General features: G+C 31.6%; 48 protein-coding genes and 1 pseudogene (1 of these 49 only partly in view). 32 read left to right on the forward strand and 17 right to left on the reverse strand.

The genetic code is table 11. From position 1 onward, the window contains the following. The first annotated feature begins 35 nt into the window (after positions 1 to 35). The 7 genes from AC2D8K_RS00305 (at position 36) to sbcC (ending at position 8,166) form a co-directional block, all read left to right on the forward strand. Entirely contained in the window at positions 36 to 272 is a 237-nt protein-coding gene (locus AC2D8K_RS00305; RefSeq protein WP_002451303.1) for a DUF896 domain-containing protein, read from the forward strand. Positions 273 to 405: 133 nt separating this feature from the next. Beyond that, complete coding sequence (gene tkt / locus AC2D8K_RS00310) at positions 406 to 2,394, forward strand: transketolase (RefSeq protein WP_049423772.1); 1,989 nt, start codon at positions 406 to 408, stop codon at positions 2,392 to 2,394. 214 nt (positions 2,395 to 2,608) lie between these two features. After that, the gene (locus tag AC2D8K_RS00315) at positions 2,609 to 2,851 is read left to right on the forward strand and encodes a YneF family protein (RefSeq protein WP_015365032.1); all 243 of its coding nucleotides are present in this window, start codon (positions 2,609 to 2,611) and stop codon (positions 2,849 to 2,851) included. 195 nt (positions 2,852 to 3,046) lie between these two features. Further along, positions 3,047 to 3,229: a hypothetical protein gene (locus tag AC2D8K_RS00320; protein ID WP_002451306.1), complete on the forward strand. Its 183-nt coding sequence runs from the start codon at positions 3,047 to 3,049 to the stop codon at positions 3,227 to 3,229. A 203-nt stretch (positions 3,230 to 3,432) separates the two neighbouring features. Continuing rightward, entirely contained in the window at positions 3,433 to 3,900 is a 468-nt protein-coding gene (locus AC2D8K_RS00325) for a CcdC family protein (RefSeq protein WP_049425459.1), read from the forward strand. Positions 3,901 to 4,006: 106 nt separating this feature from the next. Beyond that, positions 4,007 to 5,131 (forward strand): exonuclease subunit SbcD, encoded by a 1,125-nt coding sequence (sbcD, locus tag AC2D8K_RS00330; RefSeq protein WP_207023910.1) that lies wholly within the window; start codon positions 4,007 to 4,009, stop codon positions 5,129 to 5,131. Positions 5,132 to 5,136: 5 nt separating this feature from the next. After that, positions 5,137 to 8,166 (forward strand): exonuclease subunit SbcC, encoded by a 3,030-nt coding sequence (sbcC, locus tag AC2D8K_RS00335; RefSeq protein WP_002451309.1) that lies wholly within the window; start codon positions 5,137 to 5,139, stop codon positions 8,164 to 8,166. Positions 8,167 to 8,241: 75 nt separating this feature from the next. Here sbcC and mscL read toward each other — a convergent pair whose 3' ends face one another. Continuing rightward, on the reverse strand, positions 8,242 to 8,598 hold the full coding sequence (gene mscL / locus AC2D8K_RS00340; protein WP_002451310.1) for a large conductance mechanosensitive channel protein MscL: 357 nt from the start codon (positions 8,596 to 8,598) through the stop codon (positions 8,242 to 8,244). 213 nt (positions 8,599 to 8,811) lie between these two features. Between mscL and AC2D8K_RS00345 the strand changes: the two genes are divergently transcribed. The 3 genes from AC2D8K_RS00345 (at position 8,812) to menI (ending at position 14,022) form a co-directional block, all read left to right on the forward strand. Then, positions 8,812 to 10,452 (forward strand): glycine betaine uptake BCCT transporter, encoded by a 1,641-nt coding sequence (locus tag AC2D8K_RS00345; RefSeq protein ID WP_002451311.1) that lies wholly within the window; start codon positions 8,812 to 8,814, stop codon positions 10,450 to 10,452. 295 nt (positions 10,453 to 10,747) lie between these two features. Further along, a complete protein-coding gene (acnA, locus tag AC2D8K_RS00350) occupies positions 10,748 to 13,453 on the forward strand; it encodes an aconitate hydratase AcnA (RefSeq protein ID WP_002451312.1) in 2,706 nt (901 codons plus the stop codon). Positions 13,454 to 13,554: 101 nt separating this feature from the next. After that, positions 13,555 to 14,022 (forward strand): 1,4-dihydroxy-2-naphthoyl-CoA hydrolase MenI, encoded by a 468-nt coding sequence (gene menI / locus AC2D8K_RS00355; RefSeq protein ID WP_002451313.1) that lies wholly within the window; start codon positions 13,555 to 13,557, stop codon positions 14,020 to 14,022. A gap of 73 nt (positions 14,023 to 14,095) precedes the next feature. Here the strand turns inward: menI and AC2D8K_RS00360 are convergent, their stop codons facing one another. Beyond that, positions 14,096 to 14,392, reverse strand: a complete 297-nt coding sequence (locus tag AC2D8K_RS00360; protein WP_002451314.1) for a HesB/YadR/YfhF family protein — start codon at positions 14,390 to 14,392, stop codon at positions 14,096 to 14,098. A 237-nt stretch (positions 14,393 to 14,629) separates the two neighbouring features. After that, positions 14,630 to 15,238: a glycerol-3-phosphate 1-O-acyltransferase PlsY gene (plsY, locus tag AC2D8K_RS00365; RefSeq protein ID WP_002451315.1), complete on the reverse strand. Its 609-nt coding sequence runs from the start codon at positions 15,236 to 15,238 to the stop codon at positions 14,630 to 14,632. Between the two features lie 209 nt (positions 15,239 to 15,447). On the opposite strand from plsY, the gene parE reads away from it, so the two are divergent. The 6 genes from parE to mprF all read left to right on the forward strand — a co-directional run bounded on the left by parE (position 15,448) and on the right by mprF (position 26,805). Beyond that, positions 15,448 to 17,442: a DNA topoisomerase IV subunit B gene (gene parE / locus AC2D8K_RS00370; RefSeq protein ID WP_037552163.1), complete on the forward strand. Its 1,995-nt coding sequence runs from the start codon at positions 15,448 to 15,450 to the stop codon at positions 17,440 to 17,442. Further along, positions 17,439 to 19,844 (forward strand): DNA topoisomerase IV subunit A, encoded by a 2,406-nt coding sequence (gene parC / locus AC2D8K_RS00375; protein ID WP_002451317.1) that lies wholly within the window; start codon positions 17,439 to 17,441, stop codon positions 19,842 to 19,844. The genes parE and parC overlap by 4 nt, the downstream gene beginning before the upstream one ends. Positions 19,845 to 20,046: 202 nt before the next feature. Next, on the forward strand, positions 20,047 to 21,516 hold the full coding sequence (gene alsT, locus AC2D8K_RS00380; RefSeq protein ID WP_002451318.1) for a glutamine transporter AlsT: 1,470 nt from the start codon (positions 20,047 to 20,049) through the stop codon (positions 21,514 to 21,516). A gap of 231 nt (positions 21,517 to 21,747) precedes the next feature. Continuing rightward, positions 21,748 to 22,596: a glucose PTS transporter transcription antiterminator GlcT gene (glcT, locus tag AC2D8K_RS00385; protein WP_002451319.1), complete on the forward strand. Its 849-nt coding sequence runs from the start codon at positions 21,748 to 21,750 to the stop codon at positions 22,594 to 22,596. 273 nt (positions 22,597 to 22,869) lie between these two features. Further along, on the forward strand, positions 22,870 to 24,036 hold the full coding sequence (locus tag AC2D8K_RS00390) for an AI-2E family transporter (protein WP_162489510.1): 1,167 nt from the start codon (positions 22,870 to 22,872) through the stop codon (positions 24,034 to 24,036). 246 nt (positions 24,037 to 24,282) lie between these two features. Further along, positions 24,283 to 26,805, forward strand: coding sequence for a bifunctional lysylphosphatidylglycerol flippase/synthetase MprF (gene mprF, locus AC2D8K_RS00395; RefSeq protein WP_002451322.1), 2,523 nt, complete (start codon positions 24,283 to 24,285; stop codon positions 26,803 to 26,805). Positions 26,806 to 26,883: 78 nt separating this feature from the next. On the opposite strand, the gene msrA is transcribed toward mprF, so the two are convergent. Continuing rightward, positions 26,884 to 27,396, reverse strand: a complete 513-nt coding sequence (msrA, locus tag AC2D8K_RS00400; RefSeq protein WP_002451323.1) for a peptide-methionine (S)-S-oxide reductase MsrA — start codon at positions 27,394 to 27,396, stop codon at positions 26,884 to 26,886. A gap of 136 nt (positions 27,397 to 27,532) precedes the next feature. Between msrA and AC2D8K_RS00405 the strand changes: the two genes are divergently transcribed. Beyond that, a complete protein-coding gene (locus tag AC2D8K_RS00405) occupies positions 27,533 to 28,537 on the forward strand; it encodes an LCP family protein (RefSeq protein WP_023375268.1) in 1,005 nt (334 codons plus the stop codon). Between the two features lie 50 nt (positions 28,538 to 28,587). Here the strand turns inward: AC2D8K_RS00405 and AC2D8K_RS00410 are convergent, their stop codons facing one another. Next, positions 28,588 to 28,773, reverse strand: a complete 186-nt coding sequence (locus AC2D8K_RS00410; protein WP_002451325.1) for a 2-hydroxymuconate tautomerase — start codon at positions 28,771 to 28,773, stop codon at positions 28,588 to 28,590. A gap of 151 nt (positions 28,774 to 28,924) precedes the next feature. Here AC2D8K_RS00410 and AC2D8K_RS00415 point away from each other — a divergent pair, with 151 nt between their 5' ends. After that, positions 28,925 to 30,187 carry a Y-family DNA polymerase gene (locus AC2D8K_RS00415; protein ID WP_002451326.1) on the forward strand — a complete coding sequence of 421 codons (1,263 nt, stop codon included), beginning with the start codon at positions 28,925 to 28,927 and terminating at the stop codon, positions 30,185 to 30,187. A gap of 97 nt (positions 30,188 to 30,284) precedes the next feature. On the opposite strand, the gene AC2D8K_RS00420 is transcribed toward AC2D8K_RS00415, so the two are convergent. Further along, a complete protein-coding gene (locus tag AC2D8K_RS00420) occupies positions 30,285 to 31,376 on the reverse strand; it encodes a prephenate dehydrogenase (protein ID WP_484697791.1) in 1,092 nt (363 codons plus the stop codon). Between the two features lie 144 nt (positions 31,377 to 31,520). Here AC2D8K_RS00420 and AC2D8K_RS00425 point away from each other — a divergent pair, with 144 nt between their 5' ends. From AC2D8K_RS00425 to AC2D8K_RS00480, 12 genes and pseudogenes are all read left to right on the forward strand, one after another. Then, positions 31,521 to 32,555 (forward strand): M42 family metallopeptidase, encoded by a 1,035-nt coding sequence (locus AC2D8K_RS00425; protein ID WP_484697793.1) that lies wholly within the window; start codon positions 31,521 to 31,523, stop codon positions 32,553 to 32,555. Positions 32,556 to 33,147: 592 nt separating this feature from the next. Further along, positions 33,148 to 34,554, forward strand: coding sequence for an anthranilate synthase component I (locus AC2D8K_RS00430; RefSeq protein ID WP_124228326.1), 1,407 nt, complete (start codon positions 33,148 to 33,150; stop codon positions 34,552 to 34,554). Further along, complete coding sequence (locus tag AC2D8K_RS00435; RefSeq protein ID WP_002451330.1) at positions 34,551 to 35,126, forward strand: anthranilate synthase component II; 576 nt, start codon at positions 34,551 to 34,553, stop codon at positions 35,124 to 35,126. The genes AC2D8K_RS00430 and AC2D8K_RS00435 overlap by 4 nt, the downstream gene beginning before the upstream one ends. Continuing rightward, positions 35,127 to 36,125: pseudogene (gene trpD, locus AC2D8K_RS00440) on the forward strand (anthranilate phosphoribosyltransferase). It abuts the gene before it with no gap. Further along, positions 36,126 to 36,926 carry an indole-3-glycerol phosphate synthase TrpC gene (trpC, locus tag AC2D8K_RS00445; RefSeq protein ID WP_484697796.1) on the forward strand — a complete coding sequence of 267 codons (801 nt, stop codon included), beginning with the start codon at positions 36,126 to 36,128 and terminating at the stop codon, positions 36,924 to 36,926. After that, the gene (locus tag AC2D8K_RS00450; protein WP_002451334.1) at positions 36,917 to 37,537 is read left to right on the forward strand and encodes a phosphoribosylanthranilate isomerase; all 621 of its coding nucleotides are present in this window, start codon (positions 36,917 to 36,919) and stop codon (positions 37,535 to 37,537) included. Before trpC ends, AC2D8K_RS00450 begins: the two co-directional genes overlap by 10 nt. Before the next feature lie 3 nt (positions 37,538 to 37,540). Then, a complete protein-coding gene (gene trpB / locus AC2D8K_RS00455) occupies positions 37,541 to 38,755 on the forward strand; it encodes a tryptophan synthase subunit beta (RefSeq protein WP_484697797.1) in 1,215 nt (404 codons plus the stop codon). Beyond that, entirely contained in the window at positions 38,748 to 39,473 is a 726-nt protein-coding gene (gene trpA / locus AC2D8K_RS00460; protein WP_002451336.1) for a tryptophan synthase subunit alpha, read from the forward strand. Before trpB ends, trpA begins: the two co-directional genes overlap by 8 nt. Before the next feature lie 457 nt (positions 39,474 to 39,930). Beyond that, positions 39,931 to 41,187 (forward strand): aminoacyltransferase, encoded by a 1,257-nt coding sequence (locus AC2D8K_RS00465; protein ID WP_002451337.1) that lies wholly within the window; start codon positions 39,931 to 39,933, stop codon positions 41,185 to 41,187. Positions 41,188 to 41,229: 42 nt separating this feature from the next. Next, positions 41,230 to 42,489: an aminoacyltransferase gene (locus AC2D8K_RS00470; protein WP_002451338.1), complete on the forward strand. Its 1,260-nt coding sequence runs from the start codon at positions 41,230 to 41,232 to the stop codon at positions 42,487 to 42,489. Between the two features lie 847 nt (positions 42,490 to 43,336). Next, positions 43,337 to 44,098 (forward strand): HAD-IIB family hydrolase, encoded by a 762-nt coding sequence (locus AC2D8K_RS00475; protein ID WP_002451339.1) that lies wholly within the window; start codon positions 43,337 to 43,339, stop codon positions 44,096 to 44,098. A gap of 69 nt (positions 44,099 to 44,167) precedes the next feature. Then, a complete protein-coding gene (locus AC2D8K_RS00480) occupies positions 44,168 to 45,184 on the forward strand; it encodes an ABC transporter substrate-binding protein (RefSeq protein WP_002451340.1) in 1,017 nt (338 codons plus the stop codon). Between the two features lie 89 nt (positions 45,185 to 45,273). On the opposite strand, the gene AC2D8K_RS00485 is transcribed toward AC2D8K_RS00480, so the two are convergent. The 5 genes from AC2D8K_RS00485 to AC2D8K_RS00505 all read right to left on the reverse strand — a co-directional run bounded on the left by AC2D8K_RS00485 (position 45,274) and on the right by AC2D8K_RS00505 (position 49,013). Continuing rightward, entirely contained in the window at positions 45,274 to 45,981 is a 708-nt protein-coding gene (locus AC2D8K_RS00485; protein ID WP_107532805.1) for an ABC transporter ATP-binding protein, read from the reverse strand. Beyond that, entirely contained in the window at positions 45,974 to 46,747 is a 774-nt protein-coding gene (locus AC2D8K_RS00490) for an ATP-binding cassette domain-containing protein (RefSeq protein WP_484697800.1), read from the reverse strand. Before AC2D8K_RS00490 ends, AC2D8K_RS00485 begins: the two co-directional genes overlap by 8 nt. 1 nt (position 46,748) lies before the next feature. Continuing rightward, positions 46,749 to 47,564, reverse strand: coding sequence for a nickel transporter permease (nikC, locus tag AC2D8K_RS00495; protein ID WP_484697801.1), 816 nt, complete (start codon positions 47,562 to 47,564; stop codon positions 46,749 to 46,751). Beyond that, entirely contained in the window at positions 47,554 to 48,552 is a 999-nt protein-coding gene (nikB, locus tag AC2D8K_RS00500) for a nickel ABC transporter permease (RefSeq protein WP_002451344.1), read from the reverse strand. The genes nikC and nikB overlap by 11 nt, the downstream gene beginning before the upstream one ends. Positions 48,553 to 48,662: 110 nt before the next feature. Then, a complete protein-coding gene (locus tag AC2D8K_RS00505; protein WP_002451345.1) occupies positions 48,663 to 49,013 on the reverse strand; it encodes a hypothetical protein in 351 nt (116 codons plus the stop codon). A gap of 198 nt (positions 49,014 to 49,211) precedes the next feature. Between AC2D8K_RS00505 and pepF the strand changes: the two genes are divergently transcribed. Further along, entirely contained in the window at positions 49,212 to 51,023 is a 1,812-nt protein-coding gene (gene pepF / locus AC2D8K_RS00510; protein ID WP_002451346.1) for an oligoendopeptidase F, read from the forward strand. A gap of 118 nt (positions 51,024 to 51,141) precedes the next feature. Here pepF and phoU read toward each other — a convergent pair whose 3' ends face one another. The 6 genes from phoU to cvfB all read right to left on the reverse strand — a co-directional run bounded on the left by phoU (position 51,142) and on the right by cvfB (position 57,032). After that, entirely contained in the window at positions 51,142 to 51,789 is a 648-nt protein-coding gene (gene phoU, locus AC2D8K_RS00515) for a phosphate signaling complex protein PhoU (protein ID WP_002451347.1), read from the reverse strand. A gap of 3 nt (positions 51,790 to 51,792) precedes the next feature. Then, positions 51,793 to 52,668 (reverse strand): phosphate ABC transporter ATP-binding protein PstB, encoded by an 876-nt coding sequence (gene pstB, locus AC2D8K_RS00520; RefSeq protein WP_002451348.1) that lies wholly within the window; start codon positions 52,666 to 52,668, stop codon positions 51,793 to 51,795. An 87-nt stretch (positions 52,669 to 52,755) separates the two neighbouring features. Further along, a complete protein-coding gene (gene pstA / locus AC2D8K_RS00525) occupies positions 52,756 to 53,685 on the reverse strand; it encodes a phosphate ABC transporter permease PstA (RefSeq protein ID WP_002451349.1) in 930 nt (309 codons plus the stop codon). Between the two features lies 1 nt (position 53,686). Next, the gene (gene pstC, locus AC2D8K_RS00530; protein ID WP_002451350.1) at positions 53,687 to 54,613 is read right to left on the reverse strand and encodes a phosphate ABC transporter permease subunit PstC; all 927 of its coding nucleotides are present in this window, start codon (positions 54,611 to 54,613) and stop codon (positions 53,687 to 53,689) included. A 188-nt stretch (positions 54,614 to 54,801) separates the two neighbouring features. Further along, positions 54,802 to 55,782 carry a PstS family phosphate ABC transporter substrate-binding protein gene (locus AC2D8K_RS00535; protein ID WP_002451351.1) on the reverse strand — a complete coding sequence of 327 codons (981 nt, stop codon included), beginning with the start codon at positions 55,780 to 55,782 and terminating at the stop codon, positions 54,802 to 54,804. 341 nt (positions 55,783 to 56,123) lie between these two features. Continuing rightward, complete coding sequence (cvfB, locus tag AC2D8K_RS00540; RefSeq protein WP_002451352.1) at positions 56,124 to 57,032, reverse strand: RNA-binding virulence regulatory protein CvfB; 909 nt, start codon at positions 57,030 to 57,032, stop codon at positions 56,124 to 56,126. A 145-nt stretch (positions 57,033 to 57,177) separates the two neighbouring features. On the opposite strand from cvfB, the gene AC2D8K_RS00545 reads away from it, so the two are divergent. Next, positions 57,178 to 57,671 carry the start of an ABC-F family ATP-binding cassette domain-containing protein gene (locus AC2D8K_RS00545; protein ID WP_002451353.1) on the forward strand. Its footprint extends 1,108 nt past the window's final position, so the window shows 494 of its 1,602 coding nt (coding positions 1-494); its start codon is at positions 57,178 to 57,180; its stop codon lies beyond the right edge, outside the window.

Genomic DNA, 57,671 nt, shown 5'->3' on the forward strand with positions numbered 1-57,671 from the left:
ATTGAACAATAATTGAGATGAAAGTAGGAAGTTGAATGTCCAAAAATGATTTGAATATTGATAGAATTAATGAATTAGCTAAAAAGAAGAAAGAACAAGGTTTAACTAACGAGGAAGCAAAAGAGCAATCTAAGTTAAGAAAAAAATATCTTGATTCATTTAGAGAGGGATTCAAAAAGCAATTAGAAAATACTAAAGTGATAGATCCAGAAGGTAATGACGTTACTCCTGAAAAATTAAAGAAAATTCAACAGAATAAGAAAGAAAAATAAGCGTGAAATTTTATCATTTTAGATTTATTTTAATAGAAAAACTGAGGGATTTTTCAGATTTTTCTTTATGAATTTATATTAAAATAAGTTATAATTAGTTTGAGGTATTATTTGAAGAAGGGAAGAAAATATAATGTTTAATAAAGAAGATCAATTAGCAATCGATACGATTCGTGCTTTAAGTATCGATACAATAGAGAAAGCCAATTCAGGACACCCTGGTTTACCAATGGGTGCAGCACCAATGGCATACACACTATGGACAAGACACCTAAATTTTAATCCCCAATCTAAAGATTATTTTAACAGAGATAGATTTGTTTTATCAGCAGGACATGGTTCGGCATTATTATATAGCTTATTACATGTATCTGGTAGCTTAGAAATGGATGAACTTAAACAATTTAGACAATGGGATTCTAAAACTCCAGGACATCCAGAATTTAAACATACTGATGGCGTAGAAGTAACAACAGGTCCACTAGGCCAAGGTTTTGCAATGTCAGTAGGTATGGCTTTAGCGGAAAGTCATTTAGCAGGTAAATTTAACAAAGAAAATTATAATGTAGTAGATCATTATACTTATGTACTTGCATCAGATGGCGACTTAATGGAAGGTATTTCACATGAGGCAGCTTCTTTTGCCGGCCATAACCAATTAGATAAGTTAATCGTTTTATATGATTCAAATGATATTTCATTAGATGGTGATTTAGATAAAGCCTTTTCTGAAAAAACGCAATCACGTTTTGAATCATATGGATGGAATTACATCTTAGTTAAAGATGGAAATGACTTAGAAGAAATTGATAATGCAATTAATAAAGCTAAATCTCAACAAGGACCAACTATTATTGAAGTAAAAACAGTAATAGGTTTTGGTTCTCCAAATAAATCAGGTACTAACGGCGTACATGGTGCTCCATTAGGTGAAGATGAACGTAAATTAACATTAGAAGCATACGGTTTAGATCCTGAAAAACGATTTAATGTACCACAAGAAGTTTACGATATCTTCAATTCTACAATGTTAAAACGTGCTAATGAGCATGAAGAAAATTGGAAAAATAAAGTTGAAGAATATAGTAAAGCTTATCCAGAACTAGCTGAAGAGTTCAAATTAGCGATTAGTGGTAAATTACCACAAAATTATGAAAAAGAATTACCTAAATTTGATGCAGATCATAATGCAGCATCTCGTGCTGACTCAGGTGAAGTTATTCAAGCATTAAGTAAACATGTGCCATCATTCTTTGGTGGATCTGCAGACTTAGCTGGTTCAAATAAGTCAAATGTTAAAGATGCTAAAGATTATGATAAAGATAATCGTGATGGCAAAAACATTTGGTTTGGTGTTCGTGAATTTGGTATGGGTGCAGCTGTTAACGGTATGGCAGCTCACGGTGGATTACATCCATACGGGGCAACATTCTTCGTTTTCAGTGACTACTTAAAACCTGCATTACGTTTATCAGCAATAATGGGATTAAATTCAACATTTGTATTTACTCATGATTCTATTGCAGTAGGTGAAGATGGTCCTACTCATGAACCAATTGAACAATTAGCTGGATTACGTGCAATTCCTAACATGAATGTTATTCGTCCAGCAGATGGTAATGAAACAAGAGTTGCTTGGGAAGTTGCTTTAGAATCTGAAAGCACGCCTACATCATTAGTACTTACACGTCAAAATTTACCAACTTTAGATGTTTCAGAAGAAACAGTAGAAGAAGGTGTGCGTAAAGGTGCATATGTCGTTTATGAATCTAAAGAAACACCTGAATATTTATTATTAGCAACTGGTTCTGAAGTAAGCTTAGCGGTTGAAGCAGCTAAAGATTTAGACGCACAAGGTAAAGGTGTTCGAGTTGTTTCTATGCCAAACTGGTTCGCATTCGAACAACAATCAGAAGACTACAAAGAATCTGTGATTCCTTCAAATATTACTAAACGTGTAGCTATTGAAATGGCATCAACATTAGGTTGGCATAAATATGTCGGTACTCAAGGTAAAGTTATTGGTATCGATGGATTTGGTGCAAGTGCTCCTGGCGACTTAGTTGTTGAAAAATATGGATTTACAAAAGAAAATGTTTTAAATCAAATTCGTGAATTTTAATTCAATGACGATTTAAATATATATTTGTAGCCTGAGACATTTATTATGTCCCAGGCTTCGTTTTTTAATATTAAAATAATTTATAAAGTACGTTTAATAAAATTAGAAAATTTGTTATGATTTTTGATGTGCATTATTTTAAGTCTTAAATTTGTCTTGAAATAAATATTTGAATCTAGTAAAATTCATTAGGATAAAGAAAGTGGGTGAAACAATGGCAACGTGGTTAGCAATTATCTTAATTGTAATAGCATTAATCGCAGGTTTAGTTGGTGGTTTCTTCTTAGCTAGAAAATATATGATGGATTATTTGAAAAAAAACCCACCTATTAATGAAGAAATGCTACGTATGATGATGATGCAAATGGGTCAAAAACCTTCTCAAAAGAAAATCAATCAAATGATGACTATGATGAACAAAAATATGGACCAAGGTATGAAAGGTCAAAAGAAATAAAAAAGATAAAAAGGATTAAGACAGTTATAAAATGCTGTCTTAATCCTTTTTTGATATGATCATTCTTTTAAATATAATTCTTAAATGTTAAGTTAAAATTAAAATGTTTTTATAATAAGGTGAGGATTATTGGAATTATTAAGTCTATCGTTAAGAATCTATAATTAATTATTAATTTTTGAGGTGAGTGTTAATTTGAATTTAGAACCAGATAGTATCATTATAGGTATTGCATCATTCTTATCGGTATTAATAGGGTCATTCATTGGCAATCAACTTAAAGTGCATGTGGTTTTACGATTATTGTTAACATTTATTATTACGGTTATATTATTATTCTTTTTCTGGTGGTTAGGATATGTCATTTATGATAAATGACATATGCATACTGTTTTATTCTTATACTACAATAAAAGTTAAGTGCTTTATGAGAATTCAAAAGTTAAATAAAGTTTAAATTGTTTAATTTTGTGGGAAGCATTTCTTAAATTAAAAGCTATGAAAATATACATGATTAATGATATACTAACACGTGATTAAAAAAGAGTATTGCAGTTTAGAATATATGAGAAGGTGTAACAGTGGCATATTTAATATTTTCAATTGTAGTTGCATTCTTGATGGGTGCAGTTGTTATTGTGATTCGTATGAAAGCACAAAAATTTCCAGTCAATGAAAAGAAAATTATTTTACCACCATTTTTCATGGCAACGGGTGCTTTAATGTATGTAATACCGTATTTTAGATTAACAGGGATTGAGATACTAGAATCTTTTGTCTTAGGTGTTTTATTTTCAACAGTCTTAATATGGACATCACGTTTCGAAGTAAAAGGTAGCGAGATTTATATGAAACGTTCAAAAGCATTTCCAATTATCTTGATATCACTATTAGTTATACGTACTGTTATAAAAATATTCATTAGCAATGAGATTGATCCAGGAGAGATCGCGGGTATGTTTTTCTTATTAGCTTTTTGTATGATAGTACCATGGAGATTAGCGATGTATTACAAGTACAAAAAAGTAAAAAAATCTATTGTTCATTAAATATATAAGAGCCACTTATCTACTGAGATGAGTGGTTTTTTGCTTGAAATATGTGAGAAAAAGTATTATGATTAATACGAACAAACGTTCTATTCGGAGGTAAAAAATGAAGGTAATCCATACAGCAGATTGGCATCTAGGTCGCATTTTAAATGGTAAACAATTACTTGAAGATCAAAGGTATGTATTAGATCAATTTATAAATCAAATGAAAGAAGAAAAACCAGACATAATTGTTATTGCTGGAGACTTATACGATACTACATATCCAGGTAAAGATACGATTAAATTATTCGAAGAGACGATTTCCAAGTTAAATATTGATTTAAAAATTCCAATTATTTTAATTAGTGGAAATCATGATGGAAAAGAGCGTTTGAATTATGGTGCGAGTTGGTTCGAACATAGTAATTTATATATTAGAACTAAATTAGAAAATATGACACAGCCCATTCGTATTAATGGTATCAATTTTTATACATTACCTTTTGCAACTGTTGCTGAAGTACAACACTATTTTAAAGATGACTCAATTCAAACACATCAACAAGCATTGGATAAATGTATAACTAGTATGTCAGAAACACTTCAACCTCAAGATATTAATGTATTGATTGGCCATTTAACTGTACAAGGTGGTAAGACATCCGATTCAGAAAGACCATTAACTATAGGTACTGTCGAAACAGTAGAAAGAAAATCATTTAATATTTTTGATTTTGTCATGTTAGGACACTTACATCATCCATTTAGCATTAATGAAGACACTATTAAATACAGTGGATCATTACTTCAATATTCTTTTTCAGAAGTAGGGCAACCTAAAGGTTATCGAGTAGTCAAGTTTAATCAAAAAAATGATATTCAAGATTATTTTGTTCCAATAGAACCATTGAGAAAATTAGAAATAGTCACAGGTGATTATCAAGACGTTATACAAGAAAAGGTAAACGTATCAAATAAGAATAATTATATCCATTTCAAATTAAGAAATATGTCTCATATTACAGATCCTATTATTAACTTGAAACAAATCTATCCCAATACATTAGCATTAACAAACGAAACGTTTGAGCACCATGAAGCAATTCAACACATTGAAATAAAAAAAGAAGATGATCTATCAATTATTAATAATTTTTATAAAACAATCACCAATGAGCAATTGACTGATTTTCAAGAAAAGAAAATGAATCAAATTATTAATGATTTGATAAGAAAGGAAGATTAATTACTTTGAAACCAATGATGTTAAAGCTGAACAATTTTGGTCCTTTCTTAAATGAAACAATAGATTTTAGAAATATAGATCAAAATCAATTGTTCTTAATTAGTGGTAAGACTGGTTCCGGTAAAACAATGATATTTGATGCTATCGTATATGCTTTATATGGCGAAGCTTCAACTAAAAATAGAAAGGAGAATGATTTAAGAAGTCATTTTGCAGATGGTAATTCAGCAATGCAAGTGACGTTCGAATTTGAACTTAATGATAAACTATTTAAGATAGTTCGTACGGGGCCTTTTGTCAAAGAAGGAAATACCACCAAAACTCCCGCGAAATTAAATGTTTTCGAGTATATAGAAAACGAATTTGATTTAAGGGAAAGTATGGTGAATGCAGGTAACCAATTTATCATCGACTTAATTGGTGTTAATGCTGAACAGTTTAGACAATTATTTATTTTGCCACAAGGCGAATTTAAAAAATTCTTATTATCTAATAGTAAAGAAAAGCAAGGGATATTAAGAACACTCTTTAATAGTGAGCGATTTGAAGAAATAGAAAAACGATTAAATGAAAATGTTAAAAATGAAAAAATCCAAATTGAAGAAAGATATAAAAATATTGAACGATTATGGAATGACATCCATACTTTTGAAAATAATGATCTAGAAGAATTAAAAAGTATCAATGTACATCAAACAGATAAAATCAATGAAGTATTACATAGATTTAATGAATTTGGTGAAAAAATAGGGCGAAAAAAATATGAACAAAAGAAAAGTCATGAAAATGAAATAGAAAAAGTAGAACAAAAACTCAATGATAATAAAGAGTTAGAATCCAATTTAAATGAGTTAAAGAAAAATGAAAATGAATTAAAGCAACTTAAGCAAAATGAAAGTTTTATTAATCAACATCGAGCGAAACTGAATAAGATTAATGAAATTAAACCATTATCGCAACTACTCGATAGAAATGAAGCGGCCAATAAAAAGTTAAAGCAAGCAGAAAAATCTATAGAAATTGCTGTGCATTCAATTAATAATTTATTAAAAGAAAAAGAAGAAAATCAATTAGGATTAAATCAACTATCTGAACAAGAGGAGTCTATAAACAAAGAAAAAGACTATTTAGAAAAGACTAATACTTTCTATAACAATTTGTCTCAGTATTTAAATAGTTATAAAGAAAAAGAACGTTTATCCTCTCAACTAGTAAATTTAAATGAAAAAAGCGAATTAGTAGAACGTGAATTATTAGAATTAAATGAAGCTATTAAATCAAAAGAAATCAACTACAGTCATGTTGAACAATTGAGTCAAGATATTTTCAATATTGAAAAGGAAATAGAACAAGCTGAAAAGTTAAAAAATGATATGCAAATAAAAGAAGAATTAAATTCTAAGTTGAATGACACTAAAGCGTCTTATAATCAAAAGTGTATTGAAATAGATGACTTATCTAATAAGCTATATGAAATAGATAAGACAGAAATTAATTTAAATAACAAAGAAACTTTAGTAGAACAACTTCAACAAGTCGTGTCACTTGGCGACACATGTCCAATTTGCGGGAATGAAATTACTTCATTAGGACAACATATTGATTTTGATAGTATTAATAAAAAGCAAAATTTAATTCAATCATTACAAGAAGATCTTAATAAAATGAATATTAATAAAGCAAAATTGGAAAGTTCTTTAAATCATTTAACGGAGCAAATAAATAATATTTATATTGATCAAAATTCCATACCGGATATTGAAAATCTGTATTCTAAAATCAGTAGAAAGAAAGAAGAAAAAGAAAAACAACAAAAAGAAAATGAATTTATCTTAAAAACGAATAAGAAAGTAGAACGAAAACGTCAAGAAACGTTTGAAATTAGAAATGAAGTTAAGAATGCTGAATCAAAAATTGAACAATGTGAGATACGAATCAATGATTTTGAGTCAACAACTAAACATACTGAAATAGATGAATTTGAATCATATTTTAAAAAGCTAAAAAGTAATGTTGATCATTATTTAAAATCACTTGAAGAGCATCAACAAAATAGAAATGAAATTGTTCAAAAATTAAGTATTGAAGAAAATAACTTGCAGCATCATAAGCAAACTAAGAATGAAATCCAAGAAGATATTAAACAAACACAACAAGCGATAGAAGCTGAAATGAATCGTTTAAATATAGATTCTATTGAGCAGGTTCAGGATATAGTTAAAATTGTTAATGAAAAAGAAGAAATTGAGAATGAAATTAAAGAATATGATAAACAAATCCATAAGTATGAATTGGAAATGAACAGACTTAAAGAGTTAGTTGCAGGGAAAAAATTAGATAATATAGAAGAAATTCAAAAAGCACTTTCACAACTTAAAGTTGAACTTGAACATTTGAATCATGAAATAGCCACATTAGAATATCAACTGAAATTAAATCAACAAAAAGTGGATGAAATCGTATCTAATATCGAGTATTTAAATAAAGAGTTGAAAGAGCAACAAGATATATTTAATCTTGCAGAAATTCTGTCTGGTAGAAACAGTCAAAAATTAACATTGGAAAATTATGTTCTGATTTATTATTTAGAAAAAATTATAGCACAAGCTAATTTACGTCTTGCTACTATGAGTGGTCAAAGATATCAATTGCAAAGAAGGGAAGCTTTATCTCAAGGGTTTAGTGGTCTGGAAATTGATGTTTTCGATTTTTATTCTAATAAAGCAAGACATATCAGTTCTTTATCAGGTGGAGAGACATTCCAAGCATCTCTAGCGCTAGCATTAGGTTTAAGTGAAATTGTTCAACAAGAATCAGGCGGTATCTCTCTTCAATCAATGTTTATTGATGAAGGTTTTGGTACATTAGATCAAGAAACACTTGAAACCGCACTAGATACATTAGTGAACCTTAAATCAACGGGAAGAATGGTAGGTATCATTTCCCATGTTAGTGAACTAAAACAAAGAATACCACTCATTTTAGAGGTTACATCAAATCAATATCAAAGTATGACAAAATTTAAATGGAACTAAAGTAAAATTTCTCTATAAAAAAATCGATTTATCAACTTACAAATAAAAAGTTGATAAATCGATTTAAATTTATTACTAATGTTTTTCTCTTAATAAATCTCTAATTTCAGTTAAAAGAACAGTATTTTGTTCTAATTCCTCTTCTGGTTCTTCATTCTTCATTAAAGTATTTGCAATTTTTACAAAGATAAATAATGCAAAAGCAATGATTATGAAATCAATTATTGATTGAATGAATAAACCATATTTAATTCCCCAAAAAGCCCAATCTTCTGCAAAATTAACTGAACCGAAAATTTTACCAATTAATGGCATAATGATGTATTCGACTAATGCAGAGATAATTTTATTGAAAGCTGCTCCCATAACAACGGCTACAGCTAAATCTAACACGTTGCCTTTTAACGCAAAGTCTTTAAATTCTTTTAGCATTTAAATAGTCCTTTCTAAACAATATTTAAGAGCCATTATACAACATATAATTAATTTAGCAAATAGGAAATTTAATCAAATTTGATTCTAAATAGGACGTTTGTTATCCTATAGTAGTGCTTTAGTAAAATTAAATGTTTTAAGATAAAAAAAGAATATTTTAATTTTACTAGTTTGAAAATTTAATAATAGATATGAAGGGAGTAATTAATTATGAATTCTTCTTCTAAAGAAAAGAACGGTAAGAAGATTTCTCCGGTGTTTATCTATAGTGCAATTATCGCAGCAATTGTTGTATTAATTGGTGCTATTTTCCCAACACAATTTGACACAGTAACGAATGAAGTCAAAATGTGGATAACAGATAAACTAGGTTGGTATTACTTAATTCTAACTACGATTATAGTATTCTTCTGTATTTTCCTTATCTTAAGTCCAATTGGGAAACTTAAATTAGGTAAACCAAATGACAAACCGGAATTTAATACTATTTCTTGGTTTGCGATGTTATTCAGTGCCGGTATGGGTATCGGTTTAGTCTTTTATGGTGCAGCCGAGCCAATGTCTCATTTTGCTTCACCACCTGATGCTGATCCGAAAACGACAGAAGCTTACACAGAAGCATTACGTTCAACGTTCTTCCATTGGGGATTCCATGCATGGGCTGTTTATGGTGTTGTAGCATTGGCACTTGCTTATGCACAATTCCGTAAAGGAGAGCCTGGATTATTATCTAGAACTTTACGTCCAATTTTAGGTGATAAAGTTGAAGGACCTATTGGAACATTCATCGACGTACTTTCAGTATTTGCTACATTAGTTGGTGTAGCCGTATCACTTGGTATGGGTGCATTACAAATCAACGGTGGTTTAAATTACTTATTTGGCGTACCGAATACAACTTGGGTTCAAGCTATTATTATTGTAATAGTTACAATCTTATTTATTGCAAGTGCTTGGTCAGGTTTAAGTAAAGGTATCCAATATTTAAGTAATCTTAACATCGGATTAGGTGCTTTATTAATGATCATTACATTAATTATTGGACCGACTGTTTTAATCTTAAACATGATGACTAGTTCAACAGGTAGCTTATTAAATACATTCTTATTTAATAGTTTTGATACTGCAGCGTTAAATGGACAAAAACGTGAATGGATGTCTACGTGGACACTTTACTACTGGGGCTGGTGGTTAAGTTGGAGTCCATTCGTTGGTGTGTTTATTGCCAGAGTTTCAAAAGGACGCTCAATCAGAGAATTTATTTCTGGTGTACTATTAGTACCAGCGATTGTTAGTTTCATCTGGTTCAGTGTATTTGGTGTTCTTGGTATCGAAACTGGTAAGAAACATCCAGATTTATTCAAAATGACTCCAGAAACACAATTATTTGGTGTATTCAACCACGTACCATTAGGTATTGTATTATCATTTATTGCACTTATTTTAATTGCTTCATTCTTTATTACTTCAGCTGACTCAGCAACATTCGTATTAGGTATGCAAACAACATTTGGTTCATTAAATCCAAGTAGGATGGTTAAAGTAACTTGGGGTATTGCTCAAGCACTTATTGCCTTTGTATTATTATTAGCTGGTGGCGGAGATGGAACAAAAGCACTCAACGCAATTCAGAGTGCCGCCATTATTAGTGCGTTCCCATTCTCCTTTGTCGTCATATTAATGATGATCAGTTTCTACAAGGATGCTAATAAGGAACGTAAATTCTTAGGATTAACATTAACTCCTAATAAACACAGATTAGAAGAATATGTTAAATATCAACAAGAGGATTACGAATCTGATATTTTAGAAAAACGTGAATCTAGACGTAATCGTGAAAAAGAAGAATAATGGAATGAATTATCTACTTAAAGGTGGATTTATAGCTATCAACAATTTTGTTGATAGCTATTTTTATGTTTCAAGCATATAAAATAATAATTACTTGCGATTGATAACCATTCTCAATTAATAAAAATAACTTATAGTACAAATGCGTCATAATAAGTTTTACTTATATAACCTGATTAAAAATGCGAAATGAAAAATGACTCCTTTATATACCTATACAGTTGTGTTCGAAAACATATAATAATACAATTTAACTAAGGCATATAAATATATAGAAATTCAAGGGGGATATCAAATGGCTTCTAACTTTAAAGAAACAGCAAAGAAACAATTTGATTTAAATGGCCAATCATACACGTACTATGATTTAAAATCATTAGAAGAACAAGGTTTAACTAAAATTTCAAAGTTACCTTATTCAATCCGTGTATTACTAGAATCTGTGTTACGTCAGGAAGATGATTTTGTAATTACTGATGATCACATTAAACAATTAGCAGAATTTGGCAAAAAAGGTAACGAAGGTGAAGTACCTTTCAAACCATCTCGTGTAATTTTACAAGACTTCACTGGTGTACCAGCTGTAGTTGACTTAGCGTCTTTACGTAAAGCAATGAATGATGTTGGTGGGGATATTAATAAAATTAACCCTGAAGTACCAGTAGACTTAGTTATTGACCACTCAGTACAAGTTGATAGCTATGCTAATCCAGATGCATTACAACGTAATATGAAATTAGAATTTGAACGTAACTATGAACGTTACCAATTCTTAAACTGGGCAACTAAAGCATTCGATAATTATAATGCTGTACCACCAGCAACTGGTATTGTTCACCAAGTAAATTTAGAGTACTTAGCGAATGTTGTACATGTTCGTGATGTTGATGGCGAACAAACTGCGTTCCCGGATACATTAGTTGGTACTGACTCTCATACAACAATGATTAACGGTATTGGTGTATTAGGTTGGGGTGTCGGCGGTATTGAAGCCGAAGCAGGTATGTTAGGACAACCTTCATACTTCCCAATTCCAGAAGTTATTGGAGTAAGATTAAGCAATGAATTACCACAAGGTTCAACAGCAACTGACTTAGCGTTACGTGTAACTGAAGAGTTACGTAAACGTGGCGTAGTTGGTAAATTCGTTGAATTCTTCGGTCCAGGTGTAACAAACTTACCATTAGCTGACCGTGCTACAATTGCAAACATGGCGCCTGAATATGGTGCAACTTGTGGTTTCTTCCCAGTTGATGAAGAATCACTTAAATACATGAAATTAACTGGTCGTAAAGATGATCATATTGCACTTGTAAAAGAATATTTACAACAAAATAATATGTTCTTCCAAGTTGAAAATGAAGATCCTGAATATACTGAAGTGATTGATTTAGATTTATCTACAGTTCAAGCTTCTTTATCAGGACCAAAACGTCCACAAGATTTAATCTTCTTAAGTGACATGAAAACTGAATTCGAAAAATCAGTTACAGCTCCAGCTGGTAACCAAGGTCACGGTTTAGATGAAAGTGAATTTGATAAGAAAGCTGAAATCAAATTCAATGACGGTAGAACTTCAACTATGAAAACTGGTGATGTTGCAATAGCAGCGATTACATCATGTACAAATACATCTAACCCATACGTTATGTTAGGTGCAGGTCTAGTTGCTAAAAAAGCAATTGAAAAAGGCTTGAAAGTACCTGATTATGTAAAAACTTCATTAGCTCCAGGTTCAAAAGTTGTTACTGGATATTTAAGAGATTCAGGTTTACAAGAATATCTTGATGACTTAGGTTTCAACTTAGTTGGTTATGGTTGTACAACTTGTATCGGTAACTCAGGCCCATTATTACCTGAAATTGAAAAAGCAGTAGCTGACGAAGATTTATTAGTAACTTCTGTACTTTCTGGTAACCGTAACTTTGAAGGTCGTATTCATCCATTAGTTAAAGCTAACTACTTAGCTTCACCACAATTAGTTGTAGCTTATGCATTAGCTGGAACAGTTGATATCGATTTACACAATGAACCTATTGGTAAAGGTAAAGATGGTGAAGATGTATATCTTAAAGATATCTGGCCAAGTATCAAAGAAGTTGCAGATACAGTTGATAGTGTCGTAACACCAGAATTATTCTTAGAAGAATATGCAAATGTATACGAAAATAATGAAATGTGGAATGAAATCGACGTTACTGACGCACCATTATATGATTTCGATCCAAATTCAACTTATATTCAAAATCCATCATTCTTCCAAGGTTTATCTAAAGAACCAGGAACTATTGAACCATTAAAAGATTTACGTATTATGGGTAAATTTGGTGACTCAGTTACAACTGACCACATTTCTCCAGCAGGTGCGATTGGTAAAGATACACCAGCAGGTAAATATTTATTAGACCATGATGTTCCAATTAGAGAATTTAACTCTTATGGTTCAAGACGTGGTAACCATGAAGTAATGGTACGTGGTACTTTCGCTAATATCCGTATTAAAAACCAATTAGCGCCAGGTACTGAAGGTGGATTTACAACATACTGGCCTACAGGAGAAATCATGCCTATCTATGATGCAGCTATGAAATATAAAGAAAATGGTACTGGTTTAGCTGTTTTAGCAGGTAATGATTACGGTATGGGTTCATCTCGTGACTGGGCTGCTAAAGGTACAAACTTATTAGGTGTTAAAACTGTTATCGCACAAAGTTATGAACGTATCCACCGTTCAAACTTAGTAATGATGGGTGTATTACCATTACAATTTAAACAAGGTGAATCAGCTGATTCTCTAGGTTTAGAAGGTAAAGAAGAAATTTCTGTAGATATCGATGAAACAGTTAAACCTCATGACTTAGTAACTGTTCATGCTAAGAAAGAAAACGGAGAAGTTGTTGATTTTGAAGCAATGGTTCGTTTCGATTCATTAGTAGAATTAGATTATTATCGTCATGGCGGTATTCTACAAATGGTATTAAGAAATAAATTAGCTCAATAATCACAAAGTGACTTTTGACAGTGCTAACGTTTAGGTTAGCACTGTTTTTTTATGCTAAACTATATATGTAATGTTAATAGTTAAGGAAGGATTGGACTTAAATGATTTATAGTTTGACTGAAATTGAACCAAGATATCAAGAGACAGATAAAATGGGCGTGATTTATCATGGTAATTATGCAACATGGTTTGAAGTAGCTCGTACAGATTACATTAGAAAACTAGGATTTAGCTATGCTGATATGGAAAAGCAAGGGATCATTTCTCCAGTTACAGACTTAAATATCAAATATAAAAAATCAATTTTTTATCCTGAAAAAGTTACCATTAAAACTTGGGTTGAAAAATACTCTAGATTACGTTCTGTATATAGATATGAAATTTTTAATGAACAGGGCGAACTTGCAACTACAGGTTATACTGAGTTAATTTGTATGAAAGCTGATACATTTAGACCGATTAGATTAGATCGTTATTTTGCAGATTGGCATGAAACATATAGTAAAGTTGAAGGTTTAAATAAAGAAGGCATCAACGAGGAAGTCACTAATGGTATTGATCATTTATAATTTAAACTAATAAGACATATTAAACATAGCCCTAGAGTGCTTTATAAATGCATTCTAGGGCTATATAATATTTCTATTTCTTTGTATATGAAATTTCATCTTCATGATCAACTGTATCTACAACAATATGATCATCTTCAAAGTACCATAAATCTTTTTCAGATATAACAATCGTTAAACCGTTATAATCCTCTTCGTAAGCAACCTCAACATCAGATTTGTTTTCAACATTAAATGCTGGGCTGAATCCTTGTTTTAATTGAAATTCGCCACCATAACGTACGAAGAAATGTAATACTTGATTATCTTCAGGTAAGTCAAATTCATCTTTAAACCATTGAACTGCTTGATCTGTAAGTTCAATTTTCATTTAATCTCCTCCATATTAAATCTCTATATTTTACTAGATGGATTGTCAATTTTAGTGATATTAGAATTATAGCATAGCCTATCATTCTAATATATTTTTAAACACTATATTTAAAACGTAATACTTACAAAAATATAAAATCATCTGTGTACAATTGATTACAATATAGAAAAGCGCTTAGTAAGATATCTATTTAACAAATACCTAACTAAGCGCTCATAACTTTGTTTATTTAATTTACATCCATGTTATCTTAGGTTCTTCACCTTTAAAGATACGGACAATATTTGTTTTGTGGCGTATAATTAAAATTATAGAAACAATTCCACTGACTGCAAGTAAAATGTAGTCCTGTATAATGAGTGAACCTATCACACAACAAATGGCTGCTACGATACTTGATAAGGACACGTATTTAAATGTTTTTAGCACTAAAAAGAAAATTGCAGCTAAAATTAATAATAAAATGGGATTGACTCCTAAAACTACCCCAGCACTCGTAGCAACTGCTTTACCACCTTTAAATTTTAAATATATAGGATATACATGGCCAAGTATTGCGAATAAACCTACAATTAGTCCGTTGGTAAAGAATGTACTTATAGGTCCATCAGCATAGACTGGTAACCAAATAGGGAAGAATACAGTGATAAAACCTTTGAAAATATCTAAGAAGGTTACCACAAATCCTGCTGGTCTACCTAATACCCTAAAACTATTTGTTGCTCCAGTATTGCCACTACCAAATTGTCTTATATCTTTCTTAAAGAATAGCTTTCCAATAACCAAACCACTTGGAAAAGCACCAATAAGATAACTTAGTATTAACATGACGACGATCATCATAAAATACACATCCTTTAGTAACTTAGCACTATTTTACCATATACCCCTTATTTTAGAACAATAAAAATTGATAATTTAAAAATGAATAATCATTAAAATAAACTGAATTATCAAGATGACACTTGCAATTTATACAGATTTATATAAGAATAACTATTGTATAGTTTTAAAAACGAACGTACGTTTGTAGGAGGGCGAAATCATTGGCAATGAATAAACAAAATCATTATTCAGATGATTCTATACAGGTTTTAGAAGGCCTTGAAGCTGTTAGAAAAAGACCGGGGATGTATATAGGATCAACTGATAAACGTGGATTGCATCATCTAGTATATGAAGTTGTCGATAACTCCGTCGATGAAGTATTAAATGGTTACGGGGATGAAATAACAGTTATCCTAAACCAAGATGATAGTATTTCAATAGAAGATAATGGTCGTGGGATGCCAACAGGTATTCACGCTTCAGGTAAACCAACTGTTCAGGTTATCTTTACCATATTACATGCTGGAGGCAAATTTGGCCAAGGTGGATATAAAACATCTGGTGGACTACACGGTGTTGGTGCGTCGGTAGTTAATGCACTAAGTGAATGGTTAGAAGTTGAAATTCATAGAGACGGTAATATTTATAAACAGAGTTTTAAAGATGGTGGTGTGCCTGCGACAGAGTTACTCAAAGAAGGAAAAACAAAGAAAACGGGTACAAAAGTAACGTTTAAACCAGATCCTGAAATTTTCAAAGCCACAACATCATTTAATTTTGATGTTCTAAGTGAGCGTTTACAAGAATCTGCATTCTTATTAAAAAACTTAAAAATTAAATTAATTGATTTACGTCGTGGTAAAGAAAGAGAAGAATATTACCATTACGAAGAAGGTATTAAAGAATTTGTAAGTTATGTCAATGAAGGTAAAGAAGTCCTTCATGAGGTTACAACTTTTACAGGTACTTCTAATGGCATCGAAGTTGATGTGGCTTTCCAATATAACGATCAATATTCTGAAAGTATTTTAAGTTTCGTAAATAATGTGCGTACTAAAGATGGCGGTACACATGAAGTTGGATTTAAAACAGCTATGACACGTGTATTTAACGATTATGCGAGACGTATCAATGAATTAAAAGAAAAAGATAAAAATTTAGATGGGAATGATATACGTGAAGGTTTAACAGCTATCGTTTCTGTAAGAATTCCTGAAGAGTTATTACAATTCGAAGGACAAACTAAATCTAAATTAGGTACATCAGAAGCTAGAAGTGCTGTAGATTCAGTTGTTTCTGAAAAATTACCATTTTATCTTGAAGAAAAAGGACAATTGTCTAAATCGCTTGTGAAGAAAGCGATTAAAGCACAACAAGCTAGAGAAGCTGCACGTAAAGCACGTGAAGATGCACGTTCTGGTAAAAAGAACAAACGAAAAGATACGTTATTGTCAGGTAAATTAACACCTGCTCAAAGTAAAAATACAGAGAAAAATGAACTTTATTTAGTAGAGGGTGACTCTGCTGGTGGTTCGGCTAAACTTGGTCGTGATCGTAAATTTCAAGCGATACTCCCATTAAGAGGTAAAGTCATTAATACTGAAAAAGCTAGATTAGAAGATATCTTTAAAAATGAAGAAATCAACACGATTATTCATACCATTGGTGCAGGTGTTGGTAATGAATTTAAAATTGAAGATAGTAATTATAGTCGAATTATCATTATGACCGATGCTGATACAGATGGTGCCCATATTCAAGTGTTATTATTAACGTTCTTCTTCAAATATATGAAACCTTTAGTACAAGCAGGTCGAGTCTTTATAGCATTACCTCCACTTTATAAATTAGAAAAAGGTAAAGGTAAATCTAAGAAAGTAGAATATGCTTGGACAGATGATGAATTAGATAAATTACAAAAGCAACTTGGTAAAGGATTCTCATTACAACGTTACAAAGGTTTAGGTGAAATGAACCCTGAACAATTATGGGAAACAACAATGAATCCAGATACACGTACGTTGATTCGAGTTCAAGTTGAAGATGAAGTACGCTCTTCAAAACGTGTAACAACGTTAATGGGAGATAAAGTAGCTCCACGTAGAGAATGGATTGAAAATCATGTTGAATTTGGTATGCAAGAAGATTTAAGTATTTTAGATAATACTGAAGTTCAAATTTTGGAAAATGAAACCTATGAGGAGGATGAAACGAATTGAGTGAGATAATTCAAGATTTATCACTTGAAGATGTAATAGGTGACCGTTTTGGACGATATAGTAAATATATTATCCAAGAGAGAGCATTACCAGATGTTCGTGACGGGCTTAAACCAGTACAGCGTCGTATTCTATACGCGATGTATTCAAGTGGTAATACATTCGACAAAAATTTCCGTAAAAGTGCTAAAACTGTCGGGGATGTCATTGGTCAGTATCATCCTCATGGTGACTCTTCAGTATATGATGCCATGGTGCGCTTAAGTCAAGATTGGAAGTTACGACATGTCTTAATTGAAATGCATGGTAACAATGGTAGTATTGATAATGACCCACCAGCAGCGATGCGTTATACAGAAGCTAAGCTAAGTCAATTATCTGAAGAACTGTTAAGAGATATCAATAAAGAAACCGTGTCATTTATTCCAAACTATGATGATACAACATTAGAGCCTATGGTATTACCTGCTAGATTCCCTAATTTATTAATTAATGGCTCTACTGGTATTTCAGCAGGTTATGCAACTGATATTCCGCCGCATAATCTAGGTGAGGTTATTCAAGCGACTTTAAAATATATTGATAATCCTGATATTACTGTGAGCCAATTAATGAAATACATGAAAGGCCCTGATTTTCCAACTGGAGGCATTATTCAAGGTCTAGATGGTATCAAAAAGGCATATGAATCAGGTAAAGGTAAGATTGTGGTACGTTCAAAAGTAGACGAAGAAGAACTACGCAATGGACGTAAAGAATTGATTGTGACTGAAATTCCGTACGAAGTGAATAAAAGTAGTCTAGTTAAACGTATTGATGAATTACGTGCGGATAAGAAAGTTGACGGTATTGTTGAAGTTCGAGATGAAACAGATAGAACTGGCTTACGTATTGCTATAGAACTTAAAAAAGATGTTAATAGCGAAGCAATCAAAAATTTCTTATATAAAAATTCTGACTTACAAATATCTTACAACTTTAATATGGTAGCAATTAGTGACGGCCGACCAAAATTAATGGGTATTAAACAAATTATTGATAGTTATATCAATCACCAAATTGAAGTGGTGGCCAATAGAACTAAATTTGATTTAGAACATGCTGAAAAACGCATGCATATTGTTGAAGGTTTAATGAAAGCATTGTCAATATTGGATGAAGTCATCGCACTTATTCGTAATTCTAAAAATAAAAAAGATGCTAAAGATAACTTAGTTGCTGAATTTGACTTTACTGAAGCTCAAGCAGAAGCGATTGTGATGTTACAACTTTATCGTTTAACAAATACCGATATTGTTGCTTTAGAACAAGAGCATGATGAATTATCGAATTTAATCAAAGATTTACGTCATATCTTAGATGATCACGATGCATTATTAAATGTGATTAAAAATGAATTGACTGAAATTAGAAAGAAATTTAAAACAGATCGTCTTTCTACAATTGAAGCGGAAATTTCTGAAATTAAAATTGATAAAGAAGTTATGGTACCAAGTGAAGAAGTAGTATTGAGCTTGACAAGACATGGTTATATTAAACGTACGTCCACACGAAGTTTTAACGCAAGTGGCGTTTCTGAAGTAGGCTTAAAAGACGGGGACAGCTTATTAAAGTATCTTGATGTAAATACCCAGGATACTGCACTCGTGTTTACAAATAAGGGTAGATATTTATTCATTCCTGTTCATAAATTAGCTGAAATTAGATGGAAAGAGTTAGGACAACATGTGTCACAAATTGTTTCTATTGATGAAGATGAACAAGTGATTGATGTGTTTAATGAGAAAGACTTTAACCAACGCGAAGCCTTTTATATTATGGCTACGCGCAACGGCATGATTAAGAAAAGTAGCGTTCCGCAGTTTAAAACGACACGCTATAACAAGCCATTAATTGCTATGAAAGTAAAAGAACAAGATGAAGTGATTAACATCATGCGAGTAGAATCAGATCAATTGATTACAGTGGTTACGCACAAAGGTATGTCACTAACTTATTCTACAAATGAACTATCTGATACAGGTCTTCGTGCTGCTGGTGTTAAATCTATTAATTTAAAAGATGAAGATTTCGTAGTAATGACTCAAATGATTAACCACTCAGAATCAGTGATGATGGCTACTCAACGTGGTGCAATTAAGCATATTGGATTCAAAGTATTACAAGAAGCTAAACGTGCACAAAGAGGTATAACTTTACTTAAAGAATTGAAAAAGGCGCCGCATCGAATTGTAGCAGCTGATGTTGTCCGCGCTAATCATACGACATATACATTATACTCAGATAACAATCAAGAGAGTGGCGAAATTGCGTCAATTCACAAATCTGAACAATATACGAACGGTTCGTTTATTGTAGATATTGATGATTTTGGTGAAGTTAAAGGTATGTACTTACAATAAAAGTATATGCAATACATGAATAAGATGATAGAATAAAATATAATAATAACAATTAAAGCGTTCAAGAGGTTTATATTAAATTGAACAATCTAGTGTTAAGTATTGATACTTTGAATCATTATTTAATTAGATTGCTATATGATAATATGAATCTCTTGAATTTTTAAGATATGAATTTTATTTATAGATGAGAGGGATTTATTTGAAAGATTTTGATAGTTTAATTCCTGGTTGGTTTAAAGATTTTGTCCAAGTAGGGAATGATTTAATTTGGTCTCAATATCTAATTGGATTGTTACTTACAGCTGGTTTCTTCTTTACTATCAGTTCTAAATTTGTGCAACTTCGCATGTTACCTGAAATGTTTAGAGCATTAGTTGAGAAACCTGAAACATTAGAAAGTGGCGAAAAAGGTATTTCGCCTTTCCAAGCATTTGCAATTAGTGCAGGTTCAAGGGTTGGTACAGGAAACATTGCTGGTGTAGCAACAGCAATTGTATTAGGTGGCCCTGGTGCAGTATTTTGGATGTGGATTATTGCATTTATAGGTGCAGCAAGTGCATTTATGGAAGCAACATTAGCACAGATTTATAAAGTACATGATAAAGATGGTGGGTTCCGAGGCGGACCAGCATATTACATAACTAAAGGATTAAACCAAAAATGGCTAGGTATTGTATTTGCGATTCTAATCACAGTTACCTTCGCATTTGTGTTTAATACAGTTCAATCAAATACGATTGCTGAATCATTAAATACTCAGTATCATATTAGCCCAGTTATTACAGGAATTGTACTAGCTGTCATTACAGCTATCATTATTTTTGGTGGTGTTCGAAGTATTGCGACATTATCATCATTAATCGTTCCTATTATGGCGATCATATACATTGGTATGGTTTTAATCATTTTACTATTAAACTTAGATCAAATCGTTCCAATGATTGGTACTATTATCAAAAGTGCTTTTGGTTTTGAACAAGTAACTGGTGGTGCTGTAGGTGCTGCTATATTACAGGGTATTAAACGTGGTTTATTCTCAAATGAAGCAGGTATGGGTTCTGCACCAAACGCAGCAGCAACAGCTGCCGTACCTCATCCAGTTAAACAAGGTTTAATTCAATCATTAGGTGTATTCTTTGATACTATGCTTGTATGTACAGCTACAGCAATCATGATTTTATTATATTCTGGATTAAAATTTGGAGAAAATGCACCTCAAGGTGTGGCAGTTACACAATCTGCTTTAAATGAACATTTAGGTTCAGCAGGTGGTATTTTCTTAACCGTTGCAATTACACTATTTGCCTTTTCTTCAGTAGTAGGTAACTACTATTATGGACAATCTAATATAGAATACCTTTCAAATAATAAGACAATTATTTTCATTTTTAGATGTCTTGTAGTCGTACTTGTATTCATTGGTGCAGTTGCTAAAACTGAAACAGTATGGAGTACAGCAGACTTATTTATGGGACTAATGGCAATTGTTAATATTGTTTCTATTATTGGACTTTCTAATATTGCTTTTGCAGTAATGAAAGATTATCAAATGCAACGTAAAGCAGGTAAAAATCCTGTGTTCAAACCAGAAAACCTTGAGATCAACTTATTTGGAATTGAATCTTGGGGTATCAATGCAACAAATAAAGCAAATAAAAATAATAAGTAATGATAAATCCTGAGACGTATATCAATGTCTCAGGATTTTTTTATTAAAACGTAAGTTATTGATTATGAACTCTTTAGTATTGTGCAGGATAATTTTTGTAACTAGAAATTAAAGTACTTTGATAATAGTAAAATTGAGTTTTATAAATAAAAAGATTTAAAAATGTATTTTCTTTTCATTTATATCATTTAGCTTTATAATTTTAATAATGGAGCAGGAAAGGTGATAATGATGGGGAAATACAAAATAAGTAAAATTCTCAATAATAACGTTATCATATGCACGAATAAAGATCAGGAAGTTGTACTCATTGGAAAAGGTATTGGCTTTAATAAAAAGCAAGGTTTGATTTTAGATGAATCAGCTTCCATTGAAAAAGTGTATAAGCTTGATCAAGATAAACATAAAGAGCATTATAAGACATTGGTTGAAATGGCGGATGACCATGTACTGCAAGCAGTCATAGAATCAGTCAATTTAATCACAAACGCGACTTTAGATATTGATGATAAAAATCTAGTCGTTGCCTTAACTGATCATATTATTTTTGCGTATAAACGTTTAAAACAAAATCAACTCATTAGTAATCCGTTTGCTATGGAGACTAAGTATTTATATAGTGATGCATATCAATTAGCAGCCAAAGTAATAGAAAGACTCAATCAACAATTAGATGTTCAATTTCCAGAAGATGAAATTGGATTTATCGCTTTACATATTGCTTCTAATTCAGAAGAATTATCCATGCGAGAAATGTCGTTAATCAATCAATTAATTAATAAGAGTATTACAATCATTGAATCTGATTTAAATCATCAAGTTGATCAATCCTCAGTACAATATCAACGTTTTATTAGACATGTTCAGTTCCTTATTCGTCGTTTGAAACAGAATGAAGCGATTCATGCACAAAATGATTTCATTGAAATGATTAAAAAGCATTACCCACAGTGCTATTCCACAGCTTTTAAAATTTTAAAATTGATTCAAATGGAATTCGATATTACAATTAATGAAGCTGAAGTGATTTATTTAACATTACACATTCACCATTTTGAAGCGCAAATCAATCGTGATTAATCATACTTAGTTGTATTTTAATAGTTCTATTCATTAAATTGATGCAGTATTAACTATGCAATGATTGAAACCAGTTATATTTATTTTATTAAATTTTTTATACGCCTTAGTTGTATGAATTATGTTATGATAAGTGTTAGTTATTTTAATCATCTTAATTGTTTTATGAATTGAATAAAGAGAGGTAACTTGAAGGTATGGTGATGTCAAATGTCGAATGAAAATAAGACTACAGAAAATAAGGCATCTGGAAAGTTTAAAACTAATTTCAGTATGTCTGAAACAAGATTTATGCGATTTTTAGGCGGCAATGATTTAATTTATGGCTTATTAGCACTTGTACTTTTAGGTATTGTAATATTTATATTTGATAAAGTTTCATATGTGTTTGAGCCGTTTATTATTATATTTAATACGATTGCTGCACCTATTATTGTTTCATTGATTATATTTTATTTGTTTAATCCACTTGTGAATTTGATGGAACGTTATCGTATACCACGATTAGTGGGTATTATGATTATTTATATTGCGATTGTGGGAATTATAGCATTAATTGTTAATTTATTAATTCCGGTTATTGGCTCACAATTAGGAAGTTTTATTAATAATTCGCCTCAATATTTCAAAAAATTTACGAATACAATCAATAAATTAACTAGTAATTCAATTTTTGCTGGCTATTATAGTCAAATCAACGACCAACTTAATTCATTAACGAAGAAAATACCTACAATGTTATCAGATTATTTTGATGGTTTTGGTTCAAAACTAGCAACTTTTGCAGAAGCTGTTGCTAATGTTGGTGTAGTTATTGTAACAACGCCATTTGTATTATTCTTTATGTTAAAAGATGGTCATAAGTTCAAAGATTTTACGACTAATATTATGCCACCAAAATTCAGAAAAGATTTTCATGACTTGCTTGAAAAAATGAGTGTTCAAGTAGGTTCATATATTCAAGGACAAATTATTGTCTCATTCTGTATAGGTGTATTATTATTTATCGGTTATTCAATTATTGGATTAAAATATAGTTTAATTCTTGCATGTATCGCAGCTGTAACGAGTGTAGTACCATATTTAGGTCCTACAATTGCGATATCACCAGCGATTATTATTGCTATTATTACATCTCCATTAATGGTACTTAAATTGGCAATTGTTTGGACATTAGTTCAGTTCTTTGAAGGACACTTCATTTCGCCAAATATTATGGGTAAAACTTTAAAAATACATCCTCTAACAATTATCTTTATTTTATTATGTGCAGGTAACCTGTTAGGTATTGTAGGTGTTATTTTAGGTATACCTGGATATGCAGTATTAAAAGTTTTAGTTTCTCATGTCTTCCTATTATTCAAACGTAGATATAATCGTTACTATGGAGAAGATGCTGGGGAATATCAATTGAATAAAGATCAAGACTACTCTGAGTAGTTATGATACAAGGATATCTTTAGAAATGAATGTGAGAACAAGTAGGGCATTTAATATTGTTCTTAGCTTACTAATTTCTAAGATATCCTTTTTTATTAAAGTAAAATGTTTTATTGTAGTGACTTTAGCTAACATAAGATATGACAATAATGTTATGTATAATTAGAGTTATTTATATTCTAATTATCATATGCTTATGATATATTTTTGCTATATAGAAGAATTAATTAGAATCGAAGTGAAAAAATGACCCAAGAAAATAAAAGTAAATTATTATCTATTTTAAAATTTGTGTTTGCTGCAGCTCTATTTATATTTGTAGTATTCACATTATATCGAGAATTATCAACCATTAATTTTAAAGATACATTGATGCAATTTGGCAAAATCAATCGTTTGTGGTTAGTATTATTATTTGCCGGTGGGGGAGCATCGTTATTAATTTTATCTTTATACGATATTATTCTTGTCAAATCTTTAAAATTAGATATGTCTTTAACGAAAGTTTTTAGAGTGAGTTATATTATTAATGCTTTAAATGCTATTGTCGGATTCGGTGGATTTATCGGTGCCGGGTTAAGAGCATTTGTTTATAAAAATTATACTGAAGATAATAAGAAACTCGTACATTATATATCTATTATTCTCATTTCAATGTTAACAGGCCTTAGCTTATTATCGATTTTAGTCGTTTTTCATGTTTTTAATGCATCTGACATGTTAGATCGAATTTCATGGGTTCGTTGGATTTTATATATTGTTGCTTTATTTTTACCAATATTTATTATTTACACTATTATGAAACCCGCAGATAAAAATAATCGATTTATGGGTGTTTATTGTACTTTAGTGTCATGTATAGAGTGGATGGCGGCGGCTGTAGTTCTCTATTTCTCAGCACTAATCGTGGGTATTGATATTTCATTTATGAATTTTATCGGAGTCTTTATTATTGCAGCTTTGTCAGGACTAGTAAGTTTCATTCCTGGGGGCTTTGGTGCATTTGATTTAGTCGTGTTACTCGGATTTAAATCACTTGGTATAAATGAGGAGAATATTTTATTAGCGTTATTACTTTATCGTTTCGCATATTACTTTGTACCAGTAGCTATTGCATTAGTATTATCTTCATTTGAATTTGGTAACACTGCTAAGAAATACATCGAAGGCTCTAAATATTTTGTACCTGCAAAAGATGTCACATCATTCTTAATGTCATATCAAAAGGATATTTTATCTAAAATTCCATCATTTTCATTAGCAATTTTAGTGTTTTTAACGAGTGTGATATTCTTCATTAATAATTTAACTATTATTTATGATGGATTATATGATGATAACCACTTCGTGTATTATATAACATTGTCTGTTCATACTAGTGCCTGTCTATTATTAATGTTAAATGTTAAAGGCATATTTAAACAAAGCCGACGTGCTATTATTTTTGCTATTATATCAGTTGTATTAATTTTTGCTGCAACGATATATACTTATGCTTCTTTCTTACTTTTGACATGGTTAATAGTTATTTTTGTGTTACTAATTATTGCTTATCGACGTGCCAAAGTTTTAAAACGACCATTGAGACTAAAAAACGTATTTGTAATAGTAATCATCAGTTTGATTGTACTTTATATCAATCATATTATAATCTCTAGCACGTTATATGCATTAGATGTGTATAATCTTGAAGTTGATACCACAGTTTTAAGATATTATTTCTGGATAACAATAGCTTTAATTACATTAATTGTGGCGTCAATTGCATGGTTATTTGATTATCATTATGCCAAATCAAATCAAAATAAAGATTTAACTATTTGTGAACAAATTATTCATGAACATGGTGGTAATTATTTAACACATCTTATCTATAGTGGAGATAAAGATTATTTTGTTCATGATAATGAGTCTGCCTTTTTAATGTATCGATATAAATCTAATGCGTTAGTTGTTTTAGGGGATCCAGTTGGAGATGTTTCATCCTTTGAATCTCTATTAGAAGCATTTTATGAATATGCAGAATACTATGGTTATGATATTATCTTTTATCAAGTAAGCGATCGATTCATGCCACTTTATCATAATTTTGGAAATCAATTCTTTAAATTAGGAGAAGAAGCAATTATTGATTTAACAACGTTTACGACTTCAGGTAAAAAACGTCGTGGATTTAGAGCTACTTTAAATAAGTTTGATGATTTAAATATTAAATTTGAAGTTATTGAACCACCATTTTCTAAAGAAATGATTGAAACATTACAACATGTGAGTGATCAATGGTTAGATGGCAGAAATGAAATGCATTTTTCAGTAGGTCAATTTAGTGAAGCATATTTGTCTAAAGCACCAATTGGTATTATGCGTAATGAAGAAGGGAAAATCATTGCGTTTTGTACACTCATGCCAACATACTTTAATGATGCAATTTCAGTTGATTTAATTCGTTGGTTACCTGAATTAGACTTACCGTTAATGGATGGTCTATATTTACACATGCTTTCATGGGGAAAAGAAAAGGGTTATCGTTCATTTAATATGGGGATGGCAACACTTTCTAATGTTGGTCAATTGCATTACTCATATCTTAGAGAACGACTAGCTGGTAGAGTCTTTGAACATTTTAACGGTTTATATCGTTTCCAAGGTTTAAGACGTTATAAAGAAAAATATGGTCCAAATTGGGAGCCGAGATTCTTAGTTTATAGAAAAAATGCATCTTTATGGCAATCAATGATTAAAGTGATGAGAGTTATTCGTCATAAATAAATATACAATGAAAAGCGATTGATGAAACTGAGTGGTTTCGTCAATCGCTTTTGTGTTAATCTTCAATATCAATCTATACTAGATTGAGTTTTTCTTATAATTTTCACGGTCTTGTTGTTCTTTGGCATATCTTTCTGGTTGCTTTTTATAAAAATCTTGATGATATGCTTCAGCTTTATAAAATGTTGTTGCAGGCAAAATTTTAGTAGCAATCGCTTTATCTGCATTGATTGTATCTTGCATTGCTGCGATATACGCTTCAGCTAATTTTTTCTGATGTTCGTTGGAATAAAAAATAGCTGTTTGATACTGAGACCCTCTATCTTGAAATTGACCTTCGTCATCTAGTGGATCAATGACAGAGAAAAAGATTTCTAATAATTTATTGTATGAGAATAACGCAACATCATATTCAACTTTGACAGTTTCATAGTGTCCAGTAGTGCCACTTTTAACCTGCTCATATGTAGGGTTGGCTATGTCTCCACCCATATATCCTGATGTTACTTGTTCTATACCATCAAATGTATCAAAAGGTTTTGTCATACACCAAAAGCACCCACCCGCAAAATATGCAGTATTTATATTCATTTATGACACCCTTTCATTGGACCTTAGTACCATTTATTAAAAAAATCCTTGCTTTTTGTATACTTTTTCTATAACGTTAATACATATTAATTATAGATGATAGAATTGTAATTTTAAAGGTATAAGGTAGGTAAATATGAGAGAACAGAAGGATAACAGAGAAGAAACTGAGTATAAACGACAAGCAGGTACATCAACTCCACCTTCTAGGCGACGAAAGAAAAAGAGAGTGCGCAAATTACCTTTTATTATTTTATTTATTTTAATTATTCTCATCGTTATAATTGCATACATTGCTCATGGTTATAATAGTGGTGTAAAGTATGCGGAAAAGCATGCGAAAGATATTAAAGTACATGAATTTAACGGACCAGTAAAAAATGACGGTAAAATTTCTGTATTAGTTTTAGGTGCAGATAAAGCACAGGGCGGTAAATCACGTACAGACTCAATTATGGTTGTTCAATATGACTATATTCATAAAAAAATGAAAATGATGTCAGTAATGCGTGATATTTATGCTGATATTCCTGGCTACGATAAATATAAAATTAATGCTGCATATTCATTAGGTGGCCCAGAATTATTAAGAAAAACCTTAAATAAAAACTTAGGTATTAATCCTGAATATTATGCAGTTGTTGATTTTACTGGTTTCGAAAAAATGATAGATGAGTTAGAACCTAATGGTGTTCCAATGGATGTTGAAAAAGATATGTCTGAAAATATTGGTGTATCATTGAAAAAAGGACATCATCGTTTAAATGGTAAAGAATTATTAGGTTATGCTAGATTTCGTCATGATGCAGAAGGCGATTTCGGGCGTGTACGTCGTCAACAACAGGTGATGCAAACACTTAAATCTGAATTAGTGAATTTTGGTACAGTTGCTAAGTTACCTAAAGTAGCGGGAATTCTTAGAGGATATGTTAATACAGATATGCCTGATTCTGCGATGTTTCAAACTGGAATAAGTTTCGGTGTTCGAGGCGATAAAAATGTAGATTCATTAACAGTCCCTATTAAGAACTCATATCAAGATATTACTACTAATAATGATGGTAGTGCCTTGCAAATTGATAAAGAGAAAAACAAAAAAGCAATTCAAGATTTTTTCGATGATAAAAATAATAAAAAGTAATACTCAAAGAGCCTCACATTGACGATGTCAATGTGAGGCTCTTTACATATTTATTGATCTGATTTTCTAACTCCAGCAACACCATAATGACTTTTCTTCATTTCTTCAATAACGACATGGATTGCTTCTTTATTGGCACCTGTTGTTTTTTCTACAGCTGCTGTCACTTCTGTAACTAAATCTTTAAGTTGTTCATCTGAACGACCTTCTAATAATTTAACGTTGACGATTGGCATATGTCATTCCTCCAATATTCTTATTACAACTTTAGTATAGCATGAATTATCAATAAAAATACATATTTATAAATAAGAACAAAAGTTCTTTTTACACTTGAACTAGAACACATGTTCGTATATAATGAAATTGTATTAGGGAGGGGTAATCATGTATGACTATCATTTATTAGAAGATAGAGATGTACTTTGTATTGATCAGAAGAGTTTTTTTGCGAGTGTATCTTGTATAGAGAAAGGGTTAGATCCACTAACGACAAAATTAGCAATAGTCGCAGATACTAAAAGACAGGGTTCGGTGGTGTTAGCAGCGACACCTAAACTTAAAGAATTAGGCGTCAAGACAGGATCAAGATTATTTGAAATACCGCATCGTAATGATATATATATCATTAATCCAAGTATGAGAAAATATCTTAACGTATCAGTTGCTATATCTAAGATTGCTTTGCGATATGTGCCGCCTGAAGATTTACATCAATATAGCATCGATGAATTTTTTATGGATGTGACAGATAGTTATCATAGATTTAATTCAACCGTGCAAGCATTTTGCGAAAGATTACAGAAAGAAATTCATGAAGAAACAGGTATTAGATGTACGATTGGTATAGGTTCAAACATGTTATTAAGTAAAGTGGCTATGGATATTGAAGCAAAGCATACAGCAAATGGTGTAGCTGAATGGCGTTATCAACATGTCCCTGAAAAGCTGTGGCCTATTCAACCGTTAAGAGATTTTTGGGGAATTAATAGAAAAACAGAAGCTAAATTAAATAAAAGAGGTATTTTTACAGTAGGTGATTTAGCTCAATATCCATATCAATATTTGAGAAGAGATTTTGGAATATTGGGCGTAGATATGCATCTTCATGCTAATGGCATTGATCAAAGTAAGATGAGAGAAAAATATAAAGTGAATAATCCGTCCATATGTAAAAGTCAAATTTTGATGAGAGACTACGAATTTGAAGAAGCGAAAGTGGTGATGCAAGAGTTAATTGAGGATGTAGCGAGTAGAGTTCGAACACGAAAAAAATTAGCACGCACCATACATTTTTCATTTGGATATAGTGATGAAGGTGGTGTAAATAAGCAGTATACATTAGAAGAAGGAACTAACTTAGAAAAAGATATTTTTAAAGTAGTGAATTATTTTGCCAATCAATTATGTGACAAACAAGCTTTATATCGTACATTAAGTGTGTCACTCACACAATTTATAGATGAAAACGAAAGACAAATGAACTTATTCATCGATGAATACGAGCGTAAGAGAGATGAAAAATTAGCCAAAACAATTGATCATTTACATGTGAAATACGGAAAGGGCATTGTTTCTAAAGCGATATCTTATACTGAAGCTGGTACAAAACATGGACGTTTAGGACTCATGGCAGGACATAAAATGTAGTAATGTATTCCACGATAGCGATGAGGATTTCTCAAATACTAAAAAAAAACAACCTAAGACATTACATTGAGGTGTCTCAGGTTGATAAGTGAAGTTGCTATTCTATATAAGTATCAAATTGATCTAATGCTTGAATACCACGTTCTCGATCTTCAGGGTTTTTAAAACTAATTTGTAGCGCACCATAAATATCTTCACGCACTTCTAATATTTTTAAGTTGCTTATAGAAATATTATGTAAACTTAGTATGTGAGTAACTTTGCTAATCATACCCGGTTTATCCGGAATATCGACATACAGATCATACGCAGTAGTAAGTGCACCTTGTTGTTTAGCGGGTAATTGATCGCGATAATCTTTTGCATGAGCAAAAAAGTTATAAATACCTTCTGAATTAGAAGAAGATATCATAGATGAAATTGAGGAAATTTGATCTTGTAAATCTTGTAATATATCTAGGATGAAAGTTTTATTATTTAATGTAATATCTTTCCACATTTCAGCGTTACTACTAGCAATTCGTGTGATGTCACGGAATCCACCTGCAGCTAATTGTTGTACTAAACGATGTTTTTCTACTTGATTAGCACTGAGATGAACTAAACTTGATGCGACAATATGAGGAACATGACTAACGATACCTGTAACGAAATCATGTTCATTAGCATCAGTGAAAATAAATTTCGCTAATGTAGGTTTTAGTAAATCTTTAATCTTTTCTGCTGCCTGCTTATTAGCATCTTGATTAAATACAAGAATATAGTAAGCATTTTCAAATAGATGTTTTTTAGCATTGAGTACAACAGACTTATGGCTACCAGCCATCGGGTGTCCACCAATGAGATGAATATCGTGTTTTAACAACATATTTTCAAATGCTTGAATAGTTGATTTAGTGCTTCCTGTATCTGTAACGATTAAATTGGTTTTAGTATTGAGTTGTGGTAAATGTTCTAAGTAATGAACAGTTTGTTCGACAGGTGTAGCATATATAACCATGTCAGCTTTTTTAATTGCTTGCTCATAATGAGTTGTTTTATCATCGATGATACCAATAGATAAAGCCTTATCTAATTGAGATTCATCAGCATCAAAAGCTGTAATATGAATGTCTTGATGGTAGTATTTTAAATTACTTGCTAAACTCCCACCAATCAAACCAAGTCCTACAAATAAAATATTTTGCATAAGTAATCACCTATTTCGGAATTTTCAGAATACTAATATTGTAAATGAGTAAGTTTATGGAATCAATAAGAATATGATTAGTATATAACAAATAAATAGTCTAAACTAAAGTTAAATAACATAGAAATGTGAAAGGGGATAACAATGAGCGATATTCTACAAACAATCAAAACTTTAACAGAGATTAATAGTCCATCTGGGAATGCTGAAAAAGCAATACAATATGTGAAGCAGACAGTAGAAGACATAGGATATTCTACAGAGTTGACGAATAAAGGTGCTTTGATTATTAATGTTGCGGGAGATAATCAAGAGCAGCAACGATGTATTACAGCACATGTTGATACGTTAGGTGCAATGGTAAAAGAAATTAAAGAAGATGGACGTTTGGCAATTGATTTAATAGGAGGATTTCACTTTAATGCGATTGAAGGTGAATACTGTGAAATTCAAACAGAGGCAGGCGACATATATACGGGAACGATATGTTTACATGAAACAAGTGTGCATGTATATAAAAATAATCATAAAGTACCTAGAGATATAGAGCATATGGAAATTCGAATTGATGAAAAAACAAACTCAATTCAAGATACGAAAGACTTAGGCATAGATGTAGGGGACTTTGTCAGCTTTGATCCAAGAACTGAAATTACTCAATCTGGATTTATTAAGTCACGTCACTTAGATGATAAAGCAAGCGTAGCAATGATTATAGAATTATTGAAAAAAATTAAAGAAGAAAATATTAAGCTACCACACACAACTCAATTTTATATTTCAAATAATGAAGAGATTGGCTATGGCGCAAATGCTTCATTATCAGAAAATATTGTAGATTTTATCGCATTGGACATGGGTGCATTAGGTGATGGTCAATCTTCAGATGAATATACCGTATCTATCTGTGCAAAAGATAGTTCTGGACCTTACCATAAAGGGCTTCGTTCACAACTTGTGCAACTATGTAAAATGAATGATATTCCATATAAAGTGGATATATACCCATATTATACCTCTGATACTACTACAGCACTAAGAGCAGGAGCTGATATAAGACATGGTTTATTTGGAGCAGGCATAGAGTCCTCGCATGCTTTAGAAAGAACGCATATTGAATCAATTGAAGCAACTCAAAATTTATTATATGCGTATTGTATGTCTCCAATTAACAAATAAAATAAGATTTAGCGTTGACAAAAATATTTAAGAGATGTATTATACTAAATAATTAGAATTGTTAAACAATTCGAAAGATAAAGTAGCGAATATGAACTGTAGCAAATAGAAAGCTAATGGGTAATGAAAATTAGCACATCATATTTAGTGAATTGGGCTTTCGAATATAAAATTAAATAGCATTAAAGTGAACAAGAAATATTTGTTAACTAAGGTGGCACCACGGTAACGCGTCCTTATTGATTTTACGCGTATCGTGGTGCTTTTATTTCGTACAAAATGTAGTAGTTTATAGTAAGGTAGTGTCAGAAAGTTAGTGGGTGATGAGAACTAATACCACTATAAATGAAATTGGGTTTTGTACCATAACAACTAAATATTAACAAAGAGTGAACGTACAATATTCCGAATATTAAGAATATTGCGTTAATTAAGGTGGTACCACGCGTCAGCGTCCTTTTATAGGAGGCTGATTTTTTATATTTAACAATCGAAGCATTACTTTAAACTTTAAAAATTAAGTATACCTAACAAACCAAAATCACTTTCAATAAAGTTTAAGCAAACTGAAATAATAAAGGAGTGAATTGAATTGGAACTATATTATGAAAAGTTACAGGCCAATATTACACCAGAAACATTAGCTCAACTTAAGCACAACAAAATCATATTAGAAAGCACGAGCCAAGAAAAACTAAAAGGGCGATATTCTATTGTCGTTTTTGATAGTTATGGCAAAGTCACATTAGACAATAAACAACTTCAAATTATTACTCAACAAAAGAAAGAAACTAAAACAGAAAAGCCTTATCAATACTTAAAGGAATTTGTGAATAGTTATTATGCTGACATTGAAGATCAAACACTACAAGAATTACCTTTTATTTCAGGTTTTATTGGCACTTGTAGCTTTGATTTAGTAAGACATGAATTTCCAATATTAAAGCAAATTGAGTTAGAAGATCATCCTCAACATGACGTCAAATTCTATATGATTGAAGATGTTTATGTATTTGATCACTACAAGGATGAACTTTACATCATTAGTACAAATTTATTTTCTCAAGTTAAACAAGACGTATTAATACAACGAGTCAAAGAACGTATTGAGGATCTTAAAGCAATCCAAGTATATCAACCCAAAGTTTCATTTCAAGTTCAAGATAAACAAATCGAAGCAAACGTGAGTGAACAACATTTTATGAATATAGTGAGTGATTTAAAAAAGAAAATAACAGAAGGGGATATGTTCCAAGTTGTTCCATCACGTATTTATCGATACAAACATCACTTTAATAATCAATTACAAGCATTATCGTTCCAGTTATATCAAAATCTTAAAAGGCAAAATCCGAGTCCATATATGTATTACATCAATATGGAGAAACCAATAATCATTGGCAGTTCACCTGAAAGCTTTGTTAAAGTTCAAAATGGAACAGTTGTCACAAACCCTATTGCTGGAACAATACGAAGAGGACGAACACCAGAGGAAGATCAAAACAATGCGCATCAACTCATTAACGATGAAAAAGAAAAAAGTGAGCATAGTATGCTCGTTGACTTAGGTAGAAATGATATTCATCGAATCTGTAAAACGGGCACATCACATATCAAGAAATTAATGGAAATCGAAAAATATGAACATGTCATGCACATTGTAAGTGAAGTAACAGGCGAAATTAAGAATAATATTTCACCTATGTCTGTAATCGCAAGTCTATTACCTACAGGAACTGTATCTGGTGCACCTAAATTAAGAGCTATTCAAAGAATATATGAAGTTATGCCACATAAGCGAGGCGTTTATAGCGGTGGTATTGGTTATATTAACTGTAATCATAACTTAGATTTAGCATTAGCTATAAGAACGATGATGGTAGATGAGACATATATCAATGTAGAAGCTGGCTGTGGTGTTGTGTATGATTCAGAGCCATATAAGGAATTAGAAGAAACTAAACTAAAAGCTAAAAGTTTATTGGAGGTGTCGCCATGATATTAATCGTAGATAACTATGATTCATTCACCTATAACTTAGTAGATATAGTAGCCCAATGTATATCGAATCAAAATAAAGTCAAAGTATTATATCCAGATGATGAGCAAGTTATACATCAAGATGTAGAAGGTGTCATTATTTCACCAGGGCCAGGACATCCTTTAGACAATGATTTATTACTTAAAATTATTCATCAATATAAAGATAAGCCGATTTTAGGCGTATGTTTGGGTGCTCAAGCACTCACATGTTATTACGGAGGTCGAGTGATACAAGGTAAATCCGTCATGCACGGTAAGGTAGATCAAGTCATTCTTCAAAAGCCCTCCATACTATATACCAATTTACCAAGTACATTTAATATCATGAGATATCATTCGCTCGTCAGTGATAGGAAGCAATTTCCAGACACTTTAGTCGTGACAGGAGAGACATCTGATTGCATACAATCATTTGAACATATCAATCATTTACATTTTGGTATTCAATATCATCCAGAGTCATTCGCGACGGAGTATGGAGAAGATGTAATTAAGAATTTTATTAACTTAGTAGTAAAGGATGATTAGATGGTAATTTTACAACAATTAGAACAGCAACAACATTTAAACCAACAAGATATGAAGGCGTTTATCGATTTAATGATTAATCCTCAAATTGAAAATCAAATCAAATATAAGGCTTTGAAATCATATACAGAAAAAGAAATGCAACAAACTGAATTAACATTTTTAGCTCAAAGTTTAATCAAAACGATGTATAAAGAACAACCTATTTATGAAGGCTCGATGTGTATTTGTGGAACTGGTGGTGATCGTTCGGGAAGTTTTAATATATCAACGACCGCTTCATTTGTCGTAGCTAGTGCGGGTTCATCAATCATTAAACACGGAAATAAAAGTATCACTTCAAATTCCGGTAGTACAGATTTGCTAGACCAATTAAATATTAAAACCACACCAGTTAAAGATGTGACCCAATAATTAAATCGATACCATTTAGCATTTGTAAGTGCGACAGAATCTTATCCAATTATGAAATATATTCAACCTATTAGAAAAATGATAACTAAACCAACCATATTTAATCTTGTGGGACCTTTAATTAACCCGTTCAAACTAACATATCAAACTATGGGTATCTATGATCGATCTCAATTGGCAAATGTGGCACAAACTGTAAAAGATTTAGGACGTAAAAAAGCAGTCGTAATACATGGTGCTGGTGGTATGGATGAAGCAAGTTTATCTGGTGACAATTTAATATATGAAGTCAATGCTGGCCAAGATATTCAACATTATACGATTAATGCTAAAGACTTTGGCTTAAAAAACGCAGCTAACGACACATTAAAAGGTGGCACACCAGAAGAAAACAAAGCCATTGCGGTAAATATTTTAAACGGCCAAGATCATTCGAGTAAGAGAGATGTAGTGGTGCTCAATGCGGGCATAGCTTTATACGTATCAGAAAAGGTGAATGATATTGCAACAGGTGTTCAACTTGCACAACAACTCATAGATGATGGAACAGCTATGAAACAATATTTAAGAATGGTGGAGAATTAAATGACAATATTAGACGAAATTGTATTATATAAAAAAGAATTATTATCTAGTCATTATTATCATGAAAAACTTAAAACTATAAATAAAGATACTCAATGTAATCAACCATCTAAAAAGAACACCTTGAAATCGAGTTTAGTAAATGACAAAGAATTATCTATTATTGCAGAAATTAAATCGAAAAGTCCAACTGTAAAGCAATTACCTGAACGTAATTTGACACAACAAATTAAAGATTATGAAACTTATGGAGCCAATGCCATTTCTATCTTAACGGATGAACGTTATTTTGGTGGCAGTTTCGAACGATTACAACAACTATCTAAACAAACGTCATTACCCGTATTATGTAAAGATTTTGTGATAGATGAAATTCAAATTGATGTAGCTAAAGCAGCAGGTGCATCAATCATTCTACTCATTGTTAATATTTTAACGGATGAACAACTCCATCGTTTATATCACTATGCCTGTCAATTAGATTTAGAAGTATTAGTAGAAGTTCATGATAGTCAAGAACTGCAAAGAGCTTACGAGCTTAAACCAGAAATCATAGGTGTTAATAATAGAGACTTAAAGCGATTTGTGACAGATGTAGCCCACACAAATCAGATATTAGCACATAAAAAAGATGACTTTCACTATATTTCTGAAAGTGGTATTCACAATCAATCAGATGTAGAGAAAATTGTTCACTCCGGTATCGATGGGTTACTTATTAGTGAAACATTAATGAAATGCGACGATTTAAGTCAATTTTTACCACAATTAAAGTTGAAAAAGGTGAAATCATGTATTTAAAATTTTGTGGTTTTAAAAGTAAAGAAGATGTACTTAAAGCGATTGAATTGCCTATAGATGCGATTGGGTTTATTCATTTTCCAAATAGCCGTCGCCATTGCGACATGAATCAAATTCAGCAATTAACCACACTCGTACCTAGATATATTGACCGTGTAGTAGTATTAGTCAATCCAGATCAAACACAAATTCAAAATCTTGTGACACATACAAATATCAACACAATTCAATTTCATGGCAATGAACCGATAGAAATCATGAAATGGACAAAATCACAATATCCCCATATTAAAGTTATTAAAGCATTGCCTGCACATCAAAAGTTGCAAGATCAAATAGTTTATTACAAAGAAGTTGTAGACTTTTTTATTATTGATACCCCTTCAGACCAATTTGGAGGTACGGGGCAAACCTATGATTGGCATCTATTAGATAATATCAAAGGTATATCATTTTTAATTGCAGGAGGATTAACTGATCAACATATCAAACATATTCAACATTTATCATTGCAACACAGTGGCTATGATGTAGCCTCTGGCATTGAAATCAAGCATCATAAAGATGTCAAAAAAATGAAAACAATCGTTAACATTGTGAAAGGAGAATAAACAATGAATACACATATTCAAACAGACGCAGATGACTTAGGATTTTTTGGGTCTTATGGAGGCCAATATGTCCCTGAAACATTAATGCCAGCAATCATAGAATTAAAACAAGCGTATAAAAAGGCAAAAAATGATCCGACTTTTCAAGATGAATTACAGAATTATTTAAAAGAATACGTAGGTAGAGAAACACCTTTAACTTATGCTAAAGCATATTCAGAATCTTTAGGTGGCGCAAAAATATATTTAAAAAGAGAAGACTTAAACCATACAGGAGCTCATAAAATTAATAATGCATTAGGACAAGCGTTATTGGCTAAACGTATGGGAAAACGTAAATTAGTAGCAGAAACTGGGGCAGGACAACATGGTGTAGCAAGTGCAACAGTTGCAGCATTATTTGATATGGACTTAATTGTTTTTATGGGTAAAGAGGATATCCAAAGACAACAATTAAATGTTTTTAGAATGGAACTACTCGGCGCTAAAGTAGTTTCTGTCGAGGAAGGTCAAGGTACTTTGTCAGATGCTGTAAATAAAGCACTACAATATTGGGTTAGTCATGTTGAAGATACACACTATCTTTTAGGTTCCGCTCTTGGACCTGACCCTTTCCCAACTATTGTTAGAGATTTTCAAAGTGTGATAGGTAAAGAGATTAAAACACAAATATTGAATAAAGAACAACGTTTACCTGATGCGGTTGTTGCTTGTATTGGTGGGTTTTCAAATGCAATTGGAACGTTTTATCCTTTTATCCAAGATGATGTGAAATTATATGGTGTTGAAGCAGCTGGTAAAGGTAAACTTACTGATAAACATGCATTAGCTATAGGTAAAGGAAGTCCAGGTGTGTTACATGGTGCCAAAATGTATTTAATACAAGATGAACATGGTCAAGTTCAATTGGCACACTCCATTTCAGCTGGTTTAGATTATCCTGGAATAGGACCAGAACATTCTTATTATCATGATATTGGACGCGTCACTTATACAGATGCAAGTGATGAACAGGCGATGGAAGCATTAATTCGATTTACTAAAGCTGAAGGCATTATTCCTGCTATTGAAAGTGCACATGCATTAAGCTACGTAGAGCGATTAGCACCTACTATGAATAAGGATGAAATTATAGTCGTTATCGTTTCTGGTCGTGGTGATAAAGATATGGAAACGATACGTCAATATACACAACAAAGAGGTGAGATCAATGAATAAATTATTTATACCTTATATTATGGCAAACCATCAATTGATAGAGAATATGACATTACTTTGTCAAAATGGTGCAGATATGATTGAAGTAGGTGTGCCATTTTCAGATCCAGTTGCAGATGGTCCTACAATCATGGAAGCAGGGGGAAAAGCGATTGAAGAAGGTATTAACATTGATTATATCTTTAAGGAACTTGAATTGCATCAAAATGACATCGACTGTCCGTATGTATTAATGACATATTACAATATTGTATGCCATTATGGAGAAACATTATTTTTTAAAGCATGTGAACGTGCAGGTGTGTATGGTCTTATTATTCCTGATTTACCTTTTGAACTTGGACAACAATTAAAAGAACAAGCTCATAAATATAATGTGAAATTAATATCACTCATTGCAATGACAACATCTGAAGAGCGAATGAAATTGATTGCCAAAAATGCAGAAGGTTTTATTTATACCGTAACGATGAATGCGACTACAGGTAAGGATGGCACATTCCACCCAGAATTAAAGTCTAAATTAGACACAATTAAGACATTTGCAAAAGTACCAGTCGTAGCTGGGTTTGGTATTAGAAATGTGCAACATGTGAAAGATATTTCACAAATAGCAGATGGCGTGGTCATTGGTAGTGAAATCGTTAAACGATTTGCTAATGATACTACAGAAGAAAATATCAACTATCTTAAATCTATAAGGCACGCATTAAATTAGAAAAATTAATTAAAATTTAAATAGAATGTAAACGGGAAGGATATATGTAAATTATTACACGATTTGACATTGATTTTACTTGATTAGTATAAAATTGTGTTGTTATAAGGGAAGTCATTGGCATTAGATTTGCAAATGCATTAAAATAATAGGTGATAATACGATAATAGTATGAGTTGATAAAAGTTCGGCTCATACTATTATTACGTATATTCAATTTAAGTTGTATGACTAAGTATTTGATGAGTCATTGCATTTAACTAATTAAAGTCATGAAAAATAAAAAACAACTTAGATTGTTACAATTAGTTTGATAATATCAATGTTGTTACGTACAGTTTCAGTGTAAATAATAATGATAAATAGTAACAACGCTTGAATTAAGCATGGTATGAACTCAATTCGAATTCTAAAATAGAGAGAAAAAATAGAGATAAATACAATAGGAGTTATGATTATGAAGTTTACAAACTTAACCGCTAAAGAATTTGGCGATTTTACAGACCAAATGCCATATACTCATTTTACGCAAATGGTAGGTAACTATGAATTAAAACTAGCTGAAGGGACAGAGTCACATCTTGTTGGAATTAAAAATAACGACAATGAAGTGATTGCAGCTTGCTTATTAACTGCAGTACCAGTGATGAAATTTTTTAAATATTTCTATACTAATAGAGGACCAGTCATTGATTATGATAACAAAGAATTAGTTCATTTCTTCTTTAATGAATTAAGTAAATATGTAAAAAAACATCATTGTTTATATTTAAGAGTCGATCCATATCTTCCATATCAATATCGCAATCATGATGGAGAGATTACTGAAAATGCTGGAAATGATTGGATATTTGATAAATTGTCAACATTAGGTTTTAAACATGAAGGTTTCCACAATGGTTTCGATCCAATACTACAAGTAAGATACCATTCAGTATTGAATCTAAAAGATAAAACGGCCAAAGATGTTTTAAACGATATGGATAATTTACGTAAACGTAATACTAAAAAAGTACAAAAAAATGGTGTGAAAGTTAAATTCTTATCAGAAGATGAGTTACCTATTTTTAGATCATTCATGGAAGATACTTCAGAGTCAAAAGAATTCTTAGATAGAGATGATAGTTATTATTATGATCGATATAAGCACTTTAAGGATCGTGTCTTAGTGCCTTTAGCATATATTTATTTTGATGAATATCTTGAAGAACTAAACAATGAAAAAGCAACGTTAACTAAAGATTTAAACAAAGCGCTGAAAGATATTGAAAAGCGTCCTGAAAATAAGAAATCACATAATAAGAAAGCGAATCTAGAACAACAATTAGCAGCTAATCAACAAAAAATAGATGAAGCACAACAACTCCAAGCCGAACATGGCAATGAATTACCCATTTCAGCTGGTTATTTCTTCATCAATCCATTTGAAGTTGTTTATTATGCAGGTGGTACTTCAAATAAATATCGCCACTTTGCAGGTAGTTATGCAGTGCAGTGGACGATGATTAATTATGCATTAGACCATGGTATTGATCGCTATAATTTCTATGGCATTAGTGGAGATTTCTCAGAAGATGCAGAAGACGCAGGCGTAATTAAATTCAAAAAAGGGTATAATGCTGATGTTATAGAATATGTAGGAGATTTCATTAAACCAATTAATAAACCTATGTACACTGTTTATACGACATTAAAAAAATTACTTAAAAAATAAGCATAAATAATAAATTTTTATTAGGAAGGGAATTATCTAATTATGAAATTTACAGAGTTGACAGTTAAAGAATTTGAGAACTTTGTACAAAATCCATCATTAGAAAGTCATTATTTTCAGGTAAAAGAAAATATAGCTACTCGTGAAACGGATGGTTTTCAGGTTGTATTATTAGGTATTAAAGATGAAAACAATAAGGTCATTGCAGCAAGTCTATTTTCAAAAATTCCAACTATGGGTAGTTATGTGTATTACTCAAATCGTGGTCCAGTCATGGATTACTCTGACTTAGGGTTAGTTGATTTTTATTTGAGAGAATTAGATAAATATTTACATCAACATCAATGTTTATATGTCAAAATGGATCCATATTGGATTTATCAAATTTATGATAAAGATATTAAACCACTTGATAATCATGAGAAAAACGATGCACTTGTTAATTTATTTAAATCTCACGGTTATGAACATCATGGTTTCACAACATCTTATGATAGCTTCAGTCAAGTAAGATGGATGGGTGTTTTAAACTTAGAGGGCAAAACACCTGCTTCATTGAAGAAAGAATTCGATAGTCAACGTAAAAGAAATATTAATAAAGCGATAAACTACGGAGTGAAAGTGAGATTTCTAAGTAGGGATGAATTTGATCTTTTCTTAGAACTATATCGTGAAACTGAAGAAAGAACAGGATTTGCTTCAAAAACCGATCAATATTTCTATAATTTCATTGATCATTTCGGTGATAAGGTCTTAGTACCTTTAGCATATATTGATTTAGATGAATACATTGAGTCATTACAGCATTCATTAAATGATAAAGAAAACCGTCGTGATCAAATGATGGCTAAAGAAAACAAAAGTGATAAGCAATTGAAGAAAATAAGTGAATTAGACAAGCAAATTGAGCATGATAAAAAAGAAATGCTACAAGCTAGTGAAATCCGTCAAACTGATGGCTCAGTATTGAATCTTGCTTCTGGTGTTTACTTTGCAAATGCTTATGAAGTCAACTACTTCTCAGGTGGTTCATCAGAAAAATTCAATCAATACATGGGACCATACATGATGCATTGGTTCATGATTAATTATTGCTTCGATAATGGTTATGATCGTTACAATTTCTATGGATTATCTGGTGATTTTACTGAAAATAGTGAGGACTATGGTGTTTATCGCTTTAAACGTGGATTTAATGTTCAAATTGAAGAGTTAATAGGAGATTTTTATAAGCCAATTAACAAAGTTAAATATTGGTTATTCACTACATTAGACCGTATTCGTAGAAAAGTCAAAAAGTAATAAACATAGCAATTATATTGATATGACTAGGTTGAGATAAATGTCTCAGCCTTTTTTATGTCTTTTTTTATAAAGTGAAATTCTACAAATAATTTATATAAAAATCTAATTTAAAATCATATTGCACCCTACTAAAATTATCATAGCATAACCAAAAGCCTTAACAATGATAGTCATAGAGAATTTTCTAATAAATAACTTATAAAATGCTTATTGTATTTATTTTGAGTACTTAAAATAAGTCATAAAGTAAAAATGATTTACTGGGTATCAAATAGCAACTATATTCTAATCAAATGGTTGATGATTGGATAATTTGAAAAAACTCATAAATAATACAAATAAACGTTTACACATGTTATAGATTTAATATGTATAACATGTTAAACAATATATTGATGCTGTGAGAGTGTCTCAGTTGCATCGAGAGTTACTTTGATGGATAACTGGTCATTAGATGTAAATACATTGCTAATATAACATTAAGTATTTCAAAGACTAAGTTAAGAATTATATTGGATTTAAGGTTAAATATACTGATCATTTAACGTATCGTTTAACGTATCGTTAGATTGACATATGAGTTTAAGGAAATGAACATTTAAGAATACAAGTCTTAGTAACGAATGATTATATCAATCAAAATGTGAACGGATTCGTTTTAATTAGTTATAACTGTTTATAAGACATGAATAATAGACCTATATTGATTTTTAGATTTTAGTTTACATAATATATATTATAGGAAGTTATAGATATCCGATATAGGGGACCCTATTCTTCATTATATATTTGCTATGTTATAATTTATCCATATTTTTAATATTAACATTTAGGAGTTTTGTTTATGAATTTTGTTTTTGATATTGACGGTACCATTTCATTTGATGGTTACCACGTTGATCAACGTATTGAAGAACGCATTTTTAAATTACAGCAACTCGGACATCAAGTCATATTTGCAACTGCACGTCCAATTAGAGATTTGCTACCAGTTATACCAGAATTTAAAGATTTTACACTTATTGGTGGTAATGGCTCAATCATTTCTCAAAATGGACAGATTGAAGTGATTAAATCTATTACACAGGATGATTTGCAATTAATTAAAGATATTATTCATGCATATCAATTAAAGTATATATTAGATGATAAATATAATTATTCAACTAACTTAGATGCAACGTATGAATTATTTCAACGCATTGATCCTAACCATACAGCAAAGGCTTTAGATATGAATGACATTGTTCAACCTATTAAAGCAATCATATTAGATATTCGACAAGATGATTTTGAAGAAATTGCTACTATATTAGCTGAAAAATCTCATTCCTTAGAGCTAATACAACATTTAAATGAAAGTTATATTGATATTACAGCTCAAGGTATTGATAAACATACTACAATTCAAAAAATCCTTGGAGCTACAACCGATTATATCGCATTTGGAAATGATCATAACGATATTCAAATGCTAGAACATGCATCTCATGGCTATTTTGTAACGAATTTACATATGGATCATACGACGTTTATTAATAATCCGCAAATTACTTTAGTCGACGACACTAATGAAGCAATATGTAACGAATTGGATAAATGGTAAATAAAAAGTAATAACATTAATTGATAATGATTCTCAATTTCATTTAAAATAATGATAAGGAGGATCATTATGAAAAATACATATATACTACTTATCATTTTACTCATTAGTATTGCGCTAACTGCATGTAGTCAAACGTCAGATCAATCTAATCAAAATTCAAAGGACACTGTAAGTATTAAAAATACTTATGAGTTTAAAGATAAAAATAATACCCACTCACGTGGTGTAAAGAAATCAGAAACTGTTAAGGTCCCAAAAAATCCTGAAAGAGTGGCTGTCTTAGATTATGGTGCATTAGACATCATGCAACAAATGGGATTACAAAGTCATGTAAAAGCAGTTGCTAAAGATCAAGGGAATGCATTTCTCCCCCACGCTTTAAATGAATTTAAAAGTGATCAATATATTAATTTAGGCAATCCAGGACGTCCTAAATACGATAATTTAGCAAAATCTAAACCAGATTTAATCTTAGCCTCTTTTAGGCAAGCTCATACAAAAACACTCGATGAAATGAAAAAAGCTGCGCCCGATGCTCAAATTTTATTTGTCAGTCCTAATAATGATAGTTACATTTCTTCTATAGAGACAACAACCCAACATTTAGGTAAAATCTTCGATAAAAAAGATAAAGCCAACACACTTAATCGAGAATTAAAAGAAAAAGTAAATGAGACAAAACGTATGATTAATAAGGACAAAGTATTGCTACTAGTTGTAGATGATAAAGGTATGAAAGCCTTTGGACAAACTGGTCGATTTGGTGGTTTCTTGAATAAAGATTTAGGTATACAACATGCGGACAATAACATGAAAGCTAATTCTGCAGGAAATCAAATCAGTTATGAGTATTTAAATAAAATCAATCCAGACAAACTATTTGTGATTAATCGAACAAAAGATGGCAATGATCAGCATTTACCTAAAGAACTAAATAATAAGGTCATTAAAAATATAAAAGCAATCAAAAATCATAACGTATATCAATTTGAAACTAATGCTTGGTATTTTGGTGAAGGTGGTCATCAACTTACAATAGATCAACTTGAACATATTCAAGACGCCTTTGAAAATAAAAAATAATTGATTCATAAATTCAATATAAAGAAGCCCAAAGTTACTTTGAATAAAAGTTTTCTTTGGGCTTCTTTGGTATAGTTTTATCACATAATTTAATTTGATTCATATAAAGCTACAAGTTGTTTGGTATAGGGATGCCTTTGATGACTAAACAGTTGATCGGTATTAAAATCATCAACGATCGCCCCATCTTTTAATACAATTATACGATGACAAATACGTTGTATTACAGATAGATCATGTGAAATTATGATTAAGGTATATGGGTGTTTACGATAGTTTTCAGTTAGGATATCTAACATATGTTGTTCTGCGATAACGTCTAGGTTTGAAGTAATTTCATCACATATTAATACTTTTGGTTTAACTAATAATGTTCGTAGCAAATTAAATCTTTGCAATTGCCCCCCACTTAATTCATATGGATACTTGCTAAGTAATGATAATGGCAAGTTAAATGATGACGTCGTATCTTGAATGATTTGGTCAATATGTTGATATTGAGTAGATTGTTTTTTGTAATACAAGAGCGGCTCTGCTAATGATTGTTGAATGGTTAACTTAGGATTGAAACTTTCAGACGCATGTTGGAATACGGGTAAAATATCATGTGTATCGACACGAATGGAACCAGTTGTTGGTTTTAATTCATGTAATAAAAGTGAACTAAGTGTACTTTTACCTGATCCACTTTCACCTAAAATACCAACTATTTCATTATCATCGATTGTTAAATTGATATGGTTTAATACGGATTGTTGTTTATGATAATGGAATGAGATATTGTCTAATTTAATCATGATATCCCCTCTTTATATGACTTCTAAAATGAAATAACCGTTGAGCGTACGGTGTCGATTGTTTACTTTCAAAATAAGAACGATTACCTCTATCAACAATTTGTCCATTTTGAATAACATCAATTTGATCTGCATATTTAAGAACATGACTCATATTATGTGTAACGATTAATAAAGTTTGATGATGGTCTCTAACAATATGTTCTAGTAAATCCATTATTTGTAGGCCATTTACCATATCTAATGATGCTACTGGTTCATCTGCAATGATAAGTTTAGGATCAAGCATAAGTACACTCGCAATATAAACGCGTTCTAGTTGGCCACCTGATAATTGAAAACTATAGCGTGTTAATATCTCTTCACTTGGTAAATTGACCCATGTGAGTGCTTCTTTTACTTTAGTATTAGCAATCTGTTTAGATACATCATAATGTGTACGATAAATTGATATGAGTTGTTTACCTAACTTGGTATGGTCATTAAAACTTTGTGTATAGTTTTGAGAAATATAGCCAATATCTTTTCCTAACTTATCATTTAAATGTGTCACAGCATGCCCATTAAACAAGAAATAGTCATATTCGATTTGAAAATCTTTAGGTAATTGATTCAATATAAAACGCATAGTTACGGTTTTACCCGCCCCACTTTCACCAATGATTACATTGATTTGTTGTTTCTTAATGGATAAATCAACACGATTTAAAAGTGGTTGACCGTTTGAATCGTTGATGGTGAGTCCTTTAATTTCTATGATATTCATTTTAGTCACCTCTTCCTTTTAATAGTCGATCACGTAGTGCATCACCTGTTAAGTTAAAGATTAATATTGTCATAGCGATAACAGTCGCTGGTGAAATGATCATAATCGGATGAGAGGTTATAAAATCACGACCTGCTTGCAACATTGCCTCCCATTCTGGTGATGGCGGCTGTGCCCCCAATCCTAAAAATGATAAAGAGCTAATGTATAATACGATCTTGCCGAAATCCACAATGATTAATACAAGAATGGATGGTAATACTTTTGGTAATAAATGCTTAAATAAAATCGTTAATGTAGGTACTTTGAAAAGTTGTGTCATACGAATATATGATTGATGCATTTCTGTATTCACAATTCCTCTTGTCACCCGTGTGTAATTCATCCACTTAATTATGGTGATAGCAATAACTAGATTCCAAATACTTGGACGGAAGAAACTTGCGAGTGCAATCATGATGACAAATTCTGGAATACTTAAACCGATATCAATCATACGCATGATGATCATATCTATCCAGCCTTTTTTATAGCCGGACAGTAGTCCTAGAGGTACACCAATAATGACAGTAAATACTAAAGTAAGCACCGTGATAAATAACGTAGAACGTGCACCTACTACGAGACGAGTGAATAAATCCCTACCGTAATCATCTGTACCTAATAAATGTTGTGTACTCATAGGTTCAAATGTTTGAGATAAATGCACTTTTAAAGCAGCATCGTCATGAACAAAAAATTGCATCATAACAATGATTAAAACATATATGAAAAATACATAAAATATCCAATTCGAACGATTGATTTTAAATTTCATGATGTGTCGCCTCCTTATCATTATATGATTGAGACGATTTTAACCATGAGTGTTGTGTTAATCGTTGTTTAGGGTCTAAACATATACTTAGTACATCAGCACATGTATTAATCAAAATGACTAATATACCTATAAATAAGACGATACCTTGTATGACTGGGTAATCTCTTGAGCGAATACTATCAACTAAAAACGCGCCTAAACCAGGTATTTCAAATAAATTTTCAATAACGACTGTGCCACCTATTAAACTACCTACAGAAAGACCAATGAGTGGTATAGTTGGCAGTAAAGCTGGCTTGAGAAGGTCATGTAATAAAATATACTTTTCTGGCATTCCTCTTAGTCGTGAAGCTTGGACGATAGGACTTTGATATAAATCCAACAAATTAGATCTAATTAATCTAATGAGATAGGCGCACATACCGACACTCATAGTTAGGATAGGTAGAATGTATGATATCCATTGGCCATCACTTGCTGGAGGAAGTAAGTTTAATTTTAAATCAAATATATATAATAGTAGTATACCTATGAAAAATGCAGGCAAACTAACAGATAAAGAGGTGAAAATTCTAATCATGCGATCAATAGAACGATGATAATTGATTGCTGCAAGTATACCCAATGGCACTGAAATGATGATTGACATCATTAATGTCCCCAAGGTAATGATTAATGTAGGAGGCGCATATGTTGCAATCTCTTGACTAACAGGCTCGTTGGTTTGGTAACTTACCCCTAAATCTAAATGTAATATTTGAATTATCCAATGCCACCATTGTACCAATAATGATTCATTTAGGCCTAATTTATCTTCGGTCGCTTTGATTTGAGCATTGGAAACTTGTGCAGTGTCTAAATGTAAAATTTTGTCTACTGGATTACCGGGAGATAATTTCATTAGAATAAAAGTAATTGTAGATAAGATAAACAATACTACAATCATTTGAAGACACTTTGAAGTGATTATTTTAATTATATTCATATGTATCTCTCCATTAGTTGTCTATGATATTTAAGGTATAAGTGAAAACTTAAATTGTAAAACCCAACTCTGTCAAATTATTTCAGAATTGGGCCTATAATCGTTATATATTAACGGCGACGAAATTGGTTAACATCTTGTTCGTGTTCAAATTGTTCATATCGACGCATATCTTTTTCGAGTTGCTTTTTCTTTCTTTCACGTCTCCAATTACGTGTGAAATACCATAATAGGAAACTGATAATTAAGCTCACAATCGCCATAAAAGCAGCATAACCTAGTAATGGTTGATATGTAATATCTTGGAAATTAGGAATTAAGAACGCTAATACACCTAATACTACAAAAGAAATAACTGCTGCAATAAACCATCTATGTAAGACTAAAGTGCAGAAAACAGTTAAAATGATAACTGCTAATATAGAAATCCATAGAAAATTCAGCATATCAAAAATAGTCATAAATGGATTCTCCTTATTTTAAATAATAATAACATTATTATACTATTTAATTTACTTTAACTAAACCTACTATAGTAGTATTTCTAAATGATTAATAACCGACTTAATTGCGGATGTATGATTGATATGTATCAACTGCGTTTCGAATTTAACTCATGTATAATAAAATTATTGATTACAAACAGGGAGTGAATCATATTGACACAAGGTTTACCAAATAGACAAGATATACCTAGTACTGAAACATGGGATTTAAAGGATTTATTCCAAAATGATGAAGATTTTTACCAAATATTAGATGAGACGCTAGCCTCTTCATTATCTTTTAATAAGCGTTATAATGGTCAATTAAAAGAAATTGATACGATTGAACATGCGCTTAAAGATTATGAAGCACTTTTAATACAAATTGATCGATTAGGCAATTATGCTGAATTACGTTTAAGTGTAGACACAACTAATGAAGCTGCACAGACATTAAATGCTAAATTAAATACGTCTTATGGTAAAATCGCAAGTCGATTATCCTTTGTCGAATCAGAAATATTAAATTTGAGTAATGATACGTTACAGCAACTGAAATCTCAAACACAATATCCACATTACATTCAACAATTAATTGAACGCAAACCGTATCAATTAGATCCTAAAGTTGAACAAACATTAGCAAGTCTATCCCCTACTTTAAATCAACCTTATGATTTATACGGTACTATTAAAATGTTAGATATTGCATTTGAATCATTTAAACATAACAACATAGAGTATCCAATGGATTATGCAACATTTGAAAATGAATACGAGGATCATGCTGATCCTGAATTTAGGCAGAAAAGTTTTAAGGCATTTAGCGATGCGATTAGACGTTATCAACATACAACAGCTGCCACTTATAATATGCAAATACAACAAGAAAAAATTGAAGCGGATTTAAGAGGATATGACTCAGTGATTGATTATTTATTACAAGAACAAGAAGTGACACGTGATATGTTTGATAGACAAATTGATGTCATTATGAGTGATTTAGCACCTGTCATGCAAAAATATGCTAAATTACTGCAACGTGTACATGGATTGGAAAAAATGCGTTTTGAAGATTTAAAGGTTTCAATCGATCCTAGTTATGAACCTGAAATTTCCATTGATGAATCTAAATCTTATATCTATGGTGCACTTGATGTACTTGGCGACGATTACCATTCTATGATTGAATCGGCATACCAAAATCGCTGGATAGATTTCGCTCAAAATAAAGGTAAAGATACTGGTGCGTTCTGTGCTAGTCCTTATTTCACACACTCTTATGTCTTTATTTCATGGACTGGAAAGATGGCTGAAACATTTGTCTTGGCACATGAATTAGGCCATGCAGGTCATTTCACTTTAGCACAACAAAATCAGAATTTCTTAGAATCTGAAGCTTCAATGTATTTTGTGGAAGCACCATCAACAATGAACGAGATGTTAATGGCAAATTATTTATTCAACCATAGCGAAGATCCACGATTCAAACGTTGGGTCATCGGTTCTATACTATCTCGTACGTATTATCATAATATGGTGACGCATTTGCTAGAAGCGGCTTATCAACGTGAAGTATATCAGAAAGTAGATCATGGAGAATCATTAACAGCGCCAGTGTTAAATGATATTATGCTTAATGTTTATCAACAATTCTTTGGTAATGCGGTTGAAATGACAGACGGTACGGAGTTAACTTGGATGAGACAACCGCATTATTATATGGGGCTATATTCGTATACTTATTCAGCGGGCTTAACAATTGGTACTGTCATGTCACAAAGAATAAAAACTGAAGGACAACCAGCTGTTAATGATTGGTTAAATACGTTGAAGTCAGGCGGTAGTTTATCACCAGTTGCATTAGCAAAACAAGCAGGTGTTGATATCACAACAGAAGCACCATTGAAAGACACAATACGATATATATCTGAATTGGTAGATGAAGCAATTGCGCTTACTGATGAAATTGAGGCTAATTCATAAGTAAAACAAATCCCCTAAATGTAGCTAAGTGCTATCATTTAGGGGATTTTTATATATTTAGGTTCTAACAATTACGAAGATCAGTCAGTTATATTTAAATTTGGGTTAAATAGGAATTTTAGCGACCTGCTTCGTAGTGTTCACCTGTGAGAAAATAGTACACGCTTTCAGCAATATTACTAATATGATCTCCGACACGTTCTAGATTTCTAGCAGCTAAGTGAGCTTGACCTGCTACAAACGGATCGTTATCAATTAAATATGTCGTATTGACAATGTTGATATATAAATCATCGATATCTTGATCTCGTTCAATAATTTCTTTAATTAATGTAATGTCTTCATTTTTGACAGCTGTATTTAAATCTTCAAGCATTAGCATAGCTAATTTGCCCATAGTCTTTAATCTTGTTAAGACATAATGGTCAGTTATTTTAACTCTGAGTCGAATATGAGCGATATTTGCGGCGTTATCACCCATACGTTCAAAGTCAGTAGAAATCTTTAAAGCTGCCATCATCATGCGTAAGTCTGTCGCTATAGGTTGTTGCTTTGTAATAAGCATGATGACTTTTTCATTAATTTCATAGTCTAAACGATTAATTTCTTTATCTTTTTCAATTGTCTCTCTTGCGAAAGTTCTCTTATCATCACTTAACGACACTAATGCATTTTCAATATTAAAATAAACACGAAGACCTAGACGACGTAAATCTTTGATTAAGTCTTCTAGTTGGCCTTCGTATTTTTGTCTAATCACTGCCATATATTAACCAAATCGTCCTGAAATGTAATCTTCAGTTTGCTTATCAGCTGGATTTGAGAAAATTTTATCAGTGTCGTCATATTCATTTATATAGCCGTTCAAGAAGAAAGCTGTTTTATCAGAAACACGAGCAGCTTGTTGCATGTTATGTGTAACCATGATGATAGAATAGTTTTCTTTTAATTCTTGAACAAGTTCTTCAATTTTCAATGTAGAAATAGGGTCTAAAGCTGATGTTGGTTCGTCCATTAAAATAACATCAGGTTCAATTGCTAAACATCTAGCGATACAAACACGTTGTTGTTGTCCACCAGATAATCCATACGCATTCATATGCAATCTATCTTTTAATTCGTCCCAAATAGCTGCGCCACGTAGTGATTTTTCTACAATTTCATCTAAAATCTTTTTATTTTTAATGCCGTGTGTTTTTGGTCCATACGTAATATTATCATATATAGATTTAGGGAATGGGTTTGGTTGTTGGAATACCATTCCTACATTCGTTCTTAATTTTTCTTTAGAATATTTTGCATCATAGATATTTTGATCACGATATAAAATCTTACCTGCAGTTTTAACTGATGGAACTAGTTCAACCATACGATTTAAAGCTTTAATGTAAGTTGATTTACCGCAACCTGATGGTCCGATAATGGCAGTTACATTGTTTTCAAGAATATCTAAATTGATATTTTGAAGCGCATGATTATCACCATACCATAAGTCTAAATTTTGTGTAGAATAAACGATTTTACGTTCACTATCAGAAATCGGATCGTGTTTATCTTGTGTAGTTACTATAGTAGATACGCCTTGATTTGAGTTGTCTTTCAATTGATCTAATGTTTTGTTTTCTTCGACTTTTGTATTAGCCATAATTTAAAACTCCTTCTAATTAACTAAGTTGATTTAATGTCTACTTAATCGTAAATAACGTTTCCCTGTTTTTATAACGACGTTAGCTTAAAATTTCTTACTGAATTTGTTACGGAAGAAAATAGCTAGTCCATTCATTAATAATAAGATTACTAATAATACGATAATGCCTGCTGATGCGACATTTTGGAATTCTTCTTGAGGCATTTTTGCCCAGTTATATATTTGAATTGGTAATGCTTGGAACTGATCCATAATACCGCTTGGTAAACGTAATAGAATTGTAGGAATACCAATTAAGATTAAAGGTGCTGTTTCACCTAATGCACGAGATAGCGCTAAGATAAAGCCTGTTAAAATACCTGGTAAAGCTGCAGGTAATACCACTTTATAAATCGTTTGCCATTTGTTAGCACCTAAACCATAAGAAGCTTCTCTTACTGAGTTAGGTACAGCACGAATCGCTTCCTGTGCCGCCACGATAATGACTGGTAAAATTAATAAAGACATTGTTAATGCGCCGGCAATGATTGATTTACCAAGTGATAATGATTCAACGCCCATACCACGAACGAATAATGTAAGTCCTAATAGACCGAATACAACTGAAGGTACACCTGCTAAGTTTGATATACAAACCTTAACAAAGTTCGTGAATGGATTTTTACGTGCATATTCTTCAAGATAAATTGCTGTACCTACACCTAATACGATTGATATTGGAATAATAGTAATCATTAACCATAATGTACCAACTAATGCACCTTTAATCCCTGCCATTGACGGTGTGGAAGATGAAAAGTTAGTAAAGAATGATGGTGTTAAATGCCCAGCACCTTTAATTAATGTATCAACTAATAAAGCTGCTAATACGATTAAACCAATTAATGTACAGGCTAAAAATATACCTTTGAAAATTTTATTTTTGGTCATACGACTCGAAATATTTTTATCGACTTGCTTTTGATCGATTAATGTTTTGCTATTGCTATTTGATGTATTAGTAGTTGTCGCCATATTAATACTCCTCTCTGAAACGTTTAGAAATCCATTGTGATAGTAAGTTCATTGCTAATGTGAAAATGAATAGCGTGAAACCTACTGCATAGATACTGTAATAAACGTCTGATCCGAAAGTAGCATCGCCTGTCGCAACTTGAACGATATAACCAGTCATTGTTTGAATAGAACCAGTTAAGTTAAGTGAAGCTGTAGGTGTACTACCTGCTGCAAGAGATACAATCATTGTTTCACCGATAGCTCTTGAGACAGCTAATACGATTGAAGCTAAAATACCTGAAGCTGCTGCTGGTAACACAACTTTAATTGCAACTTCTAATTTAGTAGCACCTAATCCCAATGCACCTTCACGAATCTTATTCGGTACTGATGCCATTGCATCTTCACTCATACTTGTGATAAGTGGGATAATCATAACCCCAACGACTAATCCGGGACTGATTGAGTTGAAACTACCTAACTGTGGAAATACTGATCTTAAAATTGGTGTGACAAAAGTTAATGCAAAGAAACCAAATACGATAGTAGGAATACCAGCTAAAATTTCTAAAATTGGTTTGATAATTCGTCTAACTTTGTCAGTCGCATATTCACTTAAGTAAATAGCAGCACCTAATCCGATTGGAACGGCGAATAATGCAGCAATGATTGTGATTTTTAACGTCCCTATGATTAATGCCCAAATACCATATGATGGTTTAGCAGAGAATGGGTTCCAATCTGTAGAGAATAAAAATTCTGTAATTGGTACACGTGTGAAGAACGTAATTGTTTCTGTAAGTAAAGTAAATAAAATCCCTAATGTAACTAAAATTGAAATCGCTGCAATGATAGCCAAAATAATCGGTACGATTTTATCGCTTGTACCACCCTTTTTGGCATTGTTCTTAGCAATCATTTCTCTAATATTTGTTTTTGAAGCCATTTAAAAACCTCTCTCTTATTAAATCTCCCAATTATAAAAAAAAGAGTGGGAATATTTCAGGCTATAGATGAGCTAGACTCATGATTTGTAATATGACTTATAACCTGAAAAGAAAATCAGACAAAGTGGTTATTGATTTTAACCACTTTGCAATGATTTTCGTTAGTATTCCCAAACTCTATTATTAATTATTTATCTTCTTTTTTATCAGATTTTTTATCAGAGTCTTTGCTGTTTTTCTTAATGTATTTTTTCAAATCTTTAAGCTCTTCTTTGTAGTCTTTCTTAGGAAGGGCTACATAACCAGCATCCTCAGCTGCTTTACCTTTATCTTCAAGTGTGAATTTCATGAATTCTTGGAAAGCTTTGTTATCTTTTAATGATTTCTCTTTAGCGTAGATGAATAATGGTCTACTTAATGCATAAGAGTTATCTTGGATTGTTTTCTTAGTTGGTTCTGTGTCTTTACCTTTATCGTCTTTGATTTTAACTTCTTTTAATTTATCTTTATTTTGTTGATAGAAGTTATAACCGAAGTAACCGATACCTTCTTTATTCTTTTCAACTGATTGAACGATAACGTTTGTATCAGCATTTTTCTCAGCTTTGATATCGCCTTTGTCCATTACTTCTTCAGTAAAGAAGTCGAATGTACCATGTGATTGGTCAGGTGAGAAAGCTTTAATTTTCTTATCGGGCCATTTAGAGTTAACATCTTTCCATGTTTTAGCTTTGCCAGAGTAGATTTCTTTAAGTTGATCTTTAGATAATGATTTAACGAAGTCATTATCTTTATTTACTGTAACTGTTACACCATCTTGTGCAATTTTGTATTCTTTGTATTTAATGCCTTTATCTTCTAACTTTTTCTTTTCTTCATCTTTAATTGGTCTTGAAGCATTTGAGAAATCTGTTTCACCTGAAATGAATTTCTCAAATCCGCCACCAGTTCCTGAAGTACCAGATGATACTGTAGCGTTAGGATAATCTTTAGCGAATTTTTCGTTTAATTTTTCAATGATTGGACCGACTGTTGATGACCCGTCACCTTTTACTTTTCCACTTACATCTTTACCTTCGCCTGAACCGCCATTGTTACCGCCGCCACAAGCGCCTAAAAGTACTGAAGCTCCTAATACAGTCGTACCGACTAATTGCCACTTTTTCATTGAAACATCCTCCTAATATAAATAACCCAAATGTTATATGTATTTCTTACAGTCCTAATACTAAAGGTTTATTGTTAATTAATAATAGAGCTAATGTAAATGTTTTGTTAAGAATGAGAATTGAATTGTAAATATGCTTTGAACACTGATATAACAGTGTTTTTAAAGTTAGAGATCTTGAAAAATAATATAATTTTTGGGTTGTTAAAATTGCAAAATATAAAAATGATGGTTTTGGATACTTAAAATATTACAAAAAAAGCGCTTATTGAAATATTTCATTCAATAAGCGCTATGGTGATATGATTCGACTATATTAATAGAAGAAATGCGTTTTTGTATTAAGAATTTTGTTCGTCTTCCGTACGAGACCAACCTTTTTTTGTTAAGCTGATTTTGCCAGTTTCAATATTAATCATCTTTTGTTTATATAGATGACCAATGGCACGTTTAAATGAACCTTTGCTCATATTAAATACCTCTTTGATAGCTTCGGGACTCGATTTATCCCAAAAAGGTAATTCGCCATCATATTCCACAAGTAAATCAAAAATGACTTGCCCATCATCATCTAATCTTTCATGAGCTAAAGGTAAAAATGAACCATTAAGTTCACCGCGTTCATTATGACCAATAATACGAACGGTAACTAATTCACCTAATCTTGGCTCTGCTTTACGTTCTGATTCATGAACAAAAATTTTATAACCTTCGGTACTTAATAAGAAACTCCCCACTCTTAAAACACGATATGGTCTAGCTTCTAACATTTCATTTTGTTTACTATCGTCGTTAACGGGTGTGTACATGTTATCAACGATACCTTCACTTGCTAAACGAGCGAACATTTGGTTCTGACTATCAATTCTTAATGTCACGAGTAATTGATCTCCAGCTTCTGGCCATAATGTTTTAACCTTTGGTAAATCTTCCCAGGGTATTAATACTTCTCTCGGTAGGCCAACATCAACACGTGCGCCATCGCGATCGACTTTAAGCACCTTTGCAAAGTCATATTTGTCTTTCGTAATATCAGGCATATTTTGTGTTGCGAATAATTCACCTGATCTATTTGGATAAATAAAGAAACTGTATTCTTCACCTATTTGTAATTCGTCTTCTTCATTTACTTCGGATTGATTGAGTTTAACTTGTTCTCCATTGGGTCCTTTTAACATATATGTTGATCCTTGTAAGCCAGTCACTTCAAGAAATTCTATAGAACCTACGATATCTTTTTCTAGTGCCATTATATTCTCCTTCGAGTCTTTTATTCTTTTATAGTATAACACGAGTCATGTAATCTATCATTACAAGTTATCGGTGGTCGAAACTATCGTTATAATATGATATAATTCTTCCGTTAGAATAACGATATAAAAAAGGAGCAAATGCATGTTACAAGTAACTGATGTAAGTTTACGTTTTGGCGATCGTAAGCTATTTGAAGATGTAAATATTAAATTTACTGAAGGTAATTGCTATGGTTTAATTGGTGCAAATGGTGCAGGTAAATCTACTTTCTTAAAAATTTTATCTGGTGAGTTAGATTCACAAACAGGTCATGTGTCATTAGGTAAAGATGAAAGATTAGCGATTTTAAAACAGGACCACTTCGCATATGAAGATGAACGTGTACTTGATGTTGTGATCAAAGGTCATGAACGTTTATATGAAGTAATGAAAGAAAAAGATGAAATCTACATGAAACCAGACTTTAGTGATGAAGATGGTATTCGTGCTGCTGAACTTGAAGGCGAATTTGCTGAAATGAATGGTTGGAATGCTGAAGCAGATGCAGCTAACCTACTTTCAGGATTAGGTATCGATGCTTCATTACAAGACAAGAAAATGTCTGAACTTGAAAATAACCAAAAAGTAAAAGTATT

The sequence above is a fragment of the Staphylococcus sp. 510 genome, from assembly GCF_057219715.1.

Coding starts and splice junctions, on each gene's coding strand:
- AC2D8K_RS00305 (WP_002451303.1), top strand. CDS start 36: ATGTCCAAAAATGATTTGAATATTGATAGAATTAATGAATTAGCTAAA.
- trpB (WP_484697797.1), top strand. CDS start 37,541: ATGAATACACATATTCAAACAGACGCAGATGACTTAGGATTTTTTGGG.
- parE (WP_037552163.1), top strand. CDS start 15,448: ATGAATAAACAAAATCATTATTCAGATGATTCTATACAGGTTTTAGAA.
- pstB (WP_002451348.1), bottom strand. CDS start 52,668: ATGGCTAATACAAAAGTCGAAGAAAACAAAACATTAGATCAATTGAAA.
- AC2D8K_RS00490 (WP_484697800.1), bottom strand. CDS start 46,747: ATGAATATCATAGAAATTAAAGGACTCACCATCAACGATTCAAACGGT.
- acnA (WP_002451312.1), top strand. CDS start 10,748: ATGGCTTCTAACTTTAAAGAAACAGCAAAGAAACAATTTGATTTAAAT.
- trpC (WP_484697796.1), top strand. CDS start 36,126: ATGACAATATTAGACGAAATTGTATTATATAAAAAAGAATTATTATCT.
- AC2D8K_RS00505 (WP_002451345.1), bottom strand. CDS start 49,013: ATGACTATTTTTGATATGCTGAATTTTCTATGGATTTCTATATTAGCA.
- mscL (WP_002451310.1), bottom strand. CDS start 8,598: ATGCTAAAAGAATTTAAAGACTTTGCGTTAAAAGGCAACGTGTTAGAT.
- mprF (WP_002451322.1), top strand. CDS start 24,283: ATGACCCAAGAAAATAAAAGTAAATTATTATCTATTTTAAAATTTGTG.
- AC2D8K_RS00360 (WP_002451314.1), bottom strand. CDS start 14,392: ATGAAAATTGAACTTACAGATCAAGCAGTTCAATGGTTTAAAGATGAA.
- glcT (WP_002451319.1), top strand. CDS start 21,748: ATGGGGAAATACAAAATAAGTAAAATTCTCAATAATAACGTTATCATA.
- nikC (WP_484697801.1), bottom strand. CDS start 47,564: ATGAAATTTAAAATCAATCGTTCGAATTGGATATTTTATGTATTTTTC.
- AC2D8K_RS00390 (WP_162489510.1), top strand. CDS start 22,870: ATGTCTGAAACAAGATTTATGCGATTTTTAGGCGGCAATGATTTAATT.
- sbcD (WP_207023910.1), top strand. CDS start 4,007: ATGAAGGTAATCCATACAGCAGATTGGCATCTAGGTCGCATTTTAAAT.
- msrA (WP_002451323.1), bottom strand. CDS start 27,396: ATGAATATAAATACTGCATATTTTGCGGGTGGGTGCTTTTGGTGTATG.
- AC2D8K_RS00435 (WP_002451330.1), top strand. CDS start 34,551: ATGATATTAATCGTAGATAACTATGATTCATTCACCTATAACTTAGTA.
- AC2D8K_RS00410 (WP_002451325.1), bottom strand. CDS start 28,773: ATGCCAATCGTCAACGTTAAATTATTAGAAGGTCGTTCAGATGAACAA.
- plsY (WP_002451315.1), bottom strand. CDS start 15,238: ATGATGATCGTCGTCATGTTAATACTAAGTTATCTTATTGGTGCTTTT.
- cvfB (WP_002451352.1), bottom strand. CDS start 57,032: ATGGCACTAGAAAAAGATATCGTAGGTTCTATAGAATTTCTTGAAGTG.
- AC2D8K_RS00315 (WP_015365032.1), top strand. CDS start 2,609: ATGGCAACGTGGTTAGCAATTATCTTAATTGTAATAGCATTAATCGCA.
- AC2D8K_RS00405 (WP_023375268.1), top strand. CDS start 27,533: ATGAGAGAACAGAAGGATAACAGAGAAGAAACTGAGTATAAACGACAA.
- AC2D8K_RS00470 (WP_002451338.1), top strand. CDS start 41,230: ATGAAATTTACAGAGTTGACAGTTAAAGAATTTGAGAACTTTGTACAA.
- AC2D8K_RS00465 (WP_002451337.1), top strand. CDS start 39,931: ATGAAGTTTACAAACTTAACCGCTAAAGAATTTGGCGATTTTACAGAC.
- AC2D8K_RS00345 (WP_002451311.1), top strand. CDS start 8,812: ATGAATTCTTCTTCTAAAGAAAAGAACGGTAAGAAGATTTCTCCGGTG.
- pstC (WP_002451350.1), bottom strand. CDS start 54,613: ATGGCTTCAAAAACAAATATTAGAGAAATGATTGCTAAGAACAATGCC.
- AC2D8K_RS00480 (WP_002451340.1), top strand. CDS start 44,168: ATGAAAAATACATATATACTACTTATCATTTTACTCATTAGTATTGCG.
- AC2D8K_RS00450 (WP_002451334.1), top strand. CDS start 36,917: ATGTATTTAAAATTTTGTGGTTTTAAAAGTAAAGAAGATGTACTTAAA.
- AC2D8K_RS00475 (WP_002451339.1), top strand. CDS start 43,337: ATGAATTTTGTTTTTGATATTGACGGTACCATTTCATTTGATGGTTAC.
- AC2D8K_RS00535 (WP_002451351.1), bottom strand. CDS start 55,782: ATGAAAAAGTGGCAATTAGTCGGTACGACTGTATTAGGAGCTTCAGTA.
- AC2D8K_RS00485 (WP_107532805.1), bottom strand. CDS start 45,981: ATGATTAAATTAGACAATATCTCATTCCATTATCATAAACAACAATCC.
- phoU (WP_002451347.1), bottom strand. CDS start 51,789: ATGGCAGTGATTAGACAAAAATACGAAGGCCAACTAGAAGACTTAATC.
- tkt (WP_049423772.1), top strand. CDS start 406: ATGTTTAATAAAGAAGATCAATTAGCAATCGATACGATTCGTGCTTTA.
- nikB (WP_002451344.1), bottom strand. CDS start 48,552: ATGAATATAATTAAAATAATCACTTCAAAGTGTCTTCAAATGATTGTA.
- pstA (WP_002451349.1), bottom strand. CDS start 53,685: ATGGCGACAACTACTAATACATCAAATAGCAATAGCAAAACATTAATC.
- AC2D8K_RS00415 (WP_002451326.1), top strand. CDS start 28,925: ATGTATGACTATCATTTATTAGAAGATAGAGATGTACTTTGTATTGAT.
- AC2D8K_RS00420 (WP_484697791.1), bottom strand. CDS start 31,376: ATGCAAAATATTTTATTTGTAGGACTTGGTTTGATTGGTGGGAGTTTA.
- trpA (WP_002451336.1), top strand. CDS start 38,748: ATGAATAAATTATTTATACCTTATATTATGGCAAACCATCAATTGATA.
- AC2D8K_RS00425 (WP_484697793.1), top strand. CDS start 31,521: ATGAGCGATATTCTACAAACAATCAAAACTTTAACAGAGATTAATAGT.
- menI (WP_002451313.1), top strand. CDS start 13,555: ATGATTTATAGTTTGACTGAAATTGAACCAAGATATCAAGAGACAGAT.